This is a genomic window from Massilia sp. LXY-5, assembly GCF_059801075.1.
In genome coordinates this window covers 1-55,223 of sequence record NZ_JBNNEH010000003.1, presented here as the reverse complement: position 1 = coordinate 55,223, position 55,223 = coordinate 1, and the positions used below count along the sequence as shown (strand labels likewise).

Below are 55,223 nucleotides of genomic sequence, written 5' to 3'. Positions count from 1 at the left end.
GACCGAACTTCCTGACTCCAGTATTGTCTAAGTCACTGTGGGAACACACGTTCGCGAAGGAGACTGTCATGGCAATGCATCTCTCGACCCGGCGCTGGCAGGACCAGGGCATCCTGCTGCTCGGTGTCTGGCTCATCGTATCGCCCTGGGTGATGGCTTACCCGAGCGATTCCCCTCCGGCCATCAACGCATTCATCGCAGGCGCCATCATGGCGGCCCTGGCCGCCTTCGACCTGTACAAGACCTATGCCTGGGCGGTATTCCTGAACATCCTCGTCGGCGCCTGGGTGGCCGTTTCGCCCTGGCTGGTGGACGTCATGCCGAACCAGGCGATGAGCGCCAGCCTGCTGCTGGTGGGCGTGGCGACAGTCATACTCGGCCTGTGGGAGCTGCGCACCGACCCCGACCTGCATCAGCAGTGGGCCGGCACTTGACACTTCTCTCCTGTGAGCGTGTAAAAAGCTTCAGGGCAAGGCGCACCGTCGAAGACAGTACACAAGTACGGCGAGACGGTGCAACGCCGCCCTGGAGCTTTTTACGCGCTCACAGCGCGCTACGGACGACCTGGCCGCTCCATTCGAAAGCCGCCATTTCCAGCTCGACCAAGTCGTCGCCGCTGTCGGCCAGGACGCTCAAGGTCGGCAGCACGTCGGCGCCCTCTTCCATCTGCTCGAAGGATTCGGCCAGCCGCAGCAGCTCGCCGAAGAAGCCGCCGCGCTTGAGCAGCGCACTCGACACTTCGTCGCTCACCGGAATCTGTTCGACCAGGTCGGCCATCGGCACGCAGAACAGCGTGTCCATCAGCGACATGATGCCGACCGTGAAGGCCATGTCGGCGACATGGCGCTGGCCTGGGCGCAGGCGGCCGGCCAGCAGCTCCATCAGGCGCGCACGGGTACTGGCCAGCATCAGCAGCGGCGTCTGGGTATGGCCGTGGTTGCCCGGTTCGGCGTAGAGCATGATCTGCAGCCAGCGCTGCAGCTGGCGGCGGCCGACGATGATCAGTGCCTGGCTCAGCGAATCGATGCGCTGGCGCAGGCCGGCCGCGGGCGTGTTCACGATGCGCAGAAGGTTGACGGATAAGGTCACGTCGCGCTTGATGGCGCGTTCGATCTCGATATTGTCGGCGTCCGATACGACCAAGGACATCAGGTCGACAAGGGCCAGCTGCGAGGGCGAGAGTTTGCGCCCGGCGATCACCGACGGGCGGGCGAAATAAAAACCCTGGAAGTAGTCGAAGCCGAGGTCGAGGCAGGTTTTATACTCGGTCTGGCTCTCGACCTTTTCGGCGATCAGGCGCTTGCCCGTGCCACGCAGCCGTGGGACCAGGGACAGCATGCTCACCACCGGCATCGCGCGCAGGTTGACCTTGACGTAGTCCAGCAGGGGCAGCAGGCGCCCCAGGCGGCTGCCGTGGACGCTGGCTTCGGCGGCGAACCTGAAACCGTGGCCGCTGAGCTCGGCCAGGCGCCACAGCACCGGCTCCGTCGCTTCGACCGAGCCCACCAGTTCCAGCACGGTGCGCTCGCGCGGCAGGAAGGCGAAGATATCGCTCATCAACACTTCGGTGTCGACGTTCAGGAAGGCGGTCGCGTCGCCCACGGCGCGCGGCAGGCCGAGCTGGGCCGCGTGGGCCAGCACGCCGGCCGTGGCCGCCAGATCGGTATCGATCTCGGCGCTGTTGGCGGGGGTGGTGCGGAACAGGAGTTCGTAAGCAAACAGGGCCTGGTTGCGGTCGAGCATCGGCTGGCGCGCAAGATAGAAATTACGCAGCTGCAAAGGCTGGGATGCCTGGTCAAGGCTGGCGGTATCGGTCATCGCGGTCCCGTGGTCACGTTCAAGCTGCCCACTCTACCCGATTCTCAGCAATTAGTGGATTTCCGGCATCATTTTTCGTAAAAACCGATGTCGAAACGCTAAAACAGGCAGCAAAACGTCTGATCAGGCGACAGGAACCGGGCTGCCGTCGATAAAGACGAGCAGCTCGCCGGGTGCGAATGCAGTCCAGGTTTCGTTGGTGGTCAGCGGTTCGGTGACGATGATCGCGACCCGGTCGTTCGGCGTGGTGACCTGGGAAAAATCAACCGACAGGTCTTCGTCGGACAGGCGCGCCGTCACGAACGGGTACTGGCGCACGACGTAGCTGAGCTTGGTCGAGCAGTGGGCGAACAGGGCCGTGCCGTCGGAGAGCATCATGTTGAAGGTGCCGAAATCCGAAATCTGGCGTACGAGTTCGCCGAGTGCCGCGCGCAGGGCCGGCAATGCGGGCGGCGTGTCGCCGAAGCGGCGCCGCAATTCCTGCAACAGGAAGCAGAAGGCATGTTCGCTGTCGGTGCTGCCGACCGGGCGGAAGGCGCCGTCGAGCTGCGGCGTGAACTCCTTCAGGTCGCCGTTATGGGCGAATACCCAGTAACGGCCCCACAGTTCGCGGACGAACGGATGGCAGTTCTCGAGCGCCACATGGCCTTGCGTGGCCTTGCGGATGTGGGCGATGACATTCGTCGACTTGATCGGATAGCGTTTGATCAGCTCGGCGATCGGCGAGGCGATCGCGGCCTGGTGGTCGACGAAATGGCGCACGCCGGCGCCCTCGAAGAAGGCAATGCCCCAGCCGTCGTGATGGGTGTCGGTGCGGCCGCCGCGATGGGCGAAACCGGTGAAGGAAAATACAATGTCGGTAGGGACATTGCAGTTCATTGCGAGGAGTTGGCACATGGTGAAGAGCTTACCATGGCGCGGGCGCTGCGAGGCGCAGGGCGAACGCGGCACCGGCGATGGCCGGCGCCTGCATCCCGTTGTGTCCCTGGCCGTCTGTGGGGTGGTCCTCCAGCCTTGCGGTGACGCTGCTTAGTGCAGCACGACCGGCTGGTTCATCATCGTGTCGTACGAGCCGAGGAAATCGTCGATTTCCTCCATGGTCGGCTCGCTTGCGATGAGGTTGTTGACGTCGCGGCGGAACGATTGTGCCAGTTTGCCGCCGATGAACGCTTCGCGACGGCCGGCCTTGTCGACGATCTCGTAGCCGCCGAAGCGCAGGGCTTCGAGCTCGCGATCGACGCCAAATTCGACGACGCTGTACTGTTCGCTGTTATAGATCATGTTCATGATGACTCCTTCTCTCGATCAGAGGTTTCCGACTACCCGGCGGCGGATAACCGGAGTTGACTTCAGTGAAGAGGTGGGGCTCGCCCAACCAATTTCAAGAGTGCAGGTCGGGCGTGAGGGCCAACAGCTGATCGTATGGTGCGCTGCTTAACCATGATCGCAACTGATCCAGATGCGCACTGGCGGCGACGCCGATGAACAGGCGCGCCGGCCGCTGGCGCAGCAGACGATTTAATGTAACACGCATGACGAGATTTCCCGCGCAGCACAGGCAACCGGGTGCGATGCGCGAAATCAGGAGTTTTTCAGAATCTTGCAGTACCGGATTTCCGTCGGAAAGGCCTTCCAGGATCACGGCGACCCCATCGCTACGGGGCGTAGAAGGGTCTTCGATGGCGTGCGCGATGGCCGCCTCGCGCGCTGCCGCGCTGGGGCCCGTGACGAGCACCGTAGGAATTGGATGACGTAAAGAAGAGCCGGATGAGAAGGGGCCATCCGTCCGGGAGCCGTCCCTCCGGGGGACGGCCGGCCGGCCGCCGTTTTCGCTCATCCGCCCCGCTTGCCGAGCTTGCCCGGTTCGACGCCGAGCTGCTTCAGTTTGCGGTACAGGTGGGTGCGCTCGAGGCCGGTCTTTTCGGCCACGCGCGTCATGCTGCCGCCTTCGCGGCCCAGGTGGTGTTCGAAATACATCCGTTCGAATGCGTCGCGCGCCTCGCGCAGCGGCAGGTCGAACGAGAGCGTATACCCTTGGGTTTCGCCATGGCCGATCACACCCACGCGCGCGCCGTTCAACGGCGCGGGCGCCGGCTGGGCGGCGAACATCGGATTGCTGACGGGCGGCGCTTCGACGACCGGCGCCGGCATGCTCGGGCGCGGTGGCGGCACCGGGGCGCGCGCCACTTCCTGGGCACGGGTCAGGCCTTGCTGCACGGCTTTCAGCAGCTTTTGCAGGGCGATCGGTTTTTCCAGGAAATTCAGGGCGCCGATGCGCGTGGCCTCGACGGCGGTATCGATGGTGGCGTGACCCGACATCATGATGACCGGCATGGTCAGCAAGCCGTCGCGCTGCCATTCCTTGAGCAGCGTGACGCCGTCGGTATCGGGCATCCAGATGTCGAGCAGGACCAGGTCGGGCGCGCCGGCGGCACGCGCCTCGCGCGCCTGCTGCGCATTTTCGGCCAGCGTGATTGCGTGGCCTTCGTCTCCCAGGATTTCCGAGAGCAGCTCGCGGATGCCCATTTCATCATCAACTACGAGTATATTCGCCATCGTTTTCCTTCCGTCTCCGCCCGACTCAGTTGTGATATTCAGTCTCGATTCCAGCCGTGATTCTATGCCCGTTTTACGCTTCGGCCAAGTTCGCCTCTTGTGCTAACTTTAACAGCAAAATGGATACCGACGCGCCACTTCCGTCTGGACGGTTCTGAACATCAATGCGGCCACCGTGCTCGTCGATGATCTTTTTCACCATCGGCAGGCCGAGGCCCGTGCCGCGCGCCTTCGAGGTCACATACGGCTCGAAGGCGCGCGCCAGAATCTTCGGTGCAAAGCCGGGACCGTTATCGAGGATCGCCAGGCGCACCGCCTCGCCCGCCGTGCCGTCCGCGCCGGTGTAGCGGATGATCTCGGTGGCGACGTCGATGCGCGGTTCGCGCGCATTCGATTCCCGATCTCCCAGCGCATCCTGGGCGTTCTGCAGCAGGTTGTGGATCACCTGGCGCAATTGCGTCGGGTCGCCCATCACGCGCGGCAGGTTCGGCGCCAGCGTGGCGTGGATGACGTCCGACGCATCCTCGGCCAGGTACAGGGTCAGGATTTCCTCGATCAGCGCGTTCAGGTCGAGCGGTTCGAGCACCGCCGGCGGCGTGCGCGCATAGTCGCGGAAGTCGTCGACCATGCGCTTCATGGCGTCGACCTGGTTGACGATGGTGGTCGTGGCGCGCGCCAGCAGGGCCGCGTCCGCCGCGTCCAGTTTGTCTTCCAGTTTCATCTGCAGGCGTTCGGCCGACAACTGGATCGGCGTCAGCGGGTTCTTGATTTCGTGGGCCAGGCGGCGCGCCACCTCTCCCCAGGCGACCGAGCGCTGGGCGGAGATCACGTCGGAGATATCGTCGAACACGACGATGAAGCCGCTGCCCACGCCCACCGGCAGGCGCGAGCCGCGCGCCAGCAAGGTGGTGTCGTGATCCTCTCCGGGAGCGCGGCGCGGGATCTCGATTTCCTGCTGCCAGTGGGTGCGCTGGCGCGCGGTGCCGGCGGCCGACTGCGCGCTTTGCGTCGAGAACGCACGCGTGACGGCGGCGGCGAAATGTTCCAGGCCCTCGATCCTGGACAGCGGCCCGTTCAGGTGGCACTGCTCCATCTGCAGGATGCGGCAGGCGGCCTCGTTCGAATTGACCACGGTCCCCTCGGCGTCGAGCACCAGCACGCCGGCCGACATGTTCGCCAGCACCGATTCGAGGTGGGCCTTGGCGCTTTGCAGGGCCGCGCGGTTGCGCTCGACGGCGCTTCTCGCTTCGAACAGCTGGCCGGTCATGGCGTTGAAGGATTGGGTCAGCGTACCGAGTTCGTCGTTCGTCTCGACGATCGGGCGCGGCGACAGGTCGCCCTCGGCCACCGCCTGCGTGCCCTCGGCCAGCACCAGCAGCGGCTGGGCCAGGTTCCCGGCGATCAGCACGGCGCTGCCGATGGCCCCGAAGATCGCCAGCAGCAGGGTCAATGTCAGCGTCTCGACATACATCCGGCGCAGGGCCTCGCGCGCCCACGAGCGCTGCTGGTATTCGGAGAAGGCGCTGCGCAGCACCTCGGCATTCGAGGCCAGGTTGACGGGTACCGCCTGCATCAGCTGCAGGTAGCGCGGCGCGGCGCCCGGCGGCTCGGGCACGGCCAGCACCGCGCGCAGGCGCAGGCTGGTGGCGGCATCGAGGGCGGTCGAGCCGCCGTTGGTGCCGTTCGCGCCGTTGGCGCCGCTGGTATTGTCGCGGAAGTCGAGTTCGATCCCGCCCTCGGCCCGCGCGTAACCGCCCGGCATGGCGGCCTGGCGCACCATCTGCGCGTTCGGCAGGTCGGCCGTGAGGTCGGCACGCCGGTCCCGGCTGGCGCTGGCGACCAGCTTGCCGTTGGCGTCGAGCAGGAGCGCGCTTTGCATGCCCTCGGTATCGGACACCAGCTGCGCCAGGGTCATCTGGGCGCCGCCGTCGTCCTGGCCGGACAGGGTTGCGGCGACCGTCTGCCCCTTTGCCGAGAGCTCCGTCTGCGCCTCCTCGAGCGCCGCGTGGCCCAGGTTCAGGCCGGACTGCAGCGCGGCCTCGATCTTGACGTCGAACCAGGAGTCGATCGAATGCGAGACGAACTGCACCGACACCATGAAGATGACCAGGCCCGGCAGGATGCCGATACCGGCAAACAGCAGGACCAGCCTCGCCATCAGGCGCGAGCCGAAGCGTCCGGCCTTGTAGCGCGAATACAGGCGCCCGAGGGCGACCACGACCAGGATCAGCAGCAGGAAGGCGACCGTCGCGTTCAGCCCCAGCAGCCAGACATAGTAGCGGTCGAAGAAGGCGGAGTTGTCTGAGACCGAGGCAAGCAGGAACAGCAGGATCGAAACGACCGCCCCGCCGACTACCAGCGCATAGCGCATGGCCTGGTTCACGCCTTACTCCGCACGGTAATTGAAGGTCTTCCGGTTCGAGGCGAGGTGCCAGTCGGAGTTGCCGAACGCGTTGACCTGCAGCGGCTTTTGCAGCAGGTCGCGGTTCATGTACATGCGCAGGCTGACTTCATAGGTCTCGCCGGGTTTCAGCGCGTTTTTCGGGGCAATCAGCCAGCGCCCGGGACGGCGGATCTGGAACATCGCCTCGTCCAGGGTCTGGTAGGTTTGCTGGACGCTGCCGCCCATCGACACATAATACTGCCGCAGCAGCACGTCGTAGGAGATGCTGACCGTGCGTTTCGACGACACGGCGCGGTCGTCGCGCCACCACCAGCGCGGGCGCGTCAGCTCGATCTCGGTCGTGAAATACAGTTTGACGCCGTGCTGCAGGGCGTCTTCCAGATCGTGGTTCAGCTCGAATGAATAGTTGGCCCCCAGCCGGTAGCCTTCGTCGGTTGCCTCGATTTTCGCCAGCGTGATGTCGATCCCGTCGGCCGCCTGCGCCGTAGCGCACGCGAAAGCCAGCAGCAGCTGGCAGGCGAGGAGGCGGAAAAATCGTAAAGTCACAGAGGGCCGGAACCTAAATAAATTGAGCGGATTGTGCAGGAAGCTTACGCCGCTCTCTTATGGAACAAGGCGTAGAACAATCCGTCATGATCGAGCCCGGCGCCGCTCGCGGGGAGCAGCTGCCCTGGCGCATCGAGGCGGACAGCATCCGTGTGGCGCGCCGCGAACGCGGCCGCCTGCGCCTCCGATTCCTGGGGCCAGAGCGAACATGTCACAAACAGCAATTTACCATCGGCCCGCAGCATCTGCCAAAGATTGTCGAGTATCTCCCCGGAAAGTGTTGTAAGTTGGCGCGTGTCGGTCTTGCGGCGCAGCCAGCGAATGTCCGGGTGGCGGCGCACGATGCCGGAGGCCGTGCACGGCACGTCGGCCAGGATGCGGTCGAACGCTTGCCCATCCCACCAGTCCTTGCTCTGCGCTTCGGCCGCCACCAGCGTGGCCGACAGGCCGAGCCGGCCCAGGTTGTCGCCCACGCGCGCCAGGCGCTGCGGATCGGCATCGACCGCGGTCAGCTCGACGTTCGCCAACTCCAGGATGTGCCCGCTCTTGCCGCCCGGCGCCGCGCAGGCGTCGAGCACGCGCATGCCGTCCTCCAGCCCCAGCAGCGGCGCGGCCAGCTGGGCGCCGGCGTCCTGTACCGACACCAGGCCATCGTGGAAACCCGGGATCTGCGACACGTTGGTCGCCTGCTTCAGGCGCAGGGCGGCCGGGCCGACCTGGTCGGCTTCGAGCCCCGCCTGTTCCAGCTGGCGCAGGTAGTCCTCGAGCGAGATCTTGCGGGTATTGACGCGCAGGGTCAGCGGCGGATGACGGTTGCCGGCCGCAAGGATCGCTTCCCAGTCGCGCGGATAGGCCGCCTTCGTGGCGTCGATCCACCACTGCGGGTAGTTCCACTGCGCCAGCGCTTGTTTCAATGCGGTTGCAACCAGCTCCTCGCGCTCGCGCAGGAAACGGCGCAATACCGCGTTCACCATCGCCTTGGCGTGGGCCATATCGGGGTGGTTGCCCGCGGCCGTGACCGCCTGGTCCACGATCGTGAACGGCTCATAGGCGGGCGCTTCGCCCGCGGGCGGGTCGAGCAGGACCAGCGCGCACTGGATCAGGCCGACCAGCATCGGGACGTCCGGCGCCTTGGTCGTCATCAAGCCAAGCAGGGTTTCCGCCCGTCCGAGACCGCGCATCGTGCGGTAGGCCAGGTCCTGAATCGCGCCGCGGCCTTGCGGCGTGGCGCCGAAGGCGGCAAACACGTTCGACAAGGCCTGCGGCAGCGCGGTGCCGCCCCGCACCTGGGCCACGGCGCTCGCGGCACCCAGCAGCGCCAGGGCCAGCGAGTCGCCCGGCAGGTCCGGCCGGTACGCCTGCTGGAACTGGGGTTTTACCTCGTAGCTCGGGCGCGGGGCGGGCGTCGGGGCCGCTGCGGGCTTGTTCGGGGCCGCCGCCGGCTTGGCGTCAAGCTTGCGCTCAGGCTTGGCCGCAGGCTTCGGCCGGGCATACTGCGCGGCCGGATTGCCGGCCGGCTTGGTTGGCCTGGCGCTGGCGGCCTTGGGCTTGATGGTGAGCGTCGGGCGCTTGTCGGTCATGATGGCGGGGTCAATACGGGAAAGACCCGCATTGTACCGGCTCCGCCTTTGGCCGCGCTTAAACAGTGGACTGCGCGGTGGACTGCGCGGTGGACTGCGCAGTGGGCTGGGCAGCAAGCAGGGCGGCGGCGGCCGTATTCGGCGCTGCAGCAAACCAGTATAATGAATGAACCCTTGTTTGCCGTGGCCGCGCCACCGCATTATCGAACCAACACATACCATCCATGCTCGCCCAACAAAAACAACAGATCGTTGCCCTCTTCCAGGCCGCCCTTGCGCCGATCATCGAAGGCACCGACCTGACTCCCAACGTCGTCCTGGAACGCCCGCGCGATCCAAGCCATGGCGACGTCGCCTGCAATATCGCCATGCAGCTGGCCAAGCCCCTGAAGACCAATCCGCGCGAACTGGCCACGCGCCTGGTCGCCGCCCTGCTCGCCGATCCGGACGCCGCCGGCCTGGTCGAAGCAGCTGACGTCGCAGGACCGGGCTTCATCAACCTGCGCGTCGCCGCCGGCGCCAAGCAGTCGGTGGTGCGCACCATCCTCGAGCAGGGCGCAGCCTTCGGGCGCGGCACCTCGGGCGAGGGCCACCACGCGATCATCGAATTCGTCTCGGCCAACCCGACCGGCCCGCTGCACGTCGGCCACGGCCGCCAGGCGGCGCTGGGCGACGCCCTGTCGTCCCTGTTCGAAGCGCAAGGCCACCAGGTCACCCGCGAGTTCTACTACAACGACGCCGGCGTGCAGATCGCCACGCTGGCGAACTCGGTGCAGGCGCGCGCACGCGGCTTCAAGCCGGGCGACGCCGAGTGGCCGGAGTCGGCCTACAACGGCGACTATATCCAGGACATCGCGAACGACTTCCTGGCGGGTAAAACCGTCTCCGCCAGCGATGGCGAACCGGCCACCGCCAGCGGCAACGCCGACGATATCGAATCGATCCGCCGCTTCGCGGTGGCCTACCTGCGCAACGAGCAGGACCAGGATCTGCAAGCTTTCGGTGTCAAGTTCGACAATTACTATCTCGAGTCCTCGCTGTACGCTGACGGCAAGGTGGAACAGGCCGTCCAAAGCCTGGTCGACGCCGGCGTCACCTACGAGCAGGACGGCGCCCTGTGGCTCAAGACCACGGAGTATGGCGACGACAAGGACCGCGTGATGCGCAAGTCCGACGGCACCTACACGTATTTCGTACCGGACGTGGCCTACCACATCCAGAAGTTCCGCCGCGGTTTCGACCAGGCGATCAACATCCAGGGCAGCGACCACCACGGCACCATCGCCCGCGTGCGCGCCGGCCTGCAGGCGGTGAACATCGGCATCCCGCAGGGCTATCCCGACTACGTGTTGCACAAGATGGTCACCGTCATGAAGGACGGCGAAGAGGTGAAAATCTCGAAGCGGGCCGGTTCGTATGTGACCGTGCGCGACCTGATCGAATGGTCGGGCAACGGCGACATCACGCGCGGCCGCGACGCGGTGCGCTTCTTCCTCATCTCGCGCAAGGCCGACACCGAATTCGTGTTCGACGTCGACGTCGCCCTGAAAACCTCGGACGAGAACCCGGTGTATTACGTGCAGTATGCCCACGCGCGCATCTGCTCGGCGCTGGCCAACTGGGGCGGCGACGAAGCGGCGCTGGCGCAGGCCGACCTGTCGCAGCTGACCACCCCGCACGAAGCCGGCCTGCTGTCGAAACTGGCGGCCTATCCGGAAGTGCTGCAGCGCGCCCAGGCCGAGCTCGGCCCGCACCAGGTCGCGTTCTACCTGCGCGAACTGGCCGGCGAGCTGCACAGCTATTATTTCGCCCACAAATGGCTGCTCGACGACGACGAGACCCTGAAACTGGCACGCCTGGCGCTGGCGACGGCGACGCGCCAGGTGCTGCGCAACGGCCTGGCCCTGATCGGCGTCTCGGCGCCGAACAAGATGGAACGCGCTCCGGCCGAACCACAAGACGCATCACAAGCCGATCCACAAGCATAAGCAGGCAAACATGACCGCCACCCTTCGTTTCCCTTCCCGCCAGCGCGGCAGCACCCTGACCGGCATCATCATCGGCCTCATCATCGGGCTGGGTATCGCGGTGGCGGTCGCGCTGATGATCACCAAGGGCGCTTCGCCCTTCACCGACCGCTCGAACAAGATGGGCCGCCCGGCCGACCTCGAACCGAGCCAGGCGAACGACCCGAACAAGCCGCTCTACGGCAACCGCGACGCCGCGCGCGAAGCGGCGAAGCAGCTCGCCGAGCGTGAAGCGAAAAAGGCAGAAGCCGCAGCCGCCGCGCCGACACCGGCGCCGGCACCGGCGTCCAAGCCCGCGCATGCCGCCGCGACCGAGTCCGATCCGCTGGGCCAGGCGATCGCCGGCATGACCGCTGCCGCGGAATCGAAACCGGCGCCGCGCGCCGCTGCGCCCGCCCCTGCCGCGGCCCCTGCCGGCGCATCTGCCGCACCTTCTGCGGCACCCGCCGCGGCCGCCGGCGCCGACGACAAATACGTCTACTACCTGCAAGCCGGCGCCTTCCGCGAGATGTCGGACGCCGAGGCCACCCGCGCCAGGCTGGCCCTGCTCGGCTTCGAGGCCGCGATCAGCGACCGCGCCAGCGACAGCGGCACGCTGCACCGCGTCCGCCTGGGCCCGTTCAGCCAGGTCGAATCCGTGAACAAGGCACGTGCCAAGCTGCTCGACAGCGGCATCGATGTCGCGATCGTCCGTAATCAAAAGTAAAAGGAAAAACCCGATGCAAATGCTGCGCCGCCTGCTGTGTACCGCTGCCCTCCTGACCCTGAGCGGCGTCGTTGCCGCCGCCCCAGCTGCTCCGACTGCGCCGAAAGAAGGCGTCCAGTACCGGGTGCTGCCGCAGAAAATGGACACGCCGGCCGGCAAGCAGGTCGAGGTCATCGAGTTCTTCGCGTATTACTGCCCGCACTGCAACGTGTTCGAGCCGCTGCTCGCCGACTGGGTCAAAAAACAGGGCGACAACATCGTCTTCAAGCGCGTCCACGTGGCCGGCGGCGCGCGCGTGCTGCCGCAGCAGCGCCTGTTCTACGCGCTTGACGCGCTGGGCCTGGTCGGGCAGTACCACACCAAAGCCTTCGCCGCCATGCACCAGCAAGGCGCGCGCTTCGCGAACGACGAAGAGGTGATCGACTGGGCCGTGAAGTCCGGTATCGACCGCGCCCGCTTCGTGGACGCTTATAACGCCTTCGGCACCCAGGCCAAGGCACGCCGCGCCGCCGCCATGATGAACGAGTACCGGGTCGACCACTGGCCGATGGTCGCGATCGACGGCCGCTTCATCACCTCGCCGTCGATGGCGAATCCGGAAGGCTCTCCGGCGCAGACCGAAATCGAACAGCAGCAGGTGGCCCTGCAGGTGATGGACGCACTGGTGGAAAAAGCCAAAGCGGCCAAAGCGGACAAAAAATGACCGCGGCGGCTGGAGCCGACCGGGTCTTCATCACCGGCGCCTCGAGCGGCATCGGCGCGGCGCTGGCGCGCGACTATGCGGCCCGCGGCGCCACCCTCGGCCTGGTCGCACGGCGCGGCGACGCACTGGCCGCCCTGAGCGCTTCGCTCCCCCATCCCGAACGCCACCGCTGCTATGGGGTCGACGTGCTCGACCACGCCGCGCTGGCGGCAGCAGCCAGGGACTTCCTCGCGGCTGAGGGCGGCGCCGACATCGTCATCGCCTGTGCCGGCATTTCGCACGGCACCCTCACCGAACGGCCCGAGGACCTGCCGGTATTCGAGGCGGTGTTCGCCACCAACGTGACGGCGACGGTCGCCACCTTCTCCCCGTTTGTCGCAGCGATGAGGGCACAGGGCAGTCCCTGCCGCCTGGTCGCGATCGGCAGCGTGGCCGGCATACGCGGCATGCGCGGCGCCGGCGCCTACTGCGCCTCGAAAGCGGCGGTGCACACCTACTGCGAATCGCTGCGCCTCGAACTACACTCCTCGAACATCCGCGTGGTGACGATCGCGCCCGGCTATATCGATACTCCCATGACCCGCAACAACCGTTTTCCCATGCCCTTCCTGATGCCGGCCGAGCGCTTCGCCGCCGCTGCCGTCCGCGCGATCGCGCGCGGCGACAGCTACCGCGTGCTGCCCTGGCAGATGGGCGTGGCCGCCAAACTGCTGCGCGCGCTGCCGAACGGCGTCTTCGACCGTTTGTTTGCGCGCGCGCCCACCAAGCCGCGCAGGGAGGCCGCATGAACGCCGCCGCCATCATGGTCCTGTCGACAGCCGCGCAGTCGGATCCAGACCTGGCCGTGGAAGTGGTCGAAGAGACCGGCTCGACCAACGCCGACCTGCTGGCGCGCGCCGCGACCCTCGCCGCGCCCGTGCTGCTCGTCGCGCGCAACCAGACGGCCGGCCGCGGGCGTGCCGGCCGCAGCTGGCTGTCCTCGAGCGAAGGCTCGCTGACCTTCTCGCTGGCCTGGCGTTTCGAGGGCGGGCTGGCGCGCCTGACCGGTCTGCCGCTGGCGATCGGCGTGGCGCTGGCCGAGGCCCTGGAGCGCCTCGGCGTGCAGGTGGGCCTGAAATGGCCGAACGACGTGCTGCGCGACGGCGACAAGCTGGCCGGCATCCTGATCGAAACCCAGGCCGCACCCAGCGGCGGCGTCTGGGCCGTGATCGGCATCGGCCTGAACCTGGTCATGCCGGACGAACTCGAGGCCCAGATCGGACGCAGTGTCGCCTCCCTCCCCTGGCTGGCGCGGATGGACCGCGACGCGCTGCTGGCAGCCTTGCTCGACGGCCTGGCCGGCGCGCTGCGCGAATTCGAACGCGCGGGCTTCGGCGCGTTTGCCGCGCGCTGGAACCTGCGCCACGCCTGGCAGGGCGAGACCGTCACGGTGCTCGACCGCGGCACGGTACTGCATGAGGGCAGCGCCGCCGGTGTGGACGACGCCGGCCGCCTGCTGCTCGACACGCAGGAGGGCCGCATCGCGGTGCTGGCCGGCGACGTGTCGCTGCGCGTGAAAGGTGGTCAATAAATGCTGCTCCTGATCGATGCCGGGAATACCCGGGTGAAGTGGGCGCTGGCCGCGCCGGGTGCTGCGCCCGGCGAATGGATCGAGCTGGGCGCAGTGCTGCATGCCGACCTCGACGCCGCTGCCGCCGCCTGGCAAGGCCAGGGCGTGACGCGGGCGCTCGTATCGAACGTGGCCGGTGCCGCCTTGCGCGAGCGCCTCGCCGCCCTGCTGCTGCCGATCGAGACCGAATGGTTCGCCTCCAGCGCCGCACGCGCGGGCCTGGTCAACGGCTACCGCGAACCGGAACGCCTGGGCTGCGACCGCTTCGCCGCGGCGATAGGCGCACGGGCCCTGGCGCCGGACCAGCCGCTGGTGGTGGCCACCTGCGGTACGGCGACCACGGTCGACGCGGTGACGAGCGAGGGCCGTTTCGTCGGCGGCATGATCCTGCCCGGCCTGGCGTTGATGGCGGGCTCCCTGGCGAAAAACACGGCGCAGCTGCCGCAGGCTGCGCCGGGCGCCGCGCCGCCGCCGCAGTTTGCCGACAATACGAATGACGCCATCGTGTCCGGCTGCCTGTCGGCCCAGGCCGGCGCGATCGAACGCGCGGTTGCGGCGCATGCGGACGCACTCTGCATCCTGTCGGGTGGCGCCGCGCCCTATATCGCACCGGCACTCAAGTGCGCGTACCGGATGGCCGATAATATCGTGCTGGTCGGCCTGCACGCGGTGGCGCGGGCCGGGACATCCATGGAGGACGGGACTTGTTGAGATTCGTATTCTGGGCTTTGCTGTGCGCGAACGCGCTGCTGTTCGCCTGGGGCCACGGTTTCCTGGGCGGTGCCGAGCCTGAACAGCGCGAGCCGGCGCGCCTGCGCAACCAGCTCGCGGCCGACAAGCTGGTGCTGCTGACCAGCGCCCAGGCACAGGCGATCGCGCAGGCCGCCGCGCCCGCCGAGACGGCTGCTGAATCGAGTGCGGCGGCCGAGGTGCCGGCGAAGGCCGCGGCCCCTGCCGCCGCGCCGGCTGCGCCCGCCGTCGCCTGTGTCGAGACCGATGCCTTCCCGGCCTTCGAGGCGCGCCGCTTCGAGACGCGCCTGGCGCGGCTCGACCTGGGCGAGCGCCAGACGCGGCTGACGGTGCCGTTCCAGGAAGTGACGAGCCACCTGGTCTACCTGCCGCCCCAGGGCGGCAAGGAAGGCGCCGACCGCCGCACGGCGGAGCTGCGCGAACACGGCGTGACCAACTCCTTCGTGATGCAGGGCGACTCGCCTTTGAGGTGGGCGATCTCGCTCGGCGTCTTCAAGAGCGAGGCGGCGGCGCGCAGCGAAGCGGCGCGCCTGACGAAACTGGGGATTGCCAACGTGCGCATCCTGCCGCGCGGGCCGCAGTCGCAGCGGTTTGCGTACCGGTTCCGGGATATCGATGCGGAGATCCGCAACCGGATCGTCGAGGCCGGGCGCGGATTGCCGACAGCGGTTTTACACGTTTGCCGGTAATCGACGCTGACGTAGCGTGGGCGGGTCCCCCGCCCACGCGTTCAAGCGGCTCTCGCAGACCCTACCGCTTCACCACGATCGGCTTCAAGCCCAGCTCCGGCGGCAGCGCCCTGGCTGCCTGCTGCGCCTCGTCGCGCGTGCCGAACGGCCCGCCATATAAGCGGTGCACGGAACCAGCGGGGGTGACTTCGAGGCTGCCGAGGCCCGTGTCCGCCAGGCGCCGGCTCATCTCCTGCGCCTTGTCCGCACGGCTGTAGGCGCCGAGCTGCAGCCAGAACCCCGCCGGCGCGACTTTTACTGCTGCGGCGCTGTCCGACGTCATGCGGTCTTCGAGCATCAGCGCCGCGACGTCCGGCGGCGCCGGCGTCACGTCGAGCGCTTGCGCCTGCGAGGTGGCCTCGCGGCGCACGGTCGCCACGCGCGCCGGGTCGTTCGGGAACAGGCGCTCGATCTCGACTTCGTGGCTGCCCTTGCCCAGCAAGCCGAGCTTCAGCGCCGCCGTGTAGGAGACGTCGATGATGCGGCTGGCGTGGAAGGGGCCGCGGTCGTTGATGCGCACCACGACCGACTTGCCGGTGGCGATGCTGGTGACGCGCGCATAGGACGGGATCGGCAGCGTCGGATGCGCGGCCGTCATCTTGTACATGTCGTAGGGCTCGCCCGAGGAGGTGCGCTGGCCGTGGAATTTCACCCCGTACCAGCTGGCCACGCCGCGCTGGGTGAACGGCTCTTCGTGCAGGATCGGATTATAGGTCTGGCCGAACACGGAATACGGACGGTTCGCCCACTTGGCGTAGGGCTCGGCGCGCACGATGGCGTCCGGGACCAGCTCCAGGCCGGGCGGGATGTCGCGTCCCGGGCCGTCGTCCTTGTAGTAGCCGCCGCGGCCGGAGCCGGCCGCGGGCAAGGCGACGTCGCCATGGTGGCTTGTCACTTTATGCTGCCAAGGCAGCGGAATCAGGCTTTTGTGTTCGCCGGTGGATCCGCATCCGGTCATCAAGGCCGCGAGGGCGATGACCGCTGGGAGTAATCTCGGAGCGGTCATGCGCGCCTCCTCCTTTATGTCTGCACCAGTTTCCGGTGCCTTTGTATGCTCATCAATATGCCGGCGCCGAGGCCCAGTGTGATGAACGCGGTGCCGCCATAGCTCATGAACGGCAAGGGCACGCCCACCACGGGCAGGATGCCGCTCACCATGCCCATGTTGACAAAGGCATACGTGAAGAAAATCATCGTGATCGCGCCGGCCAGCAGCCGCGAGAACAGATTCGGTGCGTTCGCCGCGATCATCATGCCGCGGCCGATCAGCAGCAGATAGATTACCAAAAGAAATAGGTTGCCGACCAGTCCAAATTCTTCCGAATACACCGAGAACAGGAAGTCGGTCGTCTGTTCGGGCACGAATTCGAGCTGGCCTTGCGTGCCTTTTCCATAACCTTTGCCCATCACGCCGCCCGAGCCGATCGCGATGGTCGACTGGATGATGTGGAAGCCCTTGCCGAGCGGGTCGGAGGTCGGATCGATCAGCGTCATGATGCGTTCGCGCTGGTAGTCGTGCATCATCGACCAGGCCACCGGCAGGCAGGCCGCGCCGCCCACGGCCAGCCCGATCAGCACCTTCCACGACAGGCCGGCCAGGAAAATGACGTAGAAGCCGGAGGCGCCGACCAGCAGCGCCGTGCCGAGGTCGGGCTGCTTGGCGATCAGCGCGAAAGGCACGACCAGCAGCACCGCCGCCACCGCGAACGACTTCCAGCTGCCGATCTTGGCGCGGTTCTGGAAATACCAGGCCAGCATCAGCGGCGTCGCGATCTTCATGATCTCGGAAGGCTGGATGTCGACGCCCACGTGCAGCCAGCGCCGCGCGCCCTTCTTGATGATGCCGAATGCCGCCACCGCAATGAGCAGCGTGACGCCGAAGGTGTACACCGGCACCGCCAGGCGCATCAGCGTTTGCGGCGGCACCAGGGCCGCCAGCCACATGACGACGAAGGCGAGCAGGAAGTTGCGCATCTGCGCTTCGACGCGGCCCGGGAATTCGGCGCCGGCCGAGGACATCGTGATCACGCTCGTGGTCAGCAGCATGAACAGGACCATGGCGAGCGGCCAGTCGAAGACGGTGAAATACGGCTTCAGCCGGCGGCTGAGGGAACGCCGCTCCGGATAATAGGCCATCTGTTACTCCTTGGTGGTGGCGGGCGCGGTCAGCGCGGCCGAGCCCGCGGTCGGTGCAGCCGGCGCCGCGGCCCTGGGCGCCTGTTTGACGGCGGCCGCGGTGACGACCGGCTTGGCGCCGGGCGCGCCTTCGTCCGGCTTCGGCGGCGGCGGACGCTTGCCGAGCAGGTAATAGTCGAGCGCTTTGCGCGCGATCGGCGCCGCCGTCGCTGCGCCGAAGCCCGCGTTCTCGACCACCAGCGCGATCGCGATGCGCGGCTTGTCGGCCGGTGCGAATGCCGTGAACAGGGCGTTGTCGCGATGGCGCTCGTCGATCGCATGGGCGTTGTATTTGCCGCCCTTCAGGCCGATCACCTGGGCCGTACCGGTCTTGCCGGCCGCGACATAGCCGGCGTTGGCAAATGCCCGCGCGCCGGTGCCGCCCGCTTCGGTGGTCACGCCCACCATCGCCTGCTTGATGAAGTCGATGTTCTCCTGCTTGAGCGGGATGCGGCGGCTTTCCTTCGGCACGGTGAGCGTGCGCTGGCGCGTGGCGCCGTCCTCGATCAGTTTTACCAGGTGCGGCTTCATCACGACGCCGTTGTTGGCGAGGTTGGCCACCGCGTGCGCCAGCTGGATGATGGTGTAGTTGTTAAAGCCCTGGCCGATGCTGATCGAGATCGTGTCGCCGCCGACCCACTTCTGCGCCGCGCGGTTCTTCTTGAAGCGCTCGGCCTTCCACTCCTTCGAGGGCAGGACACCGACCTTTTCGTGCTCGAGGTCGATGCCGGTCTGGGAGCCGAAGCCGAAGGGCGCCATGAAGTCATGGATGGCGTCGATCCCGAGGTCGTTGCCGAGCTGGTAGTAATAGGTGTCGCACGAGACCACGACCGAACGATGCAGGTCGACATAGCCGTGCCCGCCCTTGACGTCGTCGTTGAAGCGGTGCCCGCCGAGCGTGAAGAAACCGGGATCCATGATGCCGTGGCTCTTGCTGCGTTTGCCCAGCTCGAGCGCGGCCAGCGCCATGAAGGGCTTGAAGGTCGAGCCGGGCGGATAGGTGCCCGACAGCGGACGGTTCATCAGCGGTTTATCGAGCGAGGTATTCAGCTCGTTCCAGCTCTGGCTGTCGATGCCGTCGACGAACAGGTTCGGGTCGAAGCCCGGACGCGAGACATAGGCCAGCACGTCGCCGGTTTCGGGATCGATGGCGACAAAGGCGCCGCGCTGGTCGCCGAAGGCTTCCTCGACCACCTTCTGCAGTTCGATGTCGACCGACAGGATCAGGTTGCTGCCCGGGACCGGAGGCCGGCGCGACAGCGTGCGGATCGCGCGCCCGCCGGCCGAGCGCTCGACCTCTTCGTAGCCAGTGGTGCCGTGCAGGTAGCGCTCGTATTTCTTCTCGAGGCCTTCCTTGCCGATGTAGTCGGTGCCGTTGTAGTTGGCGGCGTCGTCGCCTTCCTCGATCGCCTCGGCTTCGCGCGTGTTGATGCGGCCGATGTAGCCGACCACGTGCGAGGCGATCTCGCCCAGCGGGTACTGGCGGAACAGGCGGGCCTGCACCTCGACGCCAGGGAAGCGGAAGCGCTGGGCGGTGAAGCGCGCCACCTCGTCGTCGGTGAGCCTCGTGCGCAGCGGCACGCTGGCGAAGCTGCGCGACTCTTCCAGCAGGCGCTTGAAGCGCTTGCGGTCCTTCGGCTCGATCGACACCAGCCTCGCCAGCTCGTCGATCACCGAGTCCATGCTGGCCTGCAGTTTCGAGGGCGTGATCTCGAGCGTATAGGCGGAGTAATTACGCGCCAGGACCACGCCGTTGCGGTCGACGATCAGGCCGCGGTTCGGCACGATCGGCACCAGCGCGATGCGGTTGTCTTCGGCCTGGGCATGGTATTTGTCGTGCTGGACGACCTGCAGCCAGACGAAGCGCGCCACCAGGGCGCCGAAGCAGAGGAAGACCATCACCACCAGCACCGTCAGGCGCAGGCGGAAGCGGTGGATCTCGCGGTCGCTGTCTTTAATTTCGGTCATTACTGCTCAGTCATTACTGCGCTCGGTCATCGTGCGGCTGGGCCATCAGATCGGGCGGGTGTGGTCGCGGTCCACGGCGCGGCGCTGCGGCGCCAGCAGCAGCCAGGTGATGACCGGCCACAGGGCGACCGCGACCGCGCTTTCGATGAAATGCAGCCAGCCGGGGAAGCGGCCGGTGGCGAAGAAGTGCACGAAGGACTGGATCGCCTGCGCCAGCAGCAGCAGCGGGAACACGTGCATGGCCTGGGTCAGCACCGGGAACCACAGCACGCGGCGGTGGATCATCGTGGCGACGTACGACAGCAGCGTATAGGCCAGCGCGTTCTCGCCCAGCAGCGTGGCGTCGTGCACGTCCATCAGCAGGCCCATGGCAAAGGCGACGCCGATGCCGACCTTTCGCGGCTGGTGGATGCCCCAGAAGACCAGCACCAGCGCCACGAAATCGGGGGCGCCGGTCCACTGGCCCCAGGGCAGCAGGTTGAGCATGAAGGCGCAGGTCAGGCTGAACGCGATGAACAGCGGGCTGACCGGCAGCAGGATGTAGTTGGGACGTGCTCCGGGCATTACGCGCCCTCCTTGCGTGGCGCAGGCACAGGCTGCGTGGCCGTTGTTTTTGCAGCCGGTGCGGCCGTGGTTGTTGGCGGCGCGGCCGGATGCGCAGCGCCGGTTGCGGCGGGTGGCGTGCCGGTCGCGGCGGGCGGCGTGGCCGCTGGCGCAGCGGCCGGCCTGACACCCGGATGCTGCGCGCCGGCGGGCGCGGGAACGGTGGCGGCGGGCGCAGGCGCGGCAGGTGCGGCCGCGCCGGTCCCGGCCGGGCTGTTGGCGCCGGGCTGGGTCGGCAGGCCCTGCGCCGTCAGCGGAGCAGCCGCCAGCGGCGGCACCGGCACCGGGTCCATCTTCGGCAGGTTACGGCGGCTGGCGCCGTGCGCCGGCGGCACCGGCGGTTCGGCCGGGCGCGGCGCGCGCGCCGCGCCCGACATCACGATCAGCAGCTGGCGGTTGCGGTCGATGCCGCCGAGCGGCTGGCAGACCACGCGCCCGAAAGCGCCGGCGGCCACCTTCTCGACCTGCATGACTTTCGCCACGGCGAGGCCGGCCGGATACATGCCGTCCAGGCCCGAGGTGACGATTACGTCGCCGACCTGGATGTCGGCGTCGGGTGCGACAAAACGCAGGTCGAGCAGCCCGGAGCGCCCGCGGCCATAGGCGATGCTGCGCAGGCCCGAGCGCAGCACCTGCACCGGAATCGCCTGCTCCTTGTCGGTCAGCAGGGTCACTTCCGAGGTGAACGGGAAGACGCGGGTCACCTGGCCGATGACGCCGGCGTTGTCGATCACCGGCAGCCCGAGCTGCACGCCGTTGCGGGTACCGCGATCGAGCACGATGCGGCGGGTCGACGGGTCGCGCGCGTCGTACAGGATCTCGCCCATGATCGACGCCACCGGCAGGTACTCGCGCGCCTCCAGCAGGCGCCGCAGGTGAGCGTTCTCGGCCATCTGGAGCTGGGCCTGCTGCATGGCCTGGGCCTGGGCCACCTGCTGGTTCTTCAGGTCGCGCACTTCGTTCTGCAGGCTCGACAGCGAGGAAAAATAGCCGCCCATGCTGGAGACGGCGTCGCGCGGCATGAGCGCGGCCATCTGCAGCGGATAGAGTACGGTGGCGGCGACCTGGCGCACGGTGTTCAATACGTGCATGTGGGCGTCGACCACCAGCAGCGCCAGCGACAAGATCGCGAACACCGTCACCTTCACCCGCGCTGGGGCGCCCTGTTTGAAAAGCGGCGGAGGACTGTAATCCATGGATTTCAATAATGGCGGATAAGCCGCCCGGAATCAGCGCAGGCAGGCGGCCGGTATTGCACCGGCGGCCTGCCCAGGGTCTTGCACCATCGAGCCGGCGGCTGTTTACTCGTACGAGAAAATGGAGCCCAGCTTGTCATTGTGTTCCAGCGCCATGCCCGAGCCGCGCACCACGCAGGTGAGCGGGTCTTCGGCGACCAGTACCGGCAGGCCGGTCTCTTCCATCAGGAGGCGATCGAGGTCGCGCAGCAGTGCGCCGCCGCCGGTCAGCATCATGCCCTTCTCGGCGATGTCGGCGCCCAGTTCCGGCGGGGTCTGCTCGAGGGCGTTCTTCACCGCCGAGACGATGTTGTTCAGCGGGTCGGTCAGCGCTTCCAGGATCTCGTTCGACGAGATCGTGAACGCGCGCGGGATGCCTTCGGACAGGTTGCGGCCCTTGACTTCCATTTCCTTCACTTCCGAACCAGGGAAGGCCGAACCGATGGCCTTCTTGATCGCTTCCGCGGTCTGTTCGCCGATCAGCATGCCGTAGTTGCGGCGGATGTAGTTGACGATGGCTTCGTCGAACTTGTCGCCGCCGACGCGCACCGAACCTTTATACACCATGCCGCCCAGCGAGATGATACCCACTTCCGTGGTGCCGCCGCCGATGTCGACCACCATCGAGCCGGTCGCGTCCGACACCGGCAGGCCGGCACCAAGCGCGGCAGCCATCGGCTCTTCGATCAGGAACACCTGCGAGGCGCCGGCGCCGAGCGCCGATTCGCGGATCGCGCGGCGCTCGACCTGGGTCGAACCGCAAGGCACGCAGATGATGATGCGCGGCGACGGACGGAAGAACTTCGAGTCGTGCACCATGCGGATGAACTGCTTGAGCATCTCTTCGGTGACGGTGAAGTCGGCGATGACGCCGTCCTTCATCGGGCGGATCGCCTCGATATTGCCCGGCACCTTGCCCAGCATCTGCTTGGCCTTCTTGCCGACCGCCTGGATCGTCTTCTTGCCGTTCGGGCCGCCCTGCTGGCGGATCGCAACGACCGATGGCTCGTCCAGCACGATGCCCTGGCCGCGCACATAGATCAGCGTGTTGGCGGTACCCAGGTCGATGGCCAGGTCGTTCGAGAAGTAACTGCGTAAAGAACCAAACATGTGTGTCCTGATGCGCGAAACCGCGCCTTAAAATTTGATCGGGAGTCCTCGCCGCCCCGGCCCTGACTGCGCCCTGCGGTCTTTTCATGCCGGGGCCGCGCTCATTCGGCGCCGACCACGCATTAGCCCGCCATTCTACCTTATAATTTACCGATTAAACGTTGAAAACAGGGGGTTTTACCCCCCAGTTCCCAGAGCGAGATCGACGGTATTAGCAAGGTTTTATCGACCGTAGCACGCTGTTCAACAGCCTGCAGCCTCACTCCGTTGTCCGCCCAACCACATTTTGAACGCGGCCCGCGCCGCGCTTTTTGCCATGTCCCTGACTCTTTCAGACGTAAAACGCATCGCCAACCTGGCGCAGCTCGAGATGGACGATGCCCACGCCGAGACCGCACTGGGCGAGTTGAACGGCATCTTCGCCCTGGCCGAACAGATGCAGGCGGTCGACACCAGCGGTGTTGCGCCGTTGTCGCATCCGATCGCCGCGATCATGGCGCTGCCGCTGCGCCTGCGCGACGACGTGGTCACCGAAGAAAACCGCCGCGACGACTATCAGGCGCCCGCGCCGAAAGCCCAGGACGGCCTGTACCTGGTGCCGAAGGTCATCGAGTAAACCGCTTCCACGAACACGTATTTACGGAACTTAGGCACCATGCATAACAAGACCATCAAAGAACTGTCCGCGCTGCTGCAGGCGAAGCAGGTGTCCTCCACCGAGCTCACCCGCCACTTCCTCGACCGCATCGCAGCGAGCGGCCACAACGCCTTCCTGCACGTGGACCCGGCCCTGTCGCTGGCCCAGGCCGCCGCCGCCGATGCCCGCATCGCCGAAGGCAGCGCCGGCCCCCTGACCGGCGTGCCGATCGCCCATAAGGATATCTTCGTCACGCGCGACTGGCGCACGACTGCCGGCTCGAAGATGCTGGCCAACTACGTCAGCCCCTTCGACGCCACCGTGGTCGACCGCTTCAATGCGGCCGGCATGGTCACGCTCGGCAAGGTGAACTGCGACGAATTCGCGATGGGCTCGGCGAACGAGAACTCCGCCTTCGGCCCGGTGAAGAACCCATGGGATGCGCTGGCCGTGCCGGGCGGCTCCTCGGGCGGCTCGGCCGCCGCGATCGCCGCGCGCCTGGCGCCGGCCGCGACCGCCACCGACACCGGCGGCTCGATCCGCCAGCCGGCCGCCTTCTGCGGCGTCACCGGCATCAAGCCGACCTATGGCCGCGTCTCGCGCTTCGGCATGATCGCCTTCGCTTCCTCGCTCGACCAGGGCGGCCCGATGGCGCAGACGGCGGAAGACTGCGCCCTGCTGCTGAACGAAATGGTCGGCCACGACGTGCGCGACTCGACCAGCCTGACGCCCGAACAAGGCAACCTGCACGAAGATTTTACGCGCGACCTGGACAAGCCATTGAACGGCCTGCGCATCGGCGTGCCTTCCGAATACTTCGGCGAAGGCCTGGCCGCCGACGTGGAAAGCGCCGTGCGCGCCGCGCTCGATCAATTCGTGGCACTGGGCGCCGTGCTGGTCGATATTTCGCTGCCGAAGACGGCGCTGTCGATCCCGACCTACTACATCATTGCCCCGGCCGAGGCCTCCTCGAACCTGTCGCGCTTCGACGGCGTGCGCTACGGCCACCGCGCCAGCGAGTACAAGGACCTGGCGGAGATGTACAAGAAAACCCGCGCCGAAGGTTTCGGCCGCGAAGTCCAGCGCCGCATCATGGTCGGCACCTATGTGCTCTGCCATGGCTACTACGACGCCTACTACGTGCAGGCGCAAAAGATCCGCCGCCTGATCGCCGACGACTTCCAGGCCGCGTTCGCCGACAAGTGCGACGTGATCATGGGCCCGGTGGCGCCGACCGTCGCCTGGGACGCGGGTTCGAAGACCAACGACCCGGTCGCCAACTACCTGGCCGACATTTTTACTTTGTCGACCAGCCTGGCCGGCCTGCCCGGCATGTCGATCCCCTGCGGTTTCGGCAGCGGCGAGAAGAATGAAAAACGTCCGGTCGGCCTGCAAATCATCGGCAACTACTTCAGCGAAGCGAAGCTGCTGAACGTCGCCCACCAGTACCAGCTGGCGACCGACTGGCACCAGCGCGCGCCTGAAGGCGTCTAACCGTCACGCCCGCACAGAATACAAAGAGAGAACACCATGCAATGGGAAGTCGTCATCGGTCTTGAGAACCACGTCCAGCTCACGACCAATTCGAAAATCTTCAGCGGCAGCTCGATCCAGTTCGGCGCCGAGCCGAACACGCAGGCGAGCCCCGTGGACCTGGCCCTGCCGGGCGTGCTGCCCGTGATGAACAAGGGCGCCGTCGAGCGCGCGATCCGCTTCGGCCTGGCGGTCGGCGCGAAGATCGCGCCGCAATCGGTCTTCGCCCGTAAAAACTATTTTTATCCGGACCTGCCGAAGGGCTACCAGATCAGCCAGTTCGAAGACCCCGTGGTCCAGGGCGGCACGATCACCTTCGGCTACGAGAAGGACGGCAAGCTGGAGACGAAGACCGTCAACCTGACCCGGGCCCACCTCGAGGAAGACGCCGGCAAATCGCTGCACGAGGACTACGCCGGCATGACCGGCATCGACCTGAACCGCGCCGGCACGCCGCTGCTCGAGATCGTCTCCGAACCGGAAATGCGCAGCGCGAACGAGGCCGTGGCCTATGCCAAGGCCCTGCACGGCCTGGTCATGTGGCTGGGCGTCTGCGACGGCAACATGCAGGAAGGTTCCTTCCGCTGCGACGTCAACGTCTCCGTGCGTCCGCTGGGCCAGCAGGAATTCGGCACCCGCTGCGAGATCAAGAACCTGAACTCCTTCCGCTTCATGGAAGAGGCGATCCACTACGAAGTGCGGCGCCAGATCGAGCTGATCGAAGACGGCGGCAAGGTCCAGCAGGCTACGCGCCTGTGGGACCCGGACCGCAAGGAAACCCGCGCCATGCGCTCGAAAGAGGACGCGCAGGACTACCGCTATTTCCCGGACCCGGACCTGCCGCCGCTGATGATCGACGAGGACTGGATCGAGCGCGTGCGCGCCGACATGCCGGAACTGCCGGAAGCCATGCGCAAGCGCTTCACCGGCGACTACGGCCTGCCGGAATACGACGCCCTGATCCTCACCTCCTCGCAAGGCATGGCGGCCTATTACGAAGCCGTCGTCGCGAAAGCCGGCAAGGAAAACGCCAAGGCGATCGCCAACTGGATGATGGGTGATGTGTCCTCGACCCTGAACCGCGAAGGCGTCGACATCCTCGACTCGCCGGTCGAGGCGTCGCAGCTGGCGCTGCTGATCCGCCGCATCGCCGACGGCACGATCTCGAACAAGGCCGGCAAGGAAGTGTTCGCGGCGATGTGGGAAGCCAAATCCCTCGACGAGAACCTGGCCGACATCGTCATCGAACAAAAAGGGCTGAAGCAGATTTCGGACACGGGCGCGCTGGAAGCGATCGTGGACGAGGTGCTGGCGGCAAATGCGAAATCGGTCGAGCAGTACCGCGCCGGCAAGGAAGCGGCGATCAACGCGCTGATCGGCCAGACCATGAAGGCCTCGAAGGGCAAGGCGAATCCGGCGCAGGTGACGGAGCTGCTCAAGAAGAAACTGGCGGGCTGAGTCAGCTGGTATCGATAAAAAAACCGGAGCATGCTCCGGTTTTTTTTATTGCCGATCCAGACGATGGATCACAGATTGGCCGCGCCGATGCGCTCTAGGCCGATGCTGATGTTTTTCTTGATCGCGCCGGCGATCGACATCTTCGCGCGTTCGGCGCCGACGAAGGCTTCGCTGCCGCCGGTGGTGTGCTCCGTCTTGATCGCCTCCTGCCACACGACCGCGCCGGTGTCGGCACGCTTGAGCGTCCAGCCGGCTTCCACCTTGGACGTCATCGCGATGCCAAACGATGGGGTCTCGAGGTTAAAGACCTGCACACTGAGCTGGTAGTCCGCGCCCGCGTTCTTGACGTCCGCGAAGGCTTTCGAGGAGACGATGGCGTCGCTCAGCGCGGCGCGCAATTCGGCCTCGGTGATCAATGCCGCCAGCGGCGAGCTCGGCATTGGCATGGTCGTCACGGTCACCGATTGCGGATGCTGCTTAGCCAGTTTCACCGGCGCCGGGGTCAATTCCTGGTGCGTCATCTGCGAAGCGCAGCCGGTCAGCGTGGCCACTGCCAGGAGAGCCGGCAGCAGCAGGAAACGGCGCGCGATGGAAATCATATTCATGTTCATGTTCAGGCCTCGATATAAAAGTGGGATTTACTTCTTCGGTGCGGATTGAATATTGGCCAGGACTTCCTCGACCATTTCGTCCGGCGATTTGCGCGTCAGGGAGGTATGCAGCGAGTTACCGGTCGCGATCGGGAAATTCGATTTCGGATCGCGGAAGTTAATCGTCAGCTCGATCATGTACATCGTGATGTCCCACATCCATTTATCGATATAGGTCACCGAAATGTCGGTGGCATAGGGCGTCGGCATTTCCGGCCCGGTAGTCACGACATAACCCTTGCTTTCGAGCTTGGTCTTGATGAGCTGGTTGATGTTGTTTTTATCCTTGTCGTGCTTGACCACATAAGCGGTCTTGATTGCCGACAGGTCGGCGCCCGGCGACAAGGTGGCGCTGGCGCGGTTGACGGCGCAGCCGGTCATCAGGGACATGATCCCGACCACGGCCAGGACGGGAATGAGGCGTTTTACTGCTGAAAACATGTTGAATCCCTCTAAGAATTGCCCTGTAGCCGGGCGGATTATTTTAGTTCTCTGCCGACAACACATTCTGCAAAGAAATTCGATTATATTCTTTTAGCAATATTATTTGCGCACCCGGGATCATTATTTTTTTATAAGCGGCAGACGCTCGCCCAAATAAAAAAACCGGAGCGCCGCTCCGGTTTTTATCGATACCTCGTTGTTTCAGGCTTTAGCGCATCAGATCCCGTAACGCGTGCGATACGCCGCCACCGCATCCTTGTGCTGGCCCAGTTCGGCGCCGGCGCCCTCGCCCGACAAATAAGTAAACAGGTCGTCCAGGCTGGCGATCGAGATCACGGGAATGCCGAACTCGCGCGCCACTTCCTGCACGGCCGAGTTTTCCGACAATGCGCCATCCTTGCCCGAGCGCTCCATGCGGTCGAGCGCGATCAGGACGGCGGCCGGTTCCGCGCCGGCGGCGCGGATCATCGCGACCGATTCGCGCACCGAGGTGCCGGCCGAGATCACGTCGTCGACGATGACGACTTTGCCTTTCAGGCCGGCGCCGACGATGGTGCCGCCTTCGCCGTGGTCCTTGGCTTCCTTGCGGTTGTAGGCGTATTGGGTGTTGCGGCCCTTGTCGGCCAGGGCAACGGCGGTGGCGCTGGCCAGGGTGATGCCCTTGTAGGCGGGGCCGAACAGCATGTCGAATTCGACGCCGGAGTCGAGCAGGGTCTGGGCGTAGAAGCGGGCCAGCTGGCCGAGGGTGGCGCCGTCGTGGAACAGGCCGGCATTGAAGAAGTACGGCGAGAGCCGTCCGGCCTTGGTCGTGAATTGACCGAATTTCAATACTCCGGTCTCGACCGAAAACGCAATAAACTCCTGGCGCAGATTGTTCACGCAGCTCTCCCTGTATTCGAAAGCCCGTATTTTAATCTGCGCCGGGCCTGACGACGACAAGCGGCGCCGTTTTCAGTCCTCGGCCAGGCGCGCTACCTGGTCGGGCGTGATCGGTTTCACCAGGTGGCGCTCGAAGCCGGCGGCCTCGCTACGCGCCTTGTCGGCATCCTGGCCGTAGCCCGACAGCGCGATCAGGCGGCACGGGTGCTCGCCCAGCAGCGCGCGCAGGCGCGTGCCCAGTTCGTAGCCGTCGAGGACCGGCAGGCCGATGTCGAGCACCGCGATGTCCGGCCGCATGCGCGTGGCCGCACCCAGCGCGCTGGCGGGGTCGTGGAAGACCTCGACCGCATGACCGTAGGCGCCCAGCAGCATGCCGAGGGTCTCGGCCGCATCGACGTTGTCGTCGACGACCATGATGCGGCGTCCCGTCGCCGGCGCCGGCGGCGCGGCGGCCGGTTCGTCCGCGCTTGCCGGGGCCACCGCGTGCACCGGCAGGCGCACGACGAATTCGCTGCCGCAGCCCGGTCCCGCGCTGTGCGCCTCGACCGTGCCGCCGTGCAGTTCGACGATATTTTTCACCAGGGCCAGCCCGATCCCGAGGCCGCCTTCGACGCGGTCGACGCTGCGCTTACCCTGGAAGAACAGGCCGAAGACCTGGGACAACATCTCGGGCGCGAGGCCGATGCCGTTATCGCGCACGCCGATGCGCAGCCAGCCGGCGCCATCGCGGCGCGCCGACAGCGTGACCGCGCCACCGTTGTCGGTGTAGCGCGCGGCATTGGTGAGCAGGTTCGAGACCACCTGCGCCAGGCGCGTCGGGTCGCCCTCCCACTCCATGCCCTGCTCGACCTCGACGGACAAGTGGTGGCCGCGCTGCTCCAGCAGCGGGCCGGCCATCTCGACCGCCTTGGCCAGCGGAGCGGCGATGTCGCCGCGTTCCGATTTCAGTTCGATCTGGCCGCGCGTGGCGCGCGCCACGTCCATCAGGTCGTCCACCAGGCGCACCAGGTGCTCGACCTGGCGCTCGATGATCTCGCGTTCGCGCAGGGCGCTCGGCTCGGCGCGCATGCGCATCAGCTGCAAGGCGGTGACGATCGGCGACAGCGGATTGCGCAGCTCGTGCCCGAGCATGGCGAGGAATTCGTCTTTCGTGCGGTTGGCGCTGGTGAGTTCCTCGATCAGGCGCTCGCGCTCGGCGCTGGCACGCTCCAGGCGGGCCAGGGCTTCGTCGCGCTGGTGGCGTTCGGTGGCGTCGCGCGTGAAGCAACGGGTGTAGCGCAGCTTGCCGTCCTCGAAGCAGCCGTTCGAATGGATCAGCACGTGCTTGACCGAGCCGTCCTTGCAGCGCAGGCGCGCCGGCTGGTCGATCAGGGTGCCGCCCGCGCACAGGGTCGCGAGGATGCCGTCGATGACGTCGGCATCGACGTGGAACTCGGCGATGTGGCGCCCGACGTATTCTTCCCAGCGGTAGCCGAGCATCTGCAATTCCGCCTTGTTGGCCCACAGGATGGTGCCGTCGGCGCCGACCCGGTGCAAGCCCTCGGCCGCGTTCTCGACGAAATCGGCGAGTTCCTGTTCGCGCCGCTGCAGGGCGCGCTCGGCTTCCTGGCGGCGCGCCACCTCGGCGTCCAGCGCCATCGCCTTGCGCTCCAGCCTGGCCAGGTGGAGGGGTTGACCCATCACGTCGTGCAGCGCGCCGGCCGGGTTGTGGCTGCAGGCATGCTGGTGCTCGGCACAGACCTGGTCGAACTGGGCGGCGAATTCGGCGTTCGGGAAAGCCTGCCACGGATAGGCGCAGAACAGGGAAAAGCGCACCTCTTCGGACAGCGCGTTCCACAGCTGCTCGAGGCGGATCGCGGCGCTGTAGTTCCCGTCGGCGCACAGCAGGGCGACCATTTCGCCGAAGGCGTGCAGGGTGCCTGCATGTTGCCCAAGCCGGGCCTGCGCCTCGCGAATGACCGCCTTGAAGCGCCCCTCGTCCGGCTGGCCGGCGACCATCAGGCGCTCGAGCGTCGCGCGGGCGTCCAGGAAGACCAGGCGCGCGGCGGCGTCGCCGTGTTTCAGGCCTGCGCGCAAGGCCTGCGCATGCTCGGGTGTCGCGATGACCAGACCGGCGCCGCCGATCGACAAGGCGGCGTCGATGAACCCGGCGACCTCCTCCATCAGGAGGGCGTCGTCGTCGTAGAAACGCACGATATGCGCGTTGTCTTCATGGTTCTCCTGCGGCGCTGCGTCATCGTGAATGAGCACTATCGTCCTTCCTTTGGTTGCCGGCGCAAACTGAATGTGTCCGGCCGTAAGGGTCAAGTTTAACAGAGTCATGCTGAGCAGGAATGCGCCGGGCGCTTTCCGCTGTGCACATCGAGCAACAGGCGATGGCATGCCGGCCATGCGGAAAAGCGCTACACTAGCGCCCTGCCGCATGCTCCCATGCAAGAACTCCACTTCTCTTCTCTGATCCATGCCACGAATTATTTCCGCGAACCTGAACGGCATCCGTTCGGCGCACAAGAAAGGCTTTTTCAACTGGCTGGCGTCGATCGACGCCGACTTCGTCTGCGTACAGGAACTCAAGGCCCAGGAAGCCGACATGACCGAGGAATTCCTCCGTCCGCACGGCTACCACGGCCATTTCCACTACGCCGAAAAGAAGGGTTATTCGGGTACCGGCGTATATAGCCGCCTGGCCCCGGACAACAAGCGCATCGGCTTCGGCTGCCAGGAATTCGATGCCGAAGGGCGCTACACGCGCTGCGACTTCGGCAATCTCACCGTGATCTCGGTGTACTGCCCGTCGGGCTCGTCCTCGCCCGAGCGCCAGCTGGCCAAGTTCCGCTTCATGGAAGTGTTCCTGCCGCACCTGCAGGAGCTGAAGGCCGAAGGCCGCGAAGTCGTCATCTGCGGCGACTGGAACATCGCGCACAAGGAAATCGACCTGAAAAACTGGAAGAGCAACCAGAAGAACTCGGGCTTCCTGCCGGAAGAACGCGCCTGGATGACGCGCCTGTTCGACGAACTGGGCCTGGTCGACGTCCACCGCACGGTGGCGCCGGACGCCGTCGATTACACCTGGTGGAGCAACCGCGGCCAGTCATGGGCGAAGAACGTGGGATGGCGGATCGATTACCACGTCGCCACCCCGGGCATCGCGGCCAAGGCGCATACGGTGTCGGTGTACAAGGACGAGCGGTTCTCGGATCACGCCCCCTTGATCATCGACTACCACCTTTGATTATTCCGGCCAGTCCAGCGTGCGTTCGCTATGGAAGGTACGCTTCTCCCCGCTCAAGGGATCGTCGAAACTGATCGAGCGCGCCAGCAGTTGCAGGGGCGCTGAAAAATCGTCACCCTTGCAGGGCAGCGCCACCGGATAAAAGGCGTCGTTCAGGATCGGCGCGCCCAGGGACGACAAGTGCAGCCGCAGCTGGTGCTTGCGGCCCGTGTGCGGGTGCAGGCGGTAGCGGACGATATCGCCGCGGCGCTCGATCACCTCGATCAGCGTCTCCGAATTCGGCTCGCCCGGCACCTCTTCGCTGACGAAAAACTGGGCCGCGTCCTGCATGCGGCTGCGGTAGGTGAAGGGGAACTCCCTGCCCTCGATCGGCCCGGCCAGCGCCTCGTACACTTTTTTCACCACCCGCTTCTGGAACATCGACTGGTAGCTGCCGCGCGTCTCCAGCTTGTGCGAGAAGATCACGACGCCCGCCGTTTCGCGGTCCAGGCGGTGGATCGGGGTGAGATGCGGCAGCTCCAGTTGCGCTTTCAGGCGCACCAGCAGGGTCTCGTGCAGGAAGCGCCCGGTCGGGATCATCGGCAAAAAATGCGGCTTGTCGACGACCAGCAGGTGCTCGTCCTGGAACAGGATCTTTTCCTTGAACGGGATCGGCGTTTCAAGCTCGTCGAGCTCGCGGTAGTACCAGATGCGCATGCCTTTACGGACGTGGCTGTCCGCTCCAAGTGGCGCCCCAAGGGCGTCGACCACCTCGCCACGCTGCAGCCGCGCGGCCCAGGAGTCGACCGTCACGTCTGGAAAGCGTGCGGCGAGAAAACGCAGCATGCCGCCGGCCAGCGTCTCGGTCAGCCACAGGTAGCTCGGCGCGACGCCGTTACGTACCGGCAGCGGGACATAGGAATTGGCTTCTGCCTGGCGCCCCATCGTACGAGGTCCCTTATTCCAGCGCGACGTTGGTGCGGTAAGGCGGCAGGCGGTTCACGCTGGTGCCCTTGCTGCGCGCGTAGAGCGGCAGCAGCACGTTCATGTGCTGTTCCATGTCCTTGATGCGGGTTGCGCCGCCCGGGTGGGTAGACAGGAATTCCGGCGGCGCGCCCTTGTTCAGCATCGCCATCTTGCGCCACAGCGCCACGCCCGCGCGCGGGTCGTAGCCGGCGCGCGCCGCGATGTCCAGGCCGACGAGGTCCGCCTCGCGTTCCTCGTCGCGCGAGAATTTCAGGACGACACCCTGGCCGATCATGCCGGTCACGGTATTCGTGATGCTCGGGTCGATGCCGAAGATGGCTGCGCCGAGCGCGCCGGCGCCGCGTGCCACCATCGAGGTGATGCCGGATTTCGCCGCACGCTCGCGGCCATGCTCGCGCAGCGCGTGGGCGACCTCGTGGCCGATGATGGCGGCCATTTCGTCGTCCGTCAGTTTCAGCTGGTTGATGATGCCGGTAAAGACGCCAATGCGCCCGCCCGGCATGCAGAAGGCGTTCACCTGGGGCACGTCGAACAGGTTGACTTCCCAGTCCCACTTCTTGGCCGATTCATTCCAGCGCGGCGCATAGGGAATGATGCGCTGGCTGACGGCGCGCACGCGCTTCGTCTGCGGGTCGGTGGCGGGGACCAGGGCGCCCTTCTGCTGTGCTTCCGCGAGCATCGCCTGGTACTGCTGGGCGGCCTGCTCGTCGAGCTGCTCTTCCGGAACAAGGACGCGCACGCGCGAGAGCGGCTTGACGGCGATGCCGTCCTGGACGACTTTTTCCTGGGCGGCCTGCGCGCCGCCGAAGCTGGCGAACAGGGCGAGGCAGAGTGTGAGGTGTTTGAGTTTGTTCATGGTGGTGGCCGGTGTGCTGTTTTTGTCAACAGTATCGTCGCAGAAAAGGGCGGATGGGACCGCACGATACCTTATCCCCGCTTCGCCTTCTTCTTCAACCGGAACACCGCCAGGCTCCCGCGCAGGTTCGGCAGGAAGGTCACGGGCTTGCCGTCGGCCAGCGCCACATACTCCAGCACCTCGAGCCCGCACTCTTCCGCCAGCTCCTTGAAATCGTAAATGGTTGCGCAGCGCACGTTCGGCGTGTCGTACCACTGGTAGGGCAGCGAGCGCGAGACCGGCATCCGGCCTTTTAACAATGCAAGCCGGTGCGGCCAGTAGGCAAAATTCGGGAAGGAGACGATCGCCTCGTTCCCCACGCGGACGATGTCGCGCAGCAGGGCTTCGACGTGCTGCATCATCTGCAGCGAGGACAGGCACAGCACCGTGTCGAAGGAGTTGTCGCCGAACAGGCCCAGGCCCGCTTCCATGTCGTGCTGGATCACGTTGATGCCGCGCCGCGTGCTTTCCAGTACCTTGTCGTCGGCGATCTCGATGCCGTAGCCGGTGCAGCGCTTGCCCTTTTCCAGGTAGCGCAGCATGGCCCCGTCGCCGCAGCCGACGTCGAGCACGTGGGCACTGTCGCCCACCCAGTGCGCAATAAACGCGAGGTCGGGCCGCAGCGTCGTCAGGTCTTCGAATTTCATACGGCCTCCCCTGCGGTTTGTTCCCAGATGCGGTCGTAATAGGCCCGCACCACGCCCATGTAGCGCGCGTCTTCCAGCAGGAAGGCGTCGTGCCCGTGCGGCGCGTCGATCTCGGCATAGGTCACCTGGCGCCGGTTCGAAATCAGCGCTTGCACGATTTCGCGGCTGCGCTCGGGCGAGAAACGCCAGTCGGTGGAGAACGAGGCGATCAGGAACTGGGCGCGCGTTGTCGCCAGGGCCTTGGTCAGATCGCCGCCGTGCTCGCGCGCCGGGTCGAAGTAGTCGAGCGCCTTGGTGATCAGCAGGTAGGTGTTGGCGTCAAAATATTCCGAGAATTTGTCGCCCTGGTAGCGCAGGTAGGATTCGATCTCGAAGTCGATGCCGAAGTCGAATTTGTAGTCATTCGTTTCGGCCGCGTTGCGCAGTTTCCGGCCGAATTTCTCGGCCATGTCGTCGTTCGACAAATACGTGATGTGGCCGACCATGCGCGCGACTTTCAGGCCGTTCCTCGGCACCACGCCGTGCTCATAAAAATCGCCGCCGTGGTAGTCCGGATCGGTGAGGATGGCCTGGCGCGCGACGTCGTTGAAGGCGATGTTCTGGGCCGAGAGTTTCGGCGTCGAGGCGATCACGATGCAGTGGCGCAGGCGCTCGGGGAATTTGATGGACCAGGACAGCGCCTGCATGCCGCCGAGCGAGCCGCCCATGACTGCCGCGAACTGTTCGATGCCGAGGCGGTCCGCCAGCCGTGCCTGGGCGCTGACCCAGTCTTCGACCGTCAGCAGCGGAAAGGCCGCGCCATAGGGTTTGTTCGTGGCCGGGTTCAGGTGCATCGGGCCGGTCGAGCCGAAGCAGGAACCGAGGTTGTTGACGCCGATGACAAAAAAGCGGTCGGTGTCGACCGGCTTGCCGGGACCGACCATGTTGTCCCACCAGCCCAGGTTTTTCGGCGCGTCGGCATAGGTGCCGGCGACGTGGTGCGAGGCATTGAGCGCATGGCAGATCAGCACCGCGTTCGATTTGTCGGCGTTGAGCGTGCCGTAGGTTTCATACATCAGCGTGTAGTCGCCGATCTGCGCGCCGCTTTGCAACAGCAAGGGCTCGGCGAAATGCATTGCTGACGGTGAGACGATTCCAATGGATCCCATGAGACTTTCTTGTACTTGTGTTGTTGGCGGCCGCTTTGTACATCATGGCCGCCTTCGGTGCTCGGTGTTCTTCTAATTGAGCTGGAGCTGTTCGACCGCTTCGAGGATCTCGGCCGGCTCCATCGAGCGCATGATGCGCCGCATTCGCGGGGCGATCTGGGCGAGATCGGCGTTCAGGATTTCCTGTTTCACCGACAGCAGCTGCGCCGGATGCATCGAGAACTCGCGCAGTCCCATGCCGAGCAGGAGACGGGTGAGCTTGATGTCGCCCGCCATCTCGCCGCAGACGGCGACGTCGATGCCGGCCTTCTGCCCGGCTGCGATCGTCATGCCGATCAGCTGCAGCACCGCCGGATGCAGCGGGTCGTACAGGTGCGCGACTTCGTAGTCGACGCGGTCGATCGCCAGCGTGTACTGGATCAGGTCGTTGGTGCCGATCGAGAGGAAATCCATGCGGCGCACGAACATCGGCAGCGCCAGCGCCGCGGCCGGGATCTCGATCATGGCGCCCACTTCGACCTGCTCGTCGAACTTGACGTTCTGCTCGCGCAGCTGGGCCTTGGCCTGCTCCAGGATGTTCAGGGTCTGGTCGATCTCGAAGGCGTGCGCCAGCATCGGGAACAGGATGCGCACCTTGCCGAAGGCGGAGGCGCGCAGGATCGCGCGCAGCTGGGTCAGGAACAGCTGGGGCTCGGCCAGGCAGTAGCGGATCGCGCGCAGGCCGAGCGCCGGGTTCAGGGCCGTGTGCTCGGTCGGGTCGAGCGGCTTGTCGGCGCCGACGTCGAGCGTGCGGATCGTCACCGGACGGCCCTTCATCGCCACCACGGCGCGCTTGTACTGCTCGAACTGTTCTTCCTCGTCGGGCACGCGCAAAGCATGCGCGCCGCGGCCCATGAACAGGAATTCGGAACGGAACAGGCCGATGCCGGTGGCCCCGGCGTCGAGCGCATGCGGGCAGTCGTCGGGCAGCTCGATATTCGCCATCAGCTTGATCGCGGTGCCGTCTTTCGTCACGGCCGGCGTCTTTTTCAGCTTCAGCAGGCGCTTGCGCGCTTTCACCAGGGCCAGCTGGCGCGCGCGGTACTGCTCCATCACCAGCGGGCTCGGATTGCAGATCACGACGCCGGCATCGCCGTCGACGATGACCCAGTCGTCCTGCTCGATCAGGCGCGAAGCCTGGCTCATGCCGACCGAGGCCGGGATGTCGAGCGAACGCGCGACGATCGCCGTATGCGAGTTCTGGCCGCCGACGTCGGTGACGAAGCCGATGAAGGAGCGGTCGCGGAAGGCAAGCATGTCGGCCGGCGAGATGTCGTGGGCGACGACCACCATCTGCGGCGCGTAACCCTCGTCGCCGGCCAGCACCGGGGGCACCGACAGGGCGGTGCCCATCAGGACTTTCAGGACGCGCTCGGCGACCTGCTGGATGTCGTGCTTGCGCTCGCGCAGGTAGGGATCTTCGATCTCGTCGAACTGGCTCGAGAGCTCGTCGATCTGGGTCACGAGCGCCCATTCGGCGTTGTAGTGGCGCGAGCGGATGATGTCGAGCGGCGCTTCGGAAATCATCGGGTCGGACAGGATCAGCGCGTGCACGTCGATGAAGGCGCCCAGTTCGGTCGGCGCGTCCTTCGGCAGGTCGGTCCACAGCTCCTGCAGGTTGCGGTGCACTTCGGCGATCGCGTCCTGCAGGCGCTTGACTTCGGCTTCGACCTGCTCTTCCGGAACGAGGTAGTGCTTGACGTCGAGCGCGGCCGGCGTGAGCAGGTGCGCGCGCCCGATCGCGATTCCGCGCGAGACGGGGATGCCATGGAGCGTGAACGACGCCATCGAGGGTCCTGAACGGTAGCGGCCCGATTCCGGCATTACTCGCCTTCGCCGAACTTGTCGTTGACGAGGGAGGACAGCGCGGTAATGGCGTCCTGTTCGTCGGCGCCGTCGGCCTCGAGGGTCACTTTGGCGCCCTTGCCGGCGGCCAGCATCATCACGCCCATGATCGACTTGGCGTTGATGCGGCGGCCGTTGCGGGTGAGCCAGACTTCGCTTTTGTATTTCGCGGCCAGCTGGGTGAATTTGGCGGATGCGCGGGCGTGAAGGCCCAGTTTATTGATAATTTCAAGTTCTTGTTGAATCATGTTTTCGTTTTCTTTTCAATCGTCAGAACTGCATCCTCGGTACTTCCGAAACCAGGTCAACCGACACGGATGCGGTTGTCGACCCGCACTGCGCCGTTTTGTGCCCCTGCCAGCGCCATCTCCACCACCACGTCGAGCGTATCTCTCCGATAGGTAATCGCGCGCAGCAGCATCGGCAGGCTGATGCCGGCGATGACTTCCACGTGGCCGTCGATCGCCAGCGAATTGCAGCAGTTGGCCGGCGTGCCGCCCTTGATGTCGGTGATCACGAGCACGCCATCGCCCTCGTCGAGGCGCGCGATTGCCTCGCGCGCACGGATGTTGACGGCCTGCGTGTCTTCGTCGGCGGCGACGTCGATCGCCTCGAAGCGTTCGGTCGGCCCGCGAAACACGTGGGCCACCGCCGTGATGAATGCCTGGCCCAGCGGTGCGTGGGTCAGGAGCAGAATGCCTACCATGTCATTTCCCTGTTGCCAGCTCGACGGCGTCGATGAACATCGCCGCCACGTCGAAACCGGTCTGGTCGGTGATCTCCTGGAAACAGGTCGGGCTGGTGACATTCACCTCGGTCAGGAAATCGCCGATCACGTCTAATCCTACCAGCAACAGCCCACGCTCGGCCAGCAGCGGCCCGAGCGCCTCGGCGATCTCGCGGTCGCGCTCGGTGATCGGCTGGGCCACGCCGATGCCGCCGGCCGCCAGGTTGCCGCGCACTTCGGACCCCTGCGGGATGCGCGCCAGCGCGAAGGGCACCGGCTTGCCGCCGATGACGAGGATGCGCTTGTCGCCTTTGACGATTTCCGGAATGTATTTTTGTACCATGATGGTACGTTTGCCATTGTCGCTCAGGGTCTCGATGATGGCGCCCAGGTTCATCGCATCGTGCTTGACGCGGAAAATGCCGGTGCCGCCCATGCCGTCGAGCGGCTTGAAGATCACGTCGCCATGCTGGGCGTGGAAAGCGCGCAGGCGCTTTTCCGAGGAGGTGACCAGGGTCGGCGAGGTAAACTGGCTGAACTGGCCGATGGCCAGCTTTTCGTTGTGGTCGCGGATCGCCGACGGACGGTTGAAGACGCGCGCGCCCTGCTTCTCCGCCAGTTCCAGCAGATAGGTGCCGTAGACATATTCCATGTCGAAGGGCGGGTCCTTGCGCTCGATGATGGCGTCGAAGCTCGACAGGCGCAGGTCGCGCGCCTCGTCGGCGCGGTACCAGGCGTCCTGCTCGCCCGTCAGGTGGATGCGCCGCACCTCGGCCGACACCACGCCCAGTTCGAGCGCCATGTCGCGCTGCTCGAAGGCGTAGATCTCGTGCCCGCGGCGCGCCGCCTCGCGCATCATCGCGAAGGTCGAGTCCTTGTAGATCTTGAAACCGGATAAGGGATCGGCGAGGAAGGCGATTTTCATGGAGGGTCCTGTCTGGGTAATGCCCTCGATTTTAGCCGGAATCCCGAAGTCGCGCGGCCGGCCCGCCCGGTCCAGATAATTCTACTGGGCACATAATGCTGATGGGCAAATTGCGCGGGATCGCGCAGGACCGACATCGCGCCTGAGCGTGCGCAAACCGGAGCGCGAAAGCCTGCGCGAGGATGGATGCATGAACGCCCAACTCGACCCGCAACCCGAGCAGGAGCGCATCGCGCGCGTCTACCGCGGCTGGCATGGCGGCGCCGCGCTCGCGCGCTATGCCTGGCACCGGCCCGACATCGTGTTCCAGCACGCCATGCGCACGCGGGTCTTGTCGCGCCTGCTGGCGAACACCGTCGGGACCGACCTCGGCAAGGTACGGGTGATCGATGTCGGCTGCGGCACCGGCAGTTTCCTGCGCCAGCTGATCGACTGGGGGGCGACGCCCGCCCATCTCACCGGCACCGAACTGCAGCAGGACCGGCTCGACCTTGCCCGGCCGCGCTCGGCGCCGGACGTGCACTGGCATTGCGGTCCCCTGAGCGCCCTGCCTGCGGCCAATGCCGACCTGGTCAGCGCCAACACCGTAATCTCCTCGGTGCTCGACCCCGCGCTGCGCGCGCGCCTGGCGGCCGACATGTGGCGCCTGTTGAAACCGGGCGGCTGGTGCCTCGTCTTCGACTTCCGCTACAACAACCCGCGCAATCCGCACGTGCGCAAGGTCACGTGCGCCGAGCTCGACGGCTATTGGCCCGGGCAGCGCCGGCATTACCAGACCCTGCTGCTGGCGCCCCCCGTCGGCCGCGCACTGGCCGCCATGCCGGCGCTGGTGACGGAAACGCTCGCGGCGCTGGCGCCGCCGTTGCGTTCGCATTTCATGTATATGGTGCAGAAGGAGCGGTGACGTACTGAAACCGTAGGGTGGGCTCTGCCCACGCGGTCATGCCCTCGCATACCGCACGGCTTGCGGATAAGGTGCAGCATGCATGTGGTTTACCCGCGTGGGCGGAGCCCGATGCATCCGTGGGCGAGGCCATTGGCCTCGCCCACCCCTACAAAATCAATACACTTCCGGATTCGGATCCGTGCGTTCCATCTCGAGCGAAGCGGCCAACAATCCCAGCCGCGCCACGACGCCGTACACATAAAACCGGTTCGGCGCCGCCGTCCCCGGCTTCGCCTTCAGGTCCGGCACCGCATGCTGCTGGGCAAACGCCAGCGGCACATATTGGGAGCCCGGCGCATTCAGGTTCTGGTCGATGCCGCGCTCGGCGTGCACGCGATAAAAACCGCCGACCACATAGCGGTCGATCATGTAGACCACCGGCTCGGCCACCGCGTCGTCGATCTTTTCGAAGGTCGGCACGCCTTCCTGCACGATCAGGTCGGTCACGGCGACGCCGTCCTTGATCACCGACATCTTGGCGCGTTGCTTCAGGGACAGGTCGCGCACTTCGCTCGCATCCTTGACGGTCATCACGCCCATGCCGTAGGTGCCGGCGTCGGGCTTCACGATCACGAAGGGTTTTTGCTCCTTCATGCCGTATTCCTTGTATTTCTTCTTGATCTTCGAAAGCAGCGAGGACACGGCGTCGGCCAGGGCTTCGGTCCCCTGGTCGTGCTCGAGGTCGATTTCGTTGACCTTGGCATGCAGCGGATTCACCAGCCACGGATCGATGTCGATCAGCTTGCCGAACTTCTTCGCCACCTCGTCGAACGCCTTCAGGTGGTTGCTCTTGCGGCGCAGCGCCCAGCCGGCGTGGACCGGCGGCAGCAGCGACTGTTCGTGGATGTTTTCCAGGATCGAGGGGATGCCGCTCGATAAGTCGTTGTTCAGCAGGATGGTGCACGGATCGAAGTCGGCCAGGCCCAGGCGGCGCCCGTTGCTTGAGCGTACCAGCGGTTCCACGACCAGCATGTTCCCGTCCGGCAGCGCCAGCGGGGTCGGCTGGGTGACGTCGGGAGAGAGCGAACCGAGGCGCACGTGCAGGCCGGTCTGGCGGAAGATCTGCATCAAGCGCGCCACGTTCTGCAGGTAATGCGGGTTGCGCGTGTGCGTTTCCGGGATCAGGAGCAGGTTGCGCGCGTCCGGACAGTATTTGTCGATCGCCGCCATCGCCGCCTGGACCGTCAGCGGCAGCATCTCGGTGGCGAGATTATTGAAACCGCCCGGGAACAGGTTGGTGTCGACCGGCGCCAGTTTGTAGCCGGCATTGCGCAGGTCGACCGAGCAATAGAAGGGCGGCGTGTGCTCCTGCCACTCGAGGCGGAACCAGCGCTCGATGGCCGGCGTGGCGTCGAGGATCTTTTTTTCTAAATCGAGCAGCGGGCCGGTCAGGGCGGTTGCGAGGTGCGGAACCATGAAAGTGGGCGTCCTTTATTAAGCTCTTGAAAACGGGCTTCTTGGCAATGAGTGCCCTTAATTTGGGGCAATATGCCCTATTTTAAAGGCTCATGTTGCGCCGCACCGAAAAAACAAAAAGGGCGCCCCGCGGGGCGCCCTTTTGTTCACTTCTATGCCGATCGGGTCGCGGTATTACGAATGGTACGCCGATTCGCCGTGGCTGGTAATATCCAGGCCCTCGCGTTCCTGCTCTTCCGGCACGCGCAGGCCGATCACAATGTCGACGATCTTGAAGGCAACGAAGGCAACGACCGCCGACCAGACGATGGTCACGCCGATCGCCTGGGCCTGCACCCAGACCTGGTGGCCGATCGAGTAGACGTCGGTCGACGCCTTGTTGGTGACGTAATCCCACACGCCCTGCCCGCCCAGTTGCGGCGCGGCGAAGACGCCGGTCAGCAGTGCGCCGACGATACCGCCGACACCGTGCACGCCGAACACGTCGAGCGAATCGTCGACGCGCAGCAGGCGCTTCAGGCCGTTCACGCCCCACAGGCAGACGAAGCCGCCGACGATACCGATGACCAGTGCACCCATCGGGCCGACGAAACCGCAGGCCGGGGTGATCGCCACCAGGCCCGACACGGCGCCGGATGCCGCACCCAGCATCGACGGTTTGCCCTTGGTGAGCCATTCGCCCATGGTCCAGGCGACGGTGGAGGCCGCGGTGGCCAGCAGCGTGTTGATGAAGGCCAGGGCCGCGATGTCGCCCGCCTCCAGTGCCGAGCCGGCGTTGAAGCCGAACCAGCCCACCCACAGCAGCGAAGCGCCGATCATGGTCATGGTCATCGAGTGCGGTGCCATCGATTCGCGGCCGTAGCCGACGCGCTTGCCGATCACGTAGGCGCCGACCAGACCCGCGACTGCCGCATTGATGTGGACCACGGTGCCGCCCGCGAAATCGAGCGCGCCCTTCTGCCACAGCCAACCGGCATCGGCCGTGACGCTGGCCAGGGTGGCTGCGTCCTTGATCGCGTCAGGACCGGCCCAGAACCAGACCATGTGTGCGACCGGGATATAGCCGAAGGTGAACCACAGCACCACGAACAGCATCACGGCGGCGAAACGCGCGCGCTCGGCAAAGGCGCCGACGATCAGGCCGCAGGTAATCGCGGCAAAGGTGCCCTGGAAGGCGACGAAGATGAACTCGGGGATCATCGTCTCCTTGCTGAAGGTGGCAGCCATGCTGAAGACGCCGGCGGCCGGATCGTAGATGCCGTTCAGGAAGGCGCGGTCAAAACCGCCGATGAAGGGGCTGCCGCCGGTGAAGGCCAGCGAATAGCCGTACAGGCACCACAGGACAATGATCAGCGAGAAGATCATGAACACTTGCAGCAGCACCGACAGCATGTTTTTCGCGCGCACCAGGCCGCCGTAGAACAGGGCCAGGCCCGGGATCGACATCATGATCACGAGGATGGTGGCGATGAACATCCAGGCGGTATCGCCCTTGTTGATGCCTGGGGCGGCCCAGGCCGGCAGCGCAACACCCAGCGCCAGCACAGCGCCGAGGAGTTTGGAAGCGATTGATTTCATTAGGATCCCCTTACAGTGCTTCGTTGCCGGTCTCGCCGGTACGGATACGGATGACCTGGCTGAGGTCGGACACGAAAATCTTGCCGTCGCCGATCTTGCCGGTGCGCGCGGCGCCCTGGATGGCGTCGATGACCTGGTCGACGATGTCGTCGTCGACGGCCGCTTCGATCTTGATCTTCGGCAGGAAGTCGACCACGTACTCGGCGCCACGGTAGAGCTCGGTGTGGCCTTTCTGGCGGCCGAAGCCTTTGACTTCGGTGACCGTCATGCCCTGCACGTTAATTTCCGACAGCGCCTCACGCACTTCGTCGAGCTTGAAGGGCTTGATAATGGCGGTAATCAGTTTCATCGCATTGCCTCTTTCAGAAAGTTTTGGAGACGGACAGCACCGCCGCCGAGCGGCCGAGATTGCGTCCCCGTGGATCCACATAGGCTTCGGTATTGGCCTTGATCCAGGCCAGGGACACGCTGGCAAAGCCGAAGTCCTTCGTGACGCCGACCTTGTAGTCGGTATAGGACAGCGGGCTGTTGTTCTTCACGCGCTGGTGCCCGACGTGCAGGTTCAGCACCAGGCCTTCGACGGCGGTGACCGGTACGTTGGCGCCGAGGTCCAGGTAGCCGCTCTGCTTGCTGTCGGTGGTGCCGAACAGGTTCGTGGTCGAGTGCGAATACTTCAGGTAGCCCGGACCGAAACCGACCTGGCCGTACAGTTCGAAGGTGTTCGCGTTCGGGTGCAGGTCGTTCGACGGATACCAGTAATACAGGCCGCCGACGTCGTAGCTGATCGCTTCCGTGATCTGGCCGCGCTTGCCGCCGTACAGGTCGACCTCGACGTTGCCGTCGCCGCCCAGGTCCTTCGTCCACTTGATGGTCGAGAGCCAGGTACCGACATAGAAACCGGTCGGGCTGTGGGTGTAGTCGACGCCGCCCTGCAGCGCGGGATCGAAGCGGCTCTGCGACAGCCCGCGGTAGCGGTACTCGGTGGTCAGCGCCGCGTTGTAGCTGAGCTGGTGCTCGGCGACCGGCGCAGCCGCTGCTTCTTGCGCCTGCGCATTGCCCATCATTACCAGCGCCAGCAATGCTGCGTTCGCGACTGCACTACCTGCTAACTTGATCTTCATGACGATTTCCCTTGCTTGGATGGACGGATGTGGTGTTCTGGTGCCCTGGGTTGCAGCTTTACCCATCCTGTAGCAGAATGCGTGCCAGCCCCTATGGACGTGTATAAGGGCTCTCATGTGCTTGATTTTTCGCTCTCGCGCCCCACTTCTGGTGATACTCACCACAAATAAGTGCGCAGCCGGCGCAGGATGCGCCGTCATGCACTAAACGAGGTCGCCCCGCACCACCGCGGTGCGCCGCCTCAGACCCAGGACTTTTGGATATGAATAATTTCTTTAATGACTTGCAAGGCAAGATCAACCAGGCCATGGAAAGCTCGCCCGCCAAGGACATCGAGCGCAACGTCAAGGCGATGATGACCCAGGGCTTTTCCAAGCTCGACCTGGTGACGCGCGAGGAATTCGACATCCAGGCCCAGGTGCTGGCAAAGACGCGCGCAAAGCTCGAAGCGCTCGAGCTGCGCGTGGCCGAGCTGGAAGCGCGGCTGACGGAGACGGCTCCGAAGGTGTAATGGCGCTGCCGGCGTAACTTCCGAGTGACGCCATGAATGCAAACGAAAAATTGATCGGCACGGGCTTGCCTCCACAAGAGGTGTCGATCGACGTACTGCGCGAAAAATACGCGAAAGGCCACGAGACCTCGGTCGCCGAGGTGCGCCAGCGCGTGGCCCGCGCCCTTGCCGCGCGAGAAGCCCCTGAACGCCGCGCCGAACTCACCGAACGTTTTCTGTGGGCCATGGAAAACGGTTTCGTTCCGGGCGGACGCATCAACTCCGCCGCCGGCCTCGATCTCAAAGCTACCCTCATCAATTGTTTCGTCCAGCCGGTAGGCGATTCCGTCACCGGCTGCGAAGATGGCCTGCCCGGCATCTACACGGCGCTGGCCGAGGCAGCGGAAACGATGCGCCGCGGCGGCGGCGTCGGTTACGACTTCAGCGCCATCCGCCCCTTCGGCAGCCTCGTCCACGGCACCCGCTCGCGCGCCTCCGGACCGGTCTCGTACATGGAATTGTTCGACGCCTCCTGCCGCACGGTGGAATCGGCCGGCGCCCGGCGCGGCGCCCAGATGGGGGTGCTGCGCATCGACCATCCCGACATCGAACGGTTTATCGCGGCCAAGGACAGCGGCGCCCTCTCGAATTTCAATATCTCGGTCGGCGTCAGCGACGCCTTCATGCATGCGCTGGAAGCGGACGCCACCTTCCCGCTGGTGCACCGCGCCGAGCCGGGAGAAGAACTGCTTGCGGCAGGCGCGCATCAACGCGAGGACGGCCTCTGGGTCTACCGCGAAGTGCGCGCCAGGACGCTCTGGGACAGCATCATGGCCTCGACCTATGATCACGCGGAGCCGGGCGTGCTGTTCATCGACCGCATGAACGCCGAGAACAACCTCTGGTATTGCGAGCGGCTGCGCGCGACCAATCCCTGCGGCGAGCAGCCGCTGCCGGCCTACGGCTGCTGCGATCTCGGCTCGATCAACCTCACCTGCTTCGTCGACGGGCCCTTCAGCGAGGACGCCCGCTTCGACTTCGAGCGCATGCGCGAGGTCGCGGCGGTCGCGGTACGCATGCTCGACCTGGTGCTGGACGCCACCGAGTGGCCCTTGCCACAGCAGGCGCTCGAGGCGCGCGCCAAGCGCCGCATCGGCCTCGGCTTCCTCGGCCTGGGCAGCGCACTGGTCATGCTGGGCCTGCGCTACGACGCGCCCGAGGGCCGCGCACTGGCCGCACGGATCGCCGAAGCGCTGCGCGATGCGGCGTATGCGGCGTCAAATGAACTGGCGCGCGAAAAAGGCGCCTTTCCCCTGTTCGATGCGGCGCGCTACCTGGAAGGCGCCTTCGTGGCGCGCCTGCCGCACGACCTGCGTGAAGCGATCCGCGTGCATGGCATCCGCAACTCCCACCTGCTCTCGATCGCGCCGACCGGCACGATTGCGCTGGCCTTTGCCGACAATGCCTCGAACGGCATCGAGCCCGCCTACTCCTGGACCTATCAGCGCAAGAAGCGGATGCCGGACGATTCGATGCGCGCCTACGAGGTGCAGGACCACGCCTGGCGCCTTTATCTGCGCCTCGATCCCGATGCCACGCCGGACGGTCCGCTGCCGCCGCAGTTCGTCACCGCCCTGCAGATGAGCGCCGACGACCACCTGCGCATGCTCGAAGCGGTCCAGCCCTACATCGACACCTCGATCTCGAAGACGGTGAACGTGCCGGTCGATTATCCGTATGACGATTTCCGTGGCCTGTACCTGGAAGCCTGGCGCTCCGGCTTGAAGGGGCTGGCGACCTATCGGCCGAACACGGTGCTGGGCAGCGTGCTGGGAACGGTGGCCGGCGCCACCACGCCCGCCCAGGACGAAGACCCGCTGCGCAAGCGCTTCGACGGCCGTCCGCTGGGCGAACTCGATTCGGTCACCTCGAAGATCGAGTATTCGACCCAGGAAGGCCGCAAGACCCTGTACCTGACGGTGAGCTTCATCCGGGCCGAGGGTGTGATCGACGGCTTGCCGGTGACGATCGAGCGCCCCTTCGAATTCTTCATGCCGGCCAACCAGCGCAGCGACGGCCAGCAATGGATCACCTCCTCGATGCGCCTGCTCTCGATGCTGGCGCGCGCCGGCGGGCCGATCGCCAAGGCGCTGGCCGACATGCGCGACGTGGTCTGGGAAAAGGGCCCGGTGCGCTGCGGTTTTCTCACGCGCGAGGACGGCACGCGGGTGCCGGTGTTTCACGACTCGGAGGCGGCCGCGGTCGGCTTCATGCTGCAGCGGATCCTGATTGGACGCGGCTTCCTCGACAGCCAGGGCAATCAGGTACCGGTGCCGCAACTGGCTCGCCAGCTCGCCGCGCGTGGCGGTTCAGTCGATATGGCGCCGCCCGAGCCCACGGCGGCAAGCGCGCCGCCGCCGGCCCTGGGTGCGAAATGCCCCGAATGCGGCGCCCGCGCGCTGCGCAAGATCGACGGCTGCACGCGCTGCGACAACTGCCAGTACGTGGGCGAATGCGGCTGATTACTTGGCGAAGACCTGGCTGATGTCGCCGAAGGCCTTGAATTCGAGCGCATTGCCCGACGGGTCGAGGAAGAACATGGTCGCCTGCTCGCCCACCTGCCCCTTGAAGCGCACGTGCGGCTCGATGACGAAACGGGTGCCTGCCGCGCGCAGCTTGTCGGCCAGCGCTTCCCACTGCTCCATCGGCAGGATCGCGCCGAAGTGCCGCACCGGCACGTCATGGCCATCGACCGCGTTGGTCGGCGCCGCGCTCACTTCGTCGGGCGCCAGGTGGGCCACCACCTGGTGGCCATAGAAATTGAAGTCGACCCACTCGTCGGAGCTGCGGCCTTCGGGGCAGCCGAGCAAATCGCCATAAAAACGGCGCGCCTCGGCCAGGTCGCGTACCGGGAAAGCCAGGTGAAACAGGGGCGTGGATTGCATGAGAATCTCCCAAAAAAGTGGCGGACAATGCCTGCCTATTCTAGAGAGGTTCGCGCTCACAAACACAGCGTTCTTGACAGGTCCGAGTCGGGAAAAGTCGATGTCCACGCATTCCCGGCGCTTTCGCTCGATTAACGATACGCCGCGGTGATAACATCGAGGTCATCCGCCAACCGACAACGATGTGCATGACCACCGAACAAATTTCCCGCGCCCCGGACGGCGGTATCAATGAAGACCTGATCGCGGTGTTCGAGTCCGGGGAGACGACCGACCTGGTGGTGCTCGATGGCGCCACCTCGGTCGCCGACGCCGACTACGTCGACCGCGAACAGGGCGATGTCGCCTGGTTCGTGCAAGCCTTTGCCGCCGAACTCGGAAAAGCGATCGCACCAGGCCTGTCCCAGGGCACGGCCGTACGCCGGGCGGTCACTGCGGTGCGCGACGCCTGGGCGGCGCGGGCCGGCGCCCATGCGATTCCCTTGTACGCCCACCCGCTGGCCGCCCTCACCTGGATCCGCATCCGGCACGAGCAAGACCAGCTCGCGCTCGCGCTCTACTGCCTGGGCGACTGCAAGGCGTTCGCATTCGACGCCGCCGGCGCGGTGCTCGACCTCGACCCTTACCTCAATCCGCAGGAGGCCGTGCTGCAGGAAGCGATCGCCGCCCTCGCCCTCGAAGGCGTGAGCGATCCGGCAGCGAAGCGCGCGCGCCTGCTGCCGATGCTGCGTGCGCGCCGCGCATTCCAGCACGGGTCGCCGGCGCCGGATGTGCTGTGCCTGGCGCCGCAGGGCGAATTCAAGGCGCGCGAATACGCCTTGCGGCTGGCGCCGGGAACCGCCGTGCTGGGCATGACCGACGGTTATTATCGGCTGGTCGACTCCTATGGGCTGTATACGATCGAGGAACTGGCGCAGCGCTGCCGGACCGATGGACTGGCCGCTCTGCTCGATGAACTGCGCGCATTCGAAGCGGCGCGGGCGTCCGCCACCCTGGCGGTGAAAAGCGCCGACGATGCATCGGCGGTACTGTGGACCGGTCCCACCAGGAAGGAAAGCGAATGATTTCGTTTGATTGGCGCATTGGAGCGCCGCGCGACCGGCAAGGAAAACCATTGAACAAGCATCTGAAGTATGTGGCGGCGCTGTGCCTTGCTGCGCTCTTGTGCGGCCCGGCCGCCGCCCAGGACACCCTGCGCCCGGCCGAAGCGCGGATCGTCGTCGTCAACGTCGAGCGCCTGCTGGTCGACTCGAAACGCGCGCGCGCCGCGACCGCAAAAATCGAGGCCGAATTCACCCCGCGGCGCGAGCGGATCGCAGCCCAGCTGCGCCAGCTGCGCGCGCTGTCGGACAAGCTGGCGCAGGACGCCCCGCAGCTCGACGACCGCGAGAAGCTCGTGCGTTCGCGCGCCGTGGGCGAACTCGAACGGAACATCCGCCGCGCCCAGGCGCAAATCAGCGACGATTTCGCCGAACGCACGGCGTCCGAACGTGCCGCGATTGCCAAACGCATCGTTGAGATCGTCACCCGCCTGCCCGCCCAGCTCGGTGTGGACGTGGTCCTGACGCGCACCATCTGGCACCGGCCGCAGATCGACGTCACGGACAAGGTCGAGGCCATGCTGGACCGGTAAGCCGAATCGCCGCAAGGCCATCGCTTATTTTACCCGGATGTTATTGCGCCCTGCTTTTTATCCGGGTAATATCTCCGCATGCGCTCCTTGTCGGGAAGCGCGTCACGAAAGGAGAATCCCATGCTGCCCAACAACTGCATCGCTTTTGCCGGAACCGAACTCCTGGCCAGGGGTGAGCTCGTCGAGGTCGTACGCGCCGTCAAGGCCGCGCTCGACAAAGGGTCCGACCGTTCGATCGCAGTGCTCGACGCCGCCACGAGTCAACCGGTCGACATCAATTTCACCGCCACGGAAGAAGAGGTGCTGCAACGGATTCCGCGTGCGCCCGGGCGCGGCGCCGGCCGCCCGAAGCTGGGCGTCATTCCGCGCGAAGTGACGCTGCTGCCGCGCCATTGGGAATGGCTGGCAAAGCAGCCGGGCGGCGCCTCGGTGGCGCTGCGCAAGCTGGTCGAACACGCCTCGCGCGATGCGCGCGAGGCCGACATGATGCGCGAAGCGCGCGACGCGGCCTATCGCTTCATGCATGAGCTGATGGGCGATGCGGCCGGCTTCGAAGAGGCGTCGCGGGCGCTGTTCGCGGGCGATGGCGAACGCTTCCAGGGACTCGTTGCGGATTGGCCGGGGGACGTGCGTGCGCATCTGCTGGAGCTGGCCGGGCCTGCGTTCGGCAGCGGGCAGGCGCCCAGCAGCTAGTTCGCCAGGCTGCTGGTTACGTCCGGCGTTTCGAGCGCCAGCTTCCGGCCGGCGACCGGCTTGACGGCGCTCGGGATGCGCACATGTTTCTGCTGCGCGCAGCCTGTGCGCAGACCTGCGATAATCTCGTCCCCCATTCGCTTCACCCACACGACCACATACCTCACATGAATGATTTCGACAGCGTTCCGCTGGAATTTTTTCAGGATTACCCGGAGCCGGGTGTCAATTTTATCGATGTCGGTTGCATTTTCGATAACCCTGACCATTGGCGCCTCGCCGTCGATACCTTGCACGCGGAGACCGAGGGCTTGCACTTCGACTTCATTCTTGCCATGGACGCGCGTGGATTCATGATCGCCGGTGCCCTCGCCTACGAGCGCAAGGTCGGCTTCGCCATGGCGCGCAAGGCGGGCAAATTGCCCGGCAAGGCGATCAGCATCGATTACCAGCGCGAATACGGAAGCGCGACCATCGAGATCCAGCCGGAGCGCATCAAGGGCCAGCGCGTGCTGATCGTCGATGACGTGCTGGCCACCGGCGGCACCATCGAAGCGGCAGCGGCCCTGCTGCGCCAGCTTGGAAAAGAGGTCGTCGGTGCAGCGGCCCTGTTCGATATCGCTTTCTTCAAGGAGAAGCGCGCGCTGACGATGCCAATCGTGACCTTGCGCGACGTCTGAAACTCCCTGCACGCACCTGAACCTGGAGACGATGCAGGCTTGGGTGCGCTCAACAGGTGGACTCCAAAGCGGTGCCACCATCCTGCGAGTCCTCACTCGCCAGGAACCCCATGAGCCTCGCCGTGTTACGCAGCCGCGCCCTGTCCGGCATGGAAGCGCCCGCCGTCAGCGTCGAAGTCCATCTCGCCAACGGGCTCCCCGGCCTGACCATCGTCGGCCTTCCCGACGCCGAGGTGCGCGAGGCGAAAGACCGGGTGCGCGCCGCCTTGCAGAACGTCGGCTTCGAGATGCCGGCGCGGCGCATTACCGTCAACCTGGCGCCGGCCGACCTGCCGAAGGAATCCGGCCGTTTCGATTTGCCGATCGCCCTCGGCATCCTGGCCGCCTCCGGCCAGATCCCCTCCACGGAACTCGACCGCTACGAATTCGCCGGCGAGTTGTCGCTCTCCGGACAATTGCGTCCGGTACGCGGTGCACTGGCAATGACCTTTGCCATCGGCCGTAGTGGGGGTGAAACGCGGCGCGCCTTCATCCTGCCGAAAGCAAATGCCGACGAGGCAGCGCTGGTCATGGATGCCGCCATTTATCCGGCCGATACGCTCTTGCAGGTGTGCGCCCACTTCGCCGCAAGCGACGAGGGTGCGCGGCTTGACCGCTACCGCAACGAGCGGCCCGGGCAGCCCGTGTGCTATCCGGATTTCACCGACGTCAAGGGGCAGCAGCATGCGAAACGGGCGCTGGAAATCGCCGCAGCCGGCAACCATTCGCTCTTGTTGATGGGGCCGCCGGGCGCCGGCAAAAGCATGCTGGCCTCGCGCTTCCCGGGTTTGTTGCCGCCGATGACGGACGAGGAAGCGCTGGAAGCGGCGGCGGTGCAGTCACTGAACGGCAGTTTTTCGGCCGAACGCTGGCGCGTGCGCCCGTTTCGCAGTCCACACCATACGAGCTCGGGCGTCGCTTTGGTCGGCGGGGGCAATGCGCCGCGTCCGGGAGAGGTGTCGCTGGCGCATTGCGGGGTCCTGTTTCTCGACGAGCTGCCGGAATTTGACCGCAAGGTGCTCGAGGTGCTGCGCCAGCCGCTCGAGTCGGGCCGGATTACCATCTCGCGCGCCGCGCACCAGGCCGAGTTTCCGGCGCGCTTCCAGCTGATCGCCGCGATGAATCCCTGTCCCTGCGGCTGGCAGGGTCACCCGTCGGGCAAGTGCCACTGCAGCAACGAGAGTGCGCTGCGCTACCGCGACCGGATTTCCGGCCCGCTGCTCGACCGCATCGACATGCAGATCGAGGTGAGCGCGATGTCGCCCGATGCGATGAGCGCCCGCGCCGATGGCGAGAGCACGGCCAGCATCGCCGAGCGGGTGGCGCGTGCCCATGCGCTGCAGCTGGAGCGCCAGGGCAAGCCGAACCAGCGTCTGAGCACGCGCGAGATCGAACGCCACTGCGCCCTCGATCCGCTGAGTGAGCGCACGCTACGCTCGGCCATGTCGCTGATGCACTGGTCGGCGCGGGCTTATCACCGCGTGCTGAAGGTGGCGCGCACCATCGCCGACCTGGCGGGGACTTCGGCCATCGAGGCGCCGCACATGGCGGAAGCGGTGCAGTACCGGCGCGGGCTGCAGGAGCGGCCGAGCTAGCGCGGGGGCAGGTGCCCTGCTACCATCGACGCATGCAAAAACGATCATTCCTTGTTGTCGTCCTTTCCGGTGCCCTGCTCCTGCTCGGCTGCAATCCCACCTATAACTGGCGCGACTACAGCAGTCCTGAGGCGCCCTACCGGATCATGTTCCCGGCCAAGCCGGCGACGCACACGCGCAATGTCGACCTCGACGGCATGCAGGTGGAGATGACGATGACGGCCGCCGAGGTCGAAGGCGTGATGTTTGCCGTCGGCACCGGTACGGCGCCCGACCCGGCGCAGGCCCAGGCGGCGGTCACGGCCATGAAAACTGCCCTGGTGCGCAACATCGGCGCCAAGGTCGAGCGCGAAAGCACGGCGACGGCGGGCAACGAGGCCGCGGTCGACATCGACGCCATCGGCAGCGCGAACGGCCAGCCGATGAAGCTGCGCGGCCATTTCGAAGCGCACGGCAAGCGCTTCTACCAGGTGATCGTGCTGGGTAAGGCAAGCGCCGTGGCGTCCGAGCACAGCGACCAGTTCATTTCTTCTTTTAAACTGCTGTGATGCCGCACTCGCCTTCGCCTGCGCTGGCGCTCAGCGGCCTGAGCAAAAGTTTCGGCCGCCCGGCGGTCGATGGCCTGGACCTGGCTGTCGCGCGCGGGGAATTCTATGCGCTGCTGGGACCGAACGGCGCGGGCAAGACGACGACCTTGCGCATGGTCGCGGGCCTGCTGGCGCCGGATGCGGGACGGATCGAGGTGCTCGGCATCGACCTTGCCGCCGACCCGGCAGCGGCCAAGCGCAAGCTCGCCTATCTGCCGGACGATCCCATGCTCTACGGGAAGCTGAAACCGGTCGAGTATCTTGAATTCGTGGCCGGCTTGTGGGGCGTCGACGGCAAGGCGGCCGAGCCGCGCGCGCGCGAACTGCTCGAATGGCTCGACCTGGACCAGCATGCACACGAATTGACCGAGGGATTCTCGCGCGGCATGAAGCAGAAGCTGGCCCTGGCCGGCGCCCTGATCCACGAACCCGAGCTCCTCATCCTGGACGAGCCGCTGACCGGCCTCGACGCGGGCGCCGCGCGCCAGGTCAAGGATCTGCTGTTGTCCCACGTGGCCAAGGGCGGTACGGTGATCCTGACCACCCATATCCTGGAAGTAGCGGAGCGGCTCGCGCAACGCATCGGCATCATCCAGCATGGCCGGCTGATCGCCGAGGGAACGCTCGATCAATTGCGCGAGGCGACACCCGGCGCGACGCTGGAGGAAATGTTCCTGCGCCTGACGGGTCCGGCATGACGCTGCGGCCCGGCACTGCCCGGTGGTTGCTGCGCCATGAATTGCGGCTGTTCTGGTATAGCCTGGCAAGCGGCAAGGAAGGTGCGCCGCGCCGGCCGACGTGGCGGGTGATCGGCGGCGGGCTGCTGGTCTGGCTCGGCTTGCACGCCGCCGTGTTCGCCCTGCTTGATGCGATCGGGCCGGCCGGCGGCATGCCGCCGCGTCAGTTCGCGGTCGCCGTCACCGCGCTCCTGCTGGCGACCTTTCTGTTCATGCTCTCGAGCGCGCTGAAAAGCAGCGTCGAGACGCTGTTCGACCGCGGCGACCTCGACTTGCTGCTGTCGTCGCCGCTGCCCTCGCGCAGCATTTTTATCGTGAAACTGACGGGCATGGCCTTCGGTGTCGCCGGCTTGTACCTGTTTTTCCTGGCGCCGTTTGCCCACGTCGGACTGGTGCTGGGACAGTTCCGCTGGATGGCGATTTATCCGGTCCTGTTCGCGATGGCGGTGCTGGCCGCATCGGCGGCAATGCTGCTCACGCTCGCGCTGGTGCGCCTGCTGGGCGCCCGCCGTACCCGTGTCGTCGCGCAAGTCGTCGGCGCGCTGGCCGGCGCCCTCCTGTTCCTGCTGTCGCAGGCAGGCAGCCTGGTGTCGCAGCGCGACGGTCCGGCACCGACGGCGATCGCCCGCGTCATGGCGAAGGTAGAGACACTCGATCCGGGCAGCCTGCTGTTCCTGCCGGCACGCGCCGCCCTCGGCGATGCGCGTGCAGTCGCCGTCGTCGCCGCGCTGGGCTTGTTTGCCGCACTGCTGACCGTGCGCTCGACGCACCGCTTCTTCGTCCAGGGTCTGCAGCAAGCGGCGGGCAGCGAGCGCGTAGCACGCCCTTCTGGTCCGGTGCGCTATCGTTTTGATCGCAGCCTGGCGCAGCTTGTGCTCGTCAAGGAATGGCGCCTGGTCGGGCGCGATCCGCACCTGATCTCGCAAGTGCTGCTGCAGCTGCTGTATTTGCTGCCGCTGTGCTTTATCGTGTTTCGAAAAAGCGAGCTGCAAGTGCCGGCGATTGCCGGCGGCCTGACGATGCTGTGCGGTTCACTGAGCGCCTCGCTGTCCTGGATCATCCTGCTGGCCGAAGATGCGCCGGACCTGCTGCAGACCTCGCCGGCCAGGATGGCTACCGTGCGCATGGCAAAACTGGCGGCGGCGGTCCTCCCCGTATTTGTCCTGGTCGGCCTTCCGCTCGTGTGGCTGATCCTGCGCACGCCCGTGGCCGGGTTGCTGACGGCGGGCACGGTCTGCGGCGCAATCCTGAGCGCGGCCTTGATCAATTTGTGGACGGGCCGGCCGACGGCCCGGGGCGAATTCAAGAACCGGGGGCAGCGCAGCGTGACGACCCGCCTGCTCGAGCTGTGCGGCCTGCTGGCATGGGCGGCACTGGCCTGGCTGCTGCCGCGTGTGGCCGCGGCCGATGCCGTACCGGTCGGCCTCGGTGTCGCAGCGGGCACGGGCGCCGCTGCGGCGCTCGCATTCGGCGTCGTGCCGCTCGCCTGGTTGCTGCGCCATCGTGTCCGCTAGGGACGTGCGCGAGGTGACCGCACCCTGCACTCGTGTTATCGTTTAGTTACGACGAAAAAACACGAGAACGCACTATGTTAATTACCTTCAAAAGCAAAGCCTATCCCGACGTGATGATGTACCAGGACCACGCCAAGCGCATCCTGGACCTGCTCCACAAGGAACCGGAGATCGGCGTCATCACCTCGGCTGAAGCGGGGCGTGCCGTCGAACTGCTCGAGCACGAAATCGAAGAAAGCCGCAAGCACCCGCCGTCCGACGAGGTCGCGCAGGACATCAAGGCCCATCGCGGCGAAGACGACGACGATCCGGATCATGAGCAGGCCCAGTTGGTCAGCTTCTCGACCCGGGCCTATCCGATGCTCGAGATGCTGCGCGCGGCCCGTGACAATCGCTGCGACATCCTCTGGGGTGTCTGAGCCGGGATATAGTCAGGTGAAATAAGGCGGTCTAGTTGCCGCCTGGCTACCGCCACGGCTGCGGAAAGCCGACAACGAAAGCCCGCCAGCAGTGCTGGCGGGCTTTTTAATGAGCTGGAGAACGAATCGACAGACGAAAAAAAACCCGCTCAGATTACTGAGCGGGTTTTTTCTTTATAACTAGCCTGACGATAACCTACTTTCACACTGGTTGCAGCACTATCATCGGCGCAAAGTCGTTTCACGGTCCTGTTCGGGATGGGAAGGGGTGGGACCGACTTGCTAT

The 55,223-nt window shown here is 65.8% G+C and carries 55 protein-coding genes and 1 rRNA gene; 24 read left to right on the top strand and 32 right to left on the bottom strand.

Features of this window, described 5'->3' with window-relative positions; translation table 11 throughout:
- The first annotated feature begins 68 nt into the window (after nt 1-68).
- Nucleotides 69-434 carry an SPW repeat protein gene (locus ACI48I_RS09250; RefSeq protein WP_193687179.1) on the top strand — a complete coding sequence of 122 codons (366 nt, stop codon included), beginning with the start codon at nt 69-71 and terminating at the stop codon, nt 432-434.
- A 109-nt stretch (nt 435-543) separates the two neighbouring features.
- On the opposite strand, the gene ACI48I_RS09245 is transcribed toward ACI48I_RS09250, so the two are convergent.
- From ACI48I_RS09245 to rsmB, 8 genes are all read right to left on the bottom strand, one after another.
- Nucleotides 544-1,818: an EAL and HDOD domain-containing protein gene (locus tag ACI48I_RS09245; protein WP_498573999.1), complete on the bottom strand. Its 1,275-nt coding sequence runs from the start codon at nt 1,816-1,818 to the stop codon at nt 544-546.
- 123 nt (nt 1,819-1,941) lie between these two features.
- On the bottom strand, nt 1,942-2,715 hold the full coding sequence (locus tag ACI48I_RS09240; RefSeq protein ID WP_193687181.1) for a class II glutamine amidotransferase: 774 nt from the start codon (nt 2,713-2,715) through the stop codon (nt 1,942-1,944).
- Between the two features lie 132 nt (nt 2,716-2,847).
- Complete coding sequence (locus tag ACI48I_RS09235) at nt 2,848-3,105, bottom strand: BTH_I0359 family protein (RefSeq protein ID WP_193687182.1); 258 nt, start codon at nt 3,103-3,105, stop codon at nt 2,848-2,850.
- Between the two features lie 94 nt (nt 3,106-3,199).
- Nucleotides 3,200-3,460, bottom strand: coding sequence for a hypothetical protein (locus ACI48I_RS09230; RefSeq protein WP_498573998.1), 261 nt, complete (start codon nt 3,458-3,460; stop codon nt 3,200-3,202).
- Nucleotides 3,461-3,651: 191 nt separating this feature from the next.
- The gene (locus ACI48I_RS09225) at nt 3,652-4,374 is read right to left on the bottom strand and encodes a response regulator (RefSeq protein WP_193687183.1); all 723 of its coding nucleotides are present in this window, start codon (nt 4,372-4,374) and stop codon (nt 3,652-3,654) included.
- A gap of 73 nt (nt 4,375-4,447) precedes the next feature.
- Nucleotides 4,448-6,757 (bottom strand): sensor histidine kinase, encoded by a 2,310-nt coding sequence (locus ACI48I_RS09220; protein ID WP_498573997.1) that lies wholly within the window; start codon nt 6,755-6,757, stop codon nt 4,448-4,450.
- A gap of 3 nt (nt 6,758-6,760) precedes the next feature.
- The gene (locus ACI48I_RS09215) at nt 6,761-7,324 is read right to left on the bottom strand and encodes a DUF4390 domain-containing protein (RefSeq protein ID WP_193687185.1); all 564 of its coding nucleotides are present in this window, start codon (nt 7,322-7,324) and stop codon (nt 6,761-6,763) included.
- A gap of 44 nt (nt 7,325-7,368) precedes the next feature.
- Entirely contained in the window at nt 7,369-8,904 is a 1,536-nt protein-coding gene (rsmB, locus tag ACI48I_RS09210) for a 16S rRNA (cytosine(967)-C(5))-methyltransferase RsmB (RefSeq protein ID WP_498573996.1), read from the bottom strand.
- A 224-nt stretch (nt 8,905-9,128) separates the two neighbouring features.
- Between rsmB and argS the strand changes: the two genes are divergently transcribed.
- The 7 genes from argS to ACI48I_RS09175 are packed head-to-tail and all read left to right on the top strand — an operon-like array spanning nt 9,129 to nt 15,388.
- The gene (gene argS / locus ACI48I_RS09205; protein WP_193687187.1) at nt 9,129-10,892 is read left to right on the top strand and encodes an arginine--tRNA ligase; all 1,764 of its coding nucleotides are present in this window, start codon (nt 9,129-9,131) and stop codon (nt 10,890-10,892) included.
- A gap of 10 nt (nt 10,893-10,902) precedes the next feature.
- Complete coding sequence (locus ACI48I_RS09200) at nt 10,903-11,637, top strand: SPOR domain-containing protein (RefSeq protein WP_193687188.1); 735 nt, start codon at nt 10,903-10,905, stop codon at nt 11,635-11,637.
- 13 nt (nt 11,638-11,650) lie between these two features.
- Nucleotides 11,651-12,340, top strand: coding sequence for a thiol:disulfide interchange protein DsbA/DsbL (locus tag ACI48I_RS09195; protein WP_193687189.1), 690 nt, complete (start codon nt 11,651-11,653; stop codon nt 12,338-12,340).
- Nucleotides 12,337-13,128, top strand: a complete 792-nt coding sequence (locus tag ACI48I_RS09190; RefSeq protein ID WP_193687190.1) for an SDR family oxidoreductase — start codon at nt 12,337-12,339, stop codon at nt 13,126-13,128. Before ACI48I_RS09195 ends, ACI48I_RS09190 begins: the two co-directional genes overlap by 4 nt.
- Entirely contained in the window at nt 13,125-13,910 is a 786-nt protein-coding gene (locus tag ACI48I_RS09185; protein WP_193687191.1) for a biotin--[acetyl-CoA-carboxylase] ligase, read from the top strand. Before ACI48I_RS09190 ends, ACI48I_RS09185 begins: the two co-directional genes overlap by 4 nt.
- Nucleotides 13,911-14,660 carry a type III pantothenate kinase gene (locus ACI48I_RS09180; protein ID WP_498573995.1) on the top strand — a complete coding sequence of 250 codons (750 nt, stop codon included), beginning with the start codon at nt 13,911-13,913 and terminating at the stop codon, nt 14,658-14,660.
- Nucleotides 14,654-15,388 (top strand): SPOR domain-containing protein, encoded by a 735-nt coding sequence (locus ACI48I_RS09175; RefSeq protein WP_498573994.1) that lies wholly within the window; start codon nt 14,654-14,656, stop codon nt 15,386-15,388. Before ACI48I_RS09180 ends, ACI48I_RS09175 begins: the two co-directional genes overlap by 7 nt.
- Nucleotides 15,389-15,449: 61 nt before the next feature.
- Here ACI48I_RS09175 and ACI48I_RS09170 read toward each other — a convergent pair whose 3' ends face one another.
- The 6 genes from ACI48I_RS09170 to ACI48I_RS09145 all read right to left on the bottom strand — a co-directional run bounded on the left by ACI48I_RS09170 (nt 15,450) and on the right by ACI48I_RS09145 (nt 22,518).
- Nucleotides 15,450-16,433 carry a septal ring lytic transglycosylase RlpA family protein gene (locus tag ACI48I_RS09170; RefSeq protein ID WP_193687194.1) on the bottom strand — a complete coding sequence of 328 codons (984 nt, stop codon included), beginning with the start codon at nt 16,431-16,433 and terminating at the stop codon, nt 15,450-15,452.
- 14 nt (nt 16,434-16,447) lie between these two features.
- Complete coding sequence (gene rodA / locus ACI48I_RS09165) at nt 16,448-17,563, bottom strand: rod shape-determining protein RodA (protein ID WP_193687195.1); 1,116 nt, start codon at nt 17,561-17,563, stop codon at nt 16,448-16,450.
- A 3-nt stretch (nt 17,564-17,566) separates the two neighbouring features.
- Nucleotides 17,567-19,570 carry a penicillin-binding protein 2 gene (gene mrdA / locus ACI48I_RS09160; protein ID WP_498573993.1) on the bottom strand — a complete coding sequence of 668 codons (2,004 nt, stop codon included), beginning with the start codon at nt 19,568-19,570 and terminating at the stop codon, nt 17,567-17,569.
- A gap of 45 nt (nt 19,571-19,615) precedes the next feature.
- Entirely contained in the window at nt 19,616-20,134 is a 519-nt protein-coding gene (gene mreD, locus ACI48I_RS09155; RefSeq protein ID WP_193687197.1) for a rod shape-determining protein MreD, read from the bottom strand.
- A complete protein-coding gene (gene mreC / locus ACI48I_RS09150; RefSeq protein ID WP_498573992.1) occupies nt 20,134-21,369 on the bottom strand; it encodes a rod shape-determining protein MreC in 1,236 nt (411 codons plus the stop codon). Before mreC ends, mreD begins: the two co-directional genes overlap by 1 nt.
- Nucleotides 21,370-21,474: 105 nt before the next feature.
- Nucleotides 21,475-22,518 (bottom strand): rod shape-determining protein, encoded by a 1,044-nt coding sequence (locus ACI48I_RS09145; protein WP_193687199.1) that lies wholly within the window; start codon nt 22,516-22,518, stop codon nt 21,475-21,477.
- A 316-nt stretch (nt 22,519-22,834) separates the two neighbouring features.
- Between ACI48I_RS09145 and gatC the strand changes: the two genes are divergently transcribed.
- Genes gatC through gatB form a run of 3 tightly spaced genes read left to right on the top strand, consistent with a single transcriptional unit; the run spans nt 22,835 to nt 26,146 of the window.
- Entirely contained in the window at nt 22,835-23,134 is a 300-nt protein-coding gene (gene gatC, locus ACI48I_RS09140; RefSeq protein ID WP_193687200.1) for an Asp-tRNA(Asn)/Glu-tRNA(Gln) amidotransferase subunit GatC, read from the top strand.
- A 39-nt stretch (nt 23,135-23,173) separates the two neighbouring features.
- Nucleotides 23,174-24,649 carry an Asp-tRNA(Asn)/Glu-tRNA(Gln) amidotransferase subunit GatA gene (gene gatA / locus ACI48I_RS09135; protein WP_193687201.1) on the top strand — a complete coding sequence of 492 codons (1,476 nt, stop codon included), beginning with the start codon at nt 23,174-23,176 and terminating at the stop codon, nt 24,647-24,649.
- 18 nt (nt 24,650-24,667) lie between these two features.
- The gene (gene gatB, locus ACI48I_RS09130; RefSeq protein ID WP_498574524.1) at nt 24,668-26,146 is read left to right on the top strand and encodes an Asp-tRNA(Asn)/Glu-tRNA(Gln) amidotransferase subunit GatB; all 1,479 of its coding nucleotides are present in this window, start codon (nt 24,668-24,670) and stop codon (nt 26,144-26,146) included.
- A gap of 68 nt (nt 26,147-26,214) precedes the next feature.
- On the opposite strand, the gene ACI48I_RS09125 is transcribed toward gatB, so the two are convergent.
- The 4 genes from ACI48I_RS09125 to ACI48I_RS09110 all read right to left on the bottom strand — a co-directional run bounded on the left by ACI48I_RS09125 (nt 26,215) and on the right by ACI48I_RS09110 (nt 30,369).
- Nucleotides 26,215-26,751, bottom strand: coding sequence for a hypothetical protein (locus ACI48I_RS09125; protein ID WP_498573991.1), 537 nt, complete (start codon nt 26,749-26,751; stop codon nt 26,215-26,217).
- Between the two features lie 33 nt (nt 26,752-26,784).
- Nucleotides 26,785-27,237: a hypothetical protein gene (locus ACI48I_RS09120; protein ID WP_193687204.1), complete on the bottom strand. Its 453-nt coding sequence runs from the start codon at nt 27,235-27,237 to the stop codon at nt 26,785-26,787.
- Between the two features lie 219 nt (nt 27,238-27,456).
- Nucleotides 27,457-28,119, bottom strand: coding sequence for an orotate phosphoribosyltransferase (gene pyrE, locus ACI48I_RS09115; RefSeq protein WP_193687205.1), 663 nt, complete (start codon nt 28,117-28,119; stop codon nt 27,457-27,459).
- Nucleotides 28,120-28,191: 72 nt separating this feature from the next.
- Entirely contained in the window at nt 28,192-30,369 is a 2,178-nt protein-coding gene (locus ACI48I_RS09110) for a hybrid sensor histidine kinase/response regulator (protein WP_498573990.1), read from the bottom strand.
- A 211-nt stretch (nt 30,370-30,580) separates the two neighbouring features.
- Here ACI48I_RS09110 and ACI48I_RS09105 point away from each other — a divergent pair, with 211 nt between their 5' ends.
- Nucleotides 30,581-31,351 carry an exodeoxyribonuclease III gene (locus ACI48I_RS09105; RefSeq protein WP_498573989.1) on the top strand — a complete coding sequence of 257 codons (771 nt, stop codon included), beginning with the start codon at nt 30,581-30,583 and terminating at the stop codon, nt 31,349-31,351.
- Here ACI48I_RS09105 and ACI48I_RS09100 read toward each other — a convergent pair whose 3' ends face one another.
- The 8 genes from ACI48I_RS09100 to gshB form a co-directional block, all read right to left on the bottom strand.
- Entirely contained in the window at nt 31,352-32,275 is a 924-nt protein-coding gene (locus ACI48I_RS09100; RefSeq protein ID WP_498573988.1) for a pseudouridine synthase, read from the bottom strand.
- A 13-nt stretch (nt 32,276-32,288) separates the two neighbouring features.
- A complete protein-coding gene (locus ACI48I_RS09095; protein ID WP_193687209.1) occupies nt 32,289-33,173 on the bottom strand; it encodes a M48 family metallopeptidase in 885 nt (294 codons plus the stop codon).
- Between the two features lie 71 nt (nt 33,174-33,244).
- A complete protein-coding gene (gene metW / locus ACI48I_RS09090; protein WP_193687210.1) occupies nt 33,245-33,859 on the bottom strand; it encodes a methionine biosynthesis protein MetW in 615 nt (204 codons plus the stop codon).
- The gene (gene metX, locus ACI48I_RS09085; protein WP_498573987.1) at nt 33,856-35,007 is read right to left on the bottom strand and encodes a homoserine O-succinyltransferase MetX; all 1,152 of its coding nucleotides are present in this window, start codon (nt 35,005-35,007) and stop codon (nt 33,856-33,858) included. Before metX ends, metW begins: the two co-directional genes overlap by 4 nt.
- Before the next feature lie 72 nt (nt 35,008-35,079).
- Nucleotides 35,080-36,834, bottom strand: a complete 1,755-nt coding sequence (gene ptsP, locus ACI48I_RS09080) for a phosphoenolpyruvate--protein phosphotransferase (protein ID WP_193688833.1) — start codon at nt 36,832-36,834, stop codon at nt 35,080-35,082.
- Between the two features lie 35 nt (nt 36,835-36,869).
- Nucleotides 36,870-37,139: an HPr family phosphocarrier protein gene (locus ACI48I_RS09075; protein WP_193687212.1), complete on the bottom strand. Its 270-nt coding sequence runs from the start codon at nt 37,137-37,139 to the stop codon at nt 36,870-36,872.
- Between the two features lie 56 nt (nt 37,140-37,195).
- Nucleotides 37,196-37,597, bottom strand: coding sequence for a PTS sugar transporter subunit IIA (locus ACI48I_RS09070; protein WP_193687213.1), 402 nt, complete (start codon nt 37,595-37,597; stop codon nt 37,196-37,198).
- 1 nt (nt 37,598) lies between these two features.
- Nucleotides 37,599-38,543, bottom strand: a complete 945-nt coding sequence (gene gshB / locus ACI48I_RS09065; RefSeq protein ID WP_193687214.1) for a glutathione synthase — start codon at nt 38,541-38,543, stop codon at nt 37,599-37,601.
- Between the two features lie 190 nt (nt 38,544-38,733).
- On the opposite strand from gshB, the gene ACI48I_RS09060 reads away from it, so the two are divergent.
- Entirely contained in the window at nt 38,734-39,447 is a 714-nt protein-coding gene (locus tag ACI48I_RS09060; protein ID WP_193687215.1) for a class I SAM-dependent methyltransferase, read from the top strand.
- A gap of 156 nt (nt 39,448-39,603) precedes the next feature.
- Here the strand turns inward: ACI48I_RS09060 and gshA are convergent, their stop codons facing one another.
- The 4 genes from gshA to ACI48I_RS09040 all read right to left on the bottom strand — a co-directional run bounded on the left by gshA (nt 39,604) and on the right by ACI48I_RS09040 (nt 43,604).
- Nucleotides 39,604-40,905, bottom strand: a complete 1,302-nt coding sequence (gene gshA, locus ACI48I_RS09055; protein WP_193687216.1) for a glutamate--cysteine ligase — start codon at nt 40,903-40,905, stop codon at nt 39,604-39,606.
- A gap of 174 nt (nt 40,906-41,079) precedes the next feature.
- A complete protein-coding gene (gene amt, locus ACI48I_RS09050; RefSeq protein WP_193687217.1) occupies nt 41,080-42,483 on the bottom strand; it encodes an ammonium transporter in 1,404 nt (467 codons plus the stop codon).
- Nucleotides 42,484-42,493: 10 nt separating this feature from the next.
- The gene (glnK, locus tag ACI48I_RS09045) at nt 42,494-42,832 is read right to left on the bottom strand and encodes a P-II family nitrogen regulator (protein ID WP_193687218.1); all 339 of its coding nucleotides are present in this window, start codon (nt 42,830-42,832) and stop codon (nt 42,494-42,496) included.
- A 13-nt stretch (nt 42,833-42,845) separates the two neighbouring features.
- Nucleotides 42,846-43,604 (bottom strand): TorF family putative porin, encoded by a 759-nt coding sequence (locus tag ACI48I_RS09040; protein WP_193687219.1) that lies wholly within the window; start codon nt 43,602-43,604, stop codon nt 42,846-42,848.
- 257 nt (nt 43,605-43,861) lie between these two features.
- On the opposite strand from ACI48I_RS09040, the gene ACI48I_RS09035 reads away from it, so the two are divergent.
- Nucleotides 43,862-44,116, top strand: a complete 255-nt coding sequence (locus ACI48I_RS09035) for an accessory factor UbiK family protein (protein ID WP_136222310.1) — start codon at nt 43,862-43,864, stop codon at nt 44,114-44,116.
- 32 nt (nt 44,117-44,148) lie between these two features.
- Nucleotides 44,149-46,617, top strand: a complete 2,469-nt coding sequence (locus ACI48I_RS09030) for an adenosylcobalamin-dependent ribonucleoside-diphosphate reductase (protein WP_498573986.1) — start codon at nt 44,149-44,151, stop codon at nt 46,615-46,617.
- On the opposite strand, the gene ACI48I_RS09025 is transcribed toward ACI48I_RS09030, so the two are convergent.
- A complete protein-coding gene (locus ACI48I_RS09025) occupies nt 46,618-47,040 on the bottom strand; it encodes a VOC family protein (RefSeq protein WP_498573985.1) in 423 nt (140 codons plus the stop codon).
- 188 nt (nt 47,041-47,228) lie between these two features.
- Here ACI48I_RS09025 and ACI48I_RS09020 point away from each other — a divergent pair, with 188 nt between their 5' ends.
- The 9 genes from ACI48I_RS09020 to ACI48I_RS08980 all read left to right on the top strand — a co-directional run bounded on the left by ACI48I_RS09020 (nt 47,229) and on the right by ACI48I_RS08980 (nt 54,937).
- The gene (locus ACI48I_RS09020; protein ID WP_498573984.1) at nt 47,229-48,104 is read left to right on the top strand and encodes a hypothetical protein; all 876 of its coding nucleotides are present in this window, start codon (nt 47,229-47,231) and stop codon (nt 48,102-48,104) included.
- Nucleotides 48,105-48,154: 50 nt separating this feature from the next.
- Nucleotides 48,155-48,673, top strand: a complete 519-nt coding sequence (locus tag ACI48I_RS09015; RefSeq protein WP_498573983.1) for an OmpH/Skp family outer membrane protein — start codon at nt 48,155-48,157, stop codon at nt 48,671-48,673.
- Between the two features lie 120 nt (nt 48,674-48,793).
- The gene (locus ACI48I_RS09010; protein WP_498573982.1) at nt 48,794-49,366 is read left to right on the top strand and encodes a DUF2239 family protein; all 573 of its coding nucleotides are present in this window, start codon (nt 48,794-48,796) and stop codon (nt 49,364-49,366) included.
- An 83-nt stretch (nt 49,367-49,449) separates the two neighbouring features.
- Nucleotides 49,450-50,046 carry an adenine phosphoribosyltransferase gene (locus ACI48I_RS09005; protein ID WP_193687225.1) on the top strand — a complete coding sequence of 199 codons (597 nt, stop codon included), beginning with the start codon at nt 49,450-49,452 and terminating at the stop codon, nt 50,044-50,046.
- A gap of 110 nt (nt 50,047-50,156) precedes the next feature.
- The gene (locus ACI48I_RS09000; RefSeq protein WP_498573981.1) at nt 50,157-51,680 is read left to right on the top strand and encodes a YifB family Mg chelatase-like AAA ATPase; all 1,524 of its coding nucleotides are present in this window, start codon (nt 50,157-50,159) and stop codon (nt 51,678-51,680) included.
- Nucleotides 51,681-51,712: 32 nt separating this feature from the next.
- The gene (locus ACI48I_RS08995; RefSeq protein ID WP_498573980.1) at nt 51,713-52,228 is read left to right on the top strand and encodes a hypothetical protein; all 516 of its coding nucleotides are present in this window, start codon (nt 51,713-51,715) and stop codon (nt 52,226-52,228) included.
- Entirely contained in the window at nt 52,228-52,965 is a 738-nt protein-coding gene (locus ACI48I_RS08990) for an ABC transporter ATP-binding protein (protein WP_498573979.1), read from the top strand. Before ACI48I_RS08995 ends, ACI48I_RS08990 begins: the two co-directional genes overlap by 1 nt.
- Nucleotides 52,962-54,518: a putative ABC transporter permease subunit gene (locus tag ACI48I_RS08985; RefSeq protein WP_498573978.1), complete on the top strand. Its 1,557-nt coding sequence runs from the start codon at nt 52,962-52,964 to the stop codon at nt 54,516-54,518. Before ACI48I_RS08990 ends, ACI48I_RS08985 begins: the two co-directional genes overlap by 4 nt.
- A gap of 74 nt (nt 54,519-54,592) precedes the next feature.
- Nucleotides 54,593-54,937 (top strand): DUF1840 domain-containing protein, encoded by a 345-nt coding sequence (locus ACI48I_RS08980; protein ID WP_193687230.1) that lies wholly within the window; start codon nt 54,593-54,595, stop codon nt 54,935-54,937.
- A 183-nt stretch (nt 54,938-55,120) separates the two neighbouring features.
- Here ACI48I_RS08980 and rrf read toward each other — a convergent pair.
- A 5S ribosomal RNA gene (rrf, locus tag ACI48I_RS08975) occupies nt 55,121-55,223 on the bottom strand; the annotation flags it as partial.

Excerpts from the sequence above, each read along its gene's own strand:
- ACI48I_RS09250 (WP_193687179.1), top strand. The coding sequence starts at position 69 with ATGGCAATGCATCTCTCGACCCGGCGCTGGCAGGACCAGGGCATCCTG.
- ACI48I_RS09245 (WP_498573999.1), bottom strand. The coding sequence starts at position 1,818 with ATGACCGATACCGCCAGCCTTGACCAGGCATCCCAGCCTTTGCAGCTG.
- ACI48I_RS09240 (WP_193687181.1), bottom strand. The coding sequence starts at position 2,715 with ATGTGCCAACTCCTCGCAATGAACTGCAATGTCCCTACCGACATTGTA.
- ACI48I_RS09235 (WP_193687182.1), bottom strand. The coding sequence starts at position 3,105 with ATGAACATGATCTATAACAGCGAACAGTACAGCGTCGTCGAATTTGGC.
- ACI48I_RS09225 (WP_193687183.1), bottom strand. The coding sequence starts at position 4,374 with ATGGCGAATATACTCGTAGTTGATGATGAAATGGGCATCCGCGAGCTG.
- rsmB (WP_498573996.1), bottom strand. The coding sequence starts at position 8,904 with ATGACCGACAAGCGCCCGACGCTCACCATCAAGCCCAAGGCCGCCAGC.
- argS (WP_193687187.1), top strand. The coding sequence starts at position 9,129 with ATGCTCGCCCAACAAAAACAACAGATCGTTGCCCTCTTCCAGGCCGCC.
- ACI48I_RS09200 (WP_193687188.1), top strand. The coding sequence starts at position 10,903 with ATGACCGCCACCCTTCGTTTCCCTTCCCGCCAGCGCGGCAGCACCCTG.
- ACI48I_RS09195 (WP_193687189.1), top strand. The coding sequence starts at position 11,651 with ATGCAAATGCTGCGCCGCCTGCTGTGTACCGCTGCCCTCCTGACCCTG.
- ACI48I_RS09190 (WP_193687190.1), top strand. The coding sequence starts at position 12,337 with ATGACCGCGGCGGCTGGAGCCGACCGGGTCTTCATCACCGGCGCCTCG.
- ACI48I_RS09185 (WP_193687191.1), top strand. The coding sequence starts at position 13,125 with ATGAACGCCGCCGCCATCATGGTCCTGTCGACAGCCGCGCAGTCGGAT.
- ACI48I_RS09180 (WP_498573995.1), top strand. The coding sequence starts at position 13,911 with ATGCTGCTCCTGATCGATGCCGGGAATACCCGGGTGAAGTGGGCGCTG.
- ACI48I_RS09170 (WP_193687194.1), bottom strand. The coding sequence starts at position 16,433 with ATGACCGCTCCGAGATTACTCCCAGCGGTCATCGCCCTCGCGGCCTTG.
- rodA (WP_193687195.1), bottom strand. The coding sequence starts at position 17,563 with ATGGCCTATTATCCGGAGCGGCGTTCCCTCAGCCGCCGGCTGAAGCCG.
- mrdA (WP_498573993.1), bottom strand. The coding sequence starts at position 19,570 with ATGACCGAAATTAAAGACAGCGACCGCGAGATCCACCGCTTCCGCCTG.
- mreD (WP_193687197.1), bottom strand. The coding sequence starts at position 20,134 with ATGCCCGGAGCACGTCCCAACTACATCCTGCTGCCGGTCAGCCCGCTG.
- mreC (WP_498573992.1), bottom strand. The coding sequence starts at position 21,369 with ATGGATTACAGTCCTCCGCCGCTTTTCAAACAGGGCGCCCCAGCGCGG.
- ACI48I_RS09145 (WP_193687199.1), bottom strand. The coding sequence starts at position 22,518 with ATGTTTGGTTCTTTACGCAGTTACTTCTCGAACGACCTGGCCATCGAC.
- gatC (WP_193687200.1), top strand. The coding sequence starts at position 22,835 with ATGTCCCTGACTCTTTCAGACGTAAAACGCATCGCCAACCTGGCGCAG.
- gatA (WP_193687201.1), top strand. The coding sequence starts at position 23,174 with ATGCATAACAAGACCATCAAAGAACTGTCCGCGCTGCTGCAGGCGAAG.
- ACI48I_RS09125 (WP_498573991.1), bottom strand. The coding sequence starts at position 26,751 with ATGAATATGATTTCCATCGCGCGCCGTTTCCTGCTGCTGCCGGCTCTC.
- ACI48I_RS09120 (WP_193687204.1), bottom strand. The coding sequence starts at position 27,237 with ATGTTTTCAGCAGTAAAACGCCTCATTCCCGTCCTGGCCGTGGTCGGG.
- ACI48I_RS09105 (WP_498573989.1), top strand. The coding sequence starts at position 30,581 with ATGCCACGAATTATTTCCGCGAACCTGAACGGCATCCGTTCGGCGCAC.
- ACI48I_RS09100 (WP_498573988.1), bottom strand. The coding sequence starts at position 32,275 with ATGGGGCGCCAGGCAGAAGCCAATTCCTATGTCCCGCTGCCGGTACGT.
- ACI48I_RS09095 (WP_193687209.1), bottom strand. The coding sequence starts at position 33,173 with ATGAACAAACTCAAACACCTCACACTCTGCCTCGCCCTGTTCGCCAGC.
- metW (WP_193687210.1), bottom strand. The coding sequence starts at position 33,859 with ATGAAATTCGAAGACCTGACGACGCTGCGGCCCGACCTCGCGTTTATT.
- metX (WP_498573987.1), bottom strand. The coding sequence starts at position 35,007 with ATGGGATCCATTGGAATCGTCTCACCGTCAGCAATGCATTTCGCCGAG.
- ptsP (WP_193688833.1), bottom strand. The coding sequence starts at position 36,834 with ATGGCGTCGTTCACGCTCCATGGCATCCCCGTCTCGCGCGGAATCGCG.
- ACI48I_RS09075 (WP_193687212.1), bottom strand. The coding sequence starts at position 37,139 with ATGATTCAACAAGAACTTGAAATTATCAATAAACTGGGCCTTCACGCC.
- ACI48I_RS09070 (WP_193687213.1), bottom strand. The coding sequence starts at position 37,597 with ATGGTAGGCATTCTGCTCCTGACCCACGCACCGCTGGGCCAGGCATTC.
- gshB (WP_193687214.1), bottom strand. The coding sequence starts at position 38,543 with ATGAAAATCGCCTTCCTCGCCGATCCCTTATCCGGTTTCAAGATCTAC.
- ACI48I_RS09060 (WP_193687215.1), top strand. The coding sequence starts at position 38,734 with ATGAACGCCCAACTCGACCCGCAACCCGAGCAGGAGCGCATCGCGCGC.
- gshA (WP_193687216.1), bottom strand. The coding sequence starts at position 40,905 with ATGGTTCCGCACCTCGCAACCGCCCTGACCGGCCCGCTGCTCGATTTA.
- amt (WP_193687217.1), bottom strand. The coding sequence starts at position 42,483 with ATGAAATCAATCGCTTCCAAACTCCTCGGCGCTGTGCTGGCGCTGGGT.
- glnK (WP_193687218.1), bottom strand. The coding sequence starts at position 42,832 with ATGAAACTGATTACCGCCATTATCAAGCCCTTCAAGCTCGACGAAGTG.
- ACI48I_RS09040 (WP_193687219.1), bottom strand. The coding sequence starts at position 43,604 with ATGAAGATCAAGTTAGCAGGTAGTGCAGTCGCGAACGCAGCATTGCTG.
- ACI48I_RS09030 (WP_498573986.1), top strand. The coding sequence starts at position 44,149 with ATGAATGCAAACGAAAAATTGATCGGCACGGGCTTGCCTCCACAAGAG.
- ACI48I_RS09025 (WP_498573985.1), bottom strand. The coding sequence starts at position 47,040 with ATGCAATCCACGCCCCTGTTTCACCTGGCTTTCCCGGTACGCGACCTG.
- ACI48I_RS09020 (WP_498573984.1), top strand. The coding sequence starts at position 47,229 with ATGACCACCGAACAAATTTCCCGCGCCCCGGACGGCGGTATCAATGAA.
- ACI48I_RS09010 (WP_498573982.1), top strand. The coding sequence starts at position 48,794 with ATGCTGCCCAACAACTGCATCGCTTTTGCCGGAACCGAACTCCTGGCC.
- ACI48I_RS09005 (WP_193687225.1), top strand. The coding sequence starts at position 49,450 with ATGTTTCTGCTGCGCGCAGCCTGTGCGCAGACCTGCGATAATCTCGTC.
- ACI48I_RS09000 (WP_498573981.1), top strand. The coding sequence starts at position 50,157 with ATGAGCCTCGCCGTGTTACGCAGCCGCGCCCTGTCCGGCATGGAAGCG.
- ACI48I_RS08995 (WP_498573980.1), top strand. The coding sequence starts at position 51,713 with ATGCAAAAACGATCATTCCTTGTTGTCGTCCTTTCCGGTGCCCTGCTC.
- ACI48I_RS08990 (WP_498573979.1), top strand. The coding sequence starts at position 52,228 with ATGCCGCACTCGCCTTCGCCTGCGCTGGCGCTCAGCGGCCTGAGCAAA.
- ACI48I_RS08985 (WP_498573978.1), top strand. The coding sequence starts at position 52,962 with ATGACGCTGCGGCCCGGCACTGCCCGGTGGTTGCTGCGCCATGAATTG.
- ACI48I_RS08980 (WP_193687230.1), top strand. The coding sequence starts at position 54,593 with ATGTTAATTACCTTCAAAAGCAAAGCCTATCCCGACGTGATGATGTAC.